We start from the raw sequence: 47,159 nt of genomic DNA, 5'->3' as shown, positions 1-47,159 counted from the left end.
GCGTTTAAAACAGCCGCTGTCAAGTTAATAACAGCCCTGTGGGAAAGGATCGAATTTCAATTTCAGAGGGTACTTCTAAAAACCATCGGGTAGAGTAAGTCCCTACTTACTATAAATAACTTTAGGTATATACAGTAAGTAGGGTGTAGTTGTCGTCTATTTAGGCTGCGGCTTTAACAACGAGTGTATTATTCATTTCTTCAGCTGCATAAGCTAAAGCGGCGAGAATATCTTCTTCTTCTAGATAAGGAAAATCTTCTAAAACTTCTTCATGGCTCATGCCAGCCGCCAAATAACTCAAAATATCCCCTACCGTCATTCGCAATCCTCGGATACAAGGTTGCCCGCTCCGTTTCCCTGCCTCTAATGTAATTCTGTCTTTGTATTCCATGGTTCGTTGTATCTTAGAATATTCTAGCAATATACTACAAAAAACATACGATGTAAAGCGAATGGCAATCTATACTGACGATTAAGTGGTTTGCCACAGCAAACCTACTGAATGTCAGCATTCACGCTGAGAAGTGGATTGCAACATCGGAGCAAACCACTTCGCTCCGGGTATATAATCCAACAATTCAGTATCCCTGCTTCGAGTCTACCGCGCAGTGTGAAATTATGGCGAGGCTATTACAAATATTCCCCTGGCTTTACGCTTCGTCCCCCCCTATAGTCTTCAGGTAATGCTCCGGAGTGCCTCATCCCCCAGTTCCACCTGGCCAATATCGAAAACCTATAGTCTTCAGGTAATGCTCCGGAGTGAGCACCGCGATTTCCGAACGGACATAATCCTTTACATTTCTGGTCAAAATGGCTTCGAGCCCGGGGATGGTTATAGCACAAGAGTATTGAATAGAGTCTTCGAAGTCTTTGAAATCATTCTTTAAAGCCTGTAGGATTTCTTTTTCCGTCGTCCCTACGATTTCAGTCATCTCCGTTAACGCTTCTATGACCTGCAAGGTGTTTTTGTGCCCCAAAAACTTTCTGACGGTATAATAAATGTTGTTGATGCTTGCTGCTGATAAATAGAGCTGTATGATTCCTCGCTCATTGAGTTCAAAAATTTCACTTGCCGGATTTGCAAAGGGCAAGCGATCGGTAAAGAAATCAATCACAACATCGGCGTCGATAAATATCTTATTTGCCATACGCTTTAAAGAGTTCTTCGGTGAGGGTTTGCTTATAATCTATCTCCTGATCTGCTTTGATAATGCCCCTCAATCTTTTTACCCTGGGCGACAGTTCATCGGGCTTTACCGGAGCTCTTCGCTCAGCGGTAATGAATTTAAAGTAATTCTCAACAAGCTCCGATAAACTCTGCCCCTTATCTTTTGCGTACTCTTTTGCAATTTTTATGACTTCTTTTTCAATCGTCAGGGTTAACTTAGTATTCATTATATCTCTGTTTTTACGCACGTGCTCAAACTTGGAAAATCAACACGTGTTTGTTTAGCTTAGTTCAAAAATTGAGCATTCAAATTTCAGTCAGGAAAAGTTGTAGCGACCCCCTTGCCATCTAAAACCGCATCCGCTCCCGCTCCTGTTCCAAATGCCGCTTGAGTGCTTCCGGTGCAATCACCTCAATGACCTGATGGTGGAAGCCCAGGATGAAATTCGTCAGCCCATAGAATTTATGGTTGACCCGGCACTGGAAATCATATACATTCTCCTGTTGCGCATCTTCCTGAATGTAGGCTTTGGTCAGGGGGTAACGCTCCACCAGTTCGTTGTAGGCGCCTACTTTCAACCGAAGATGGACCAGCACTTGCTGATCATCTACAATACGGAACGGATCAGTGGCCAGCACCTTGTGCCCATCCTCGCGCGTCCAGTGGGTATCCGTCATCCGAATGCGCCTGATGCGGGAGATACGGAAGTGGCGCGTATCCTCCTTATCAAGGTCAAAGGCCTGTACGGTATCGTCTTCTATCCGGGTATGAAAAGGCTCCACCCGGCGGTCAGACACCACATTGCTGTTGGAGGAGCGGTAGCCAAGGAGCACCACCTGTATTTTCTGCTCCTGCGCTTGCTGCAGCAGCTGAAATTTGGTCAGGTAAGGCCGCCGCCAATGTTCCGGCCCTGGGGTGCTCACCGCCCTGGGGGTATCTGCTGCCCCAGGGTAATCCTGGCGGTTGCCAAAAATACTAGAGAGGCGCTTTTGGAGCTGCGTAATTCTTTCGGAGGGGCTGTCCATGTGATTGAGTGCCCTAAGCAATAGCAACTGTTCCGACTCATTAAGTTGCAGCAGGGCTTTGAGGTCTTCAAAGGGTTTATCTGCCGCAAAAGCGTAGCGGTAGCTGGAGTCATAGTCAAGATCAAACCCGGTATTCCGGATCGCTTCAAAATCGTTTTTTATGGTGTCAGCAGAGACCCCATAAAGGTCAGCTAATTCCCGTTTTGTGTATCGGTACGGTTGTTCCTGAACCGCACGGAGGACTTTTAGCAATCTGCTTTTAGTACTATATTCATGACCTTTTGATGCCATTGTAAGACCATTTTGATGTCAATAGATTTCGTGGCAACTAAAGTAGTTAAAATGAAAATAAACACTCCAAGCCCTTTTCCTTTGCGCCATTCAAATTGCAGGTGTTCCTGGTGCCAGCCCAGGTAATGTTTCTCCGTGCGCTCAAAAAATGGATAGACTTCCTCACAGGAGGCATTGATGTAAATTTGGTCTTCACGTACCATTTTGACAGGGTGTAGGGTTCTACCCAATAAAGATAGGGCTATTGGAAGCTCATTTGCATGAGTGGCAGATTACAGTAAGGGCTTTGTAAGCGGGCCGATGATAATATCTGGTATCTTTAAAAAACAGCACTTTCCACTGCCTGCCTGCTAGAAAATAACCTCCGTAGCCCCATACCCGTACCGGTGGTGGTACTCATTGCGAAAAGAGCGGACCTCCGGCATCTGAATAAGCCGGCTCGCGATCGAATCCCGCAGCTTGCCCTTGCCGATCCCGTGAATGATAAACACCCGCTCCACTCCCAAACGGATGGCCTTGCGCATATACTGGTCAAAGTGGAACAGCTGTATGCGCAGGATTTCAGCATTGCTCAGCTTTTTAAAGTCGCTGCGCAGCTCTTCGATGTGGAGGTCGATTTCCGGGATAAATTCAGCCATTTCCAATACCTCATGTGGCATGCGGGTGCGGATGTCCTGCCACTCGGGTTTCGGGCGTGAGTTTTTGCGGGTGTAATCCCTGAGGTCTTCTGCTTCCGTCTGTTTTGGCTGCTGGTCCTCGTCCGGGCTGAAGACGAGGAACAGGTGGACTTTCCGGTTGAGCAGGGGAGCTGTTTTGGTCCGTTTGAAAAACTGCTTGGGGCGTATGCGCAGCGTCTTTTCCGTTTTTGGCCCGGTGCCGGAAGTGGTCAGGCGCCAGCAGGAGACGACCGCGGTGGGGGCATCGTTGAGTTGGTCGAAGTGCAGCTGTCCGACCGGCACAAAAGAGGTGCGGTCAATCTTGTGGTTTTCCCGGTGCGCCACGCGCCCATCAAGCTGTAGCTCAAAGGTAAAAAGGTAGTCGTTCCGGGTATCATTCAGTAGATAAATGTTGTATTGACGGATTTGTCCGTCCGGCTCCGGCAGCGGGTCAAACGCCAGTTGGATGCCTTTGCTCTTGATGATCAGGTACTGGCTTTCGATGGGCGGGCGCTCCGGAGGCGTTTCCACCTTATCCTGCTTGCCCGGCACAAATTTGGCTTTTACGGGCGGTTTGTTGGAAGGTGCAGGGTCGGGCCGGGAAAGATCCTCGAGGAAGACCGGGATTTCATCCCCGTCATCAAGGCGTACCTTTGCCATGCCCTCCTCATGGAGGAGCTCCGTGACAACCCCGTTTTCACGCAAGTGGACCAAACGCACCCGCGTACCAACTGATACGAGCATGGCCTTTTTTGATTTTCATTACCTTTGAACGCTCACAAAGTACGACGCTCACCGGTCATGGCAAAAAAACAACATTCTAATTTAAGGTGGAAGATTGCACAATGGGCAGAAATCCATTGGTGGAAACACTACTTGTCGAAAAAAAAACCGGAAGGTTACCTGGCGCAGAAAGCGGCTTACTGGCAGCATGTAATGAAAGAGCTATGCATAGCCGTGCCTCCGGGGAGCACGGTGCTGGATGCCGGCTGTGGACCTGCGGGTATTTTTATGGTGCTGGAGGGGGCTGCCGTCACCGCTGTAGACCCTCTTTTGGAACGTTATCAGGTACTGCCGCATTTTCAGCCTGCGCAGTATGTGGAGGTCGCCTTTCGGCAAATGGCACTGGAGGACCTTGTGGAAGAAGCCGTCTACGACTACGTTTTCTGCCTCAACGTCATCAATCACGTCGCGGATATGCAACTGGCCCTCCTACGGTTGCGGCAAGCCCTCAAACCTGATGGAACTTGCTGGCTTTCCGTGGATGCGCACCGCTATCCGATATTGCAACCGGTTTTTGCTGCAATTCCCGGAGATGTATTGCACCCGCATCAGTATACCCTAACTCAGTACGAAACACAAGTGGAAAGAGCAGGCTTCAGCATCTTGCGCAAACAGCTGCTGAAGCCCGGCGGCTTGTTCGATTACTGGGTCTTTGAGCTGAAGCGTGCCTAGCGGATGGAGGCGCAAATCTTTAACAGCTAAAGATCAGGCACTGAAAACGGGCTTGACCGTAAAAACGCAATCAGTTAATTCGGCCTGGCCGCACTAGCAATCCGGGCACTTCTTGCACCGCTTCCCTTTCTTATACTTCTTACAGCACTTTTTCTTCTTCTTGGCTTCCACGATGGGGAGCGGAAATGGCATGCGTACTGCTGTTGGGTCGGCATCGGTCCGGTTGGTCGATCTTCTGGTCATGGCTTTTGCTTGTTGATAGAATGAATCGTTAGTTTTATTTAGACAAATTTAAAATAAGCTGGTTCTAAATTGGAATGACGAATGTCACCTTTTTTGTCATGGGAGTGCCATAAAAAAGATTAGCAAGTCAGGGTCTCGGTTTGGAAACTATTAAGCTTTATAAAACAGGAGCTTAGCGTGGTTTTTTGGGGAATCGACGTTTTAAGTCAAGCCATGGTGAATGTCAATGGCTCTTGGTATGGAAGCCCCGATTCCTAATTTTGGTCATCCGAATTTTAATTGGCAATAGCTTTCTTGAGTGGCTTTAAATTTTAGTCATTGAGGGTCTATTGCCTGATTGTTCTAACCGAAAGAGAAAAGACCATGTTTATGAAACGACTGTTTACCCTTGCAGTCCTGGTATTGCTATGCCTGTCGGCATGGGCGCAAACCGGGCAAATTTTCGGTGTAGTCACCGATGATCTTACCAATGAGCCGCTGATCGGCGCCAATATTCTGATTGAAGGGTCCTCTATTGGGACGTCCACGGACGAGGATGGCCGCTATCTCGTCAACGTCAAACCGGGCACTTACACGATTGTGGTATCCTACGTGAGTTATCAGCCTTCCAAAGCCACTGTGCGTGTAGAAGAAGGCGGTCAGGTAGAGCAGGATTTTACCATGTCTGCCGGTGGAATTATCGGTAGCGAAGTGGTGGTATCCGGTTCCAAGCGTCCGGAAAAGCTGGTGGAAAGCCCGGCGACTATCGAAACGATTTTCGCCCGCCAAATTCAGGAATATGCAGGTAATCCTGCGGAACTGATTGCCCGGCAGAAAGGGGTGGATTACTTCCGGGCGGGTATTGCCACACCGGCCTTCAACATCCGGGGCTTCAACTCCAATTTCAATGCCAAGAACCTTCAGGTGACTGACGGGCGTTACTCCACACTTATCGCTACCGGCCTGCCTTTTGGCCCGCTGAATACCACCATCAAAGAAGACATTGAGCGGGTGGAGGTTGTGCTCGGCCCCAATGCGACCATGTATGGCCCCAATGCTCACAATGGATTGCTCAATATTGTGACCAAAGATCCCCGCACCTCTGAGGGCACGACCATCACGCTTAACGGTGGTGTCAGTGGCGATGGCGACCCGCTCTACTCGGTGCGCCTGCGGCACGCCAACAAAGTGAATGACAAATTCGCCTACAAAATCCTTGGCGAGTACTCAGCCGCTACAGAATTTGAATGGGCGGACTCTATTTTCATCGACCGGCTCGACGCCAAGGGCAACTTGCGCGGCACACCGGAGTATGAAGGCCCTGATGGTATCGCAGAGGGGTACGAAGAACTGGAGCTTGACCGGGGTATTGACTTCACGAGATTGGAAGGCGCCCTGTATTATACCCCAACAAACGACCTTGAATTCATTTTCAACACCGGCTATAGCAACAGCAATTACCTGTCGCCAACCAACGTGGGCCGGAATCAGATCATCGACTGGCAGGTCTACTTTGCGCAAGCCCGGGTGAATTACAAGAACTTCTTTGCCCAGTTTTACTACACCGGTAGCAGCACCGATGACACGTATTCTATTGACGACCGTACCAAGCGTTATTATACGGGTATTGACCTGGAGGGCCTGAGCGATGAAGAAGCCCGGGGCGATTATTCTTACGAAACAGGTGCGTTATTTCAGGATGCCTCCAGCCGGTCCAATGCAGAGATTCAGTACAACGAAAATTTTGGCGGGCTGGAGCTGATTGCCGGTGCGCAGTGGCAGCAAGACCGTGCCAACTCTAACGGCACCTACCTCATTGAGAATGAGTTCAATCCGTTTTGGGATGGCGATAATATCGTCGTCAATCAGTACGGCGCCTATGCGCACCTGACCTACAACTTCGGTGGCGGGTTTAAAGCAATTGGTGCCGCCCGCTACGATTACCATGATGTGTACGAGGCGAACTTTGTACCGAAATTCGGCCTGCTGAAAATTGGAGACTATGGCAGCTGGCGCCTGACTTACGGGCAGGGCATTGCCGCCCCTACTATTCTCAATATGTTCGGTGACCTGTTCAGCGGTTTGATCCTGGGCAATGCGGATGGCTTCACCCTGGCTGACGGCACAATGGTGCCTAAGCAAACAGTAGAACGCCTGCAGACGATTGAGCTGGGCTACCGCGGCCAGGTGATCCCCAATAAGCTGTTTATTGATGCGAATGCTTATTACAATATTTCTGAAGATTTCCTGAGCCCGGTCACTGTAGTTGGGGTGACAACGGCCCGTGGCGATCAGCCTATTGAGGATGTGCAGTCCGGTTTTGGTGCCTATGGAGGGCTGGTTGCGACTTACATCAACTTTGGCCTGGTCAATACCTATGGTGCAGACTTTTCAGCCACCTACTACTTCACGCCGGAATTCAGCATGACCGCCAACTACTCCTACTTTGACTGGAGCGTGGATGAGGACAACGCAGAGAATGACTTCAATGGCGATGGCGTGGTGAACTTCCTGGATATTTTGGTGAACGCACCGACGAACAAAGGCGGCATCGGGCTGGATTATTCCGATGAAAAATTCTCAGCCGGCCTTTATGCCCGCTGGGTGGAAGAGTTTGACTACTTCTCCAGCTTCCAGATTGCCTCGAGGTCTTATCCCGACCTTACCTATCGTGGCCGCCCGATCATCGAAGATGCCCGTAGCGCCGATACTTACAACTACGGCCCGCTAGGCGGATTTGTGACCTTTGACTTAAACCTCGGTTACCGCTTTAATGACCGTTATCAGGTCAACTTATCAGCGGTTAACCTCTTCAATCAAGAGCTACGCGAATTTACAGCAGCCGCGCCAACCCGCGGTATTTATACGCTCGAGTTCCGGATCAATCTTTAATTAGGCAGTCCGGAAGCACCATGAGGGCATGTTCGTAAAAAAGGCCTTGACTTTACGGGCATGCCCTTTCTTTTTTGCCTCCAATGGAAAAAACGGACGGCAAATACTACATTAGCTTTTTATTCGAAATCAAAACCAATTCAGCGCATGCGCAATGCTTACATCTGCTCTGTGGGAGCCTATGCACCGGAGCAGGTCATACCGAATAGTTATTTCAATGAAACCTTGGGAGAAGATGTCGACACCTGGTTGCGGGAGAACGTCGCCATTTACGAGCGCCGCTGGTGTACGGAGGAAGAAAGCACGGCTGACCTCAGTGAAAAAGCCGCTCTTCAGGCGCTGGAGCGTGCCGGGCTGCAACCGGAAGATCTTGACCTGATCATCATCTCCACGGATACGCCGGAGTTTATTTCTCCTTCGACCTCTTCTGTGGTGCAGGACCGCCTGGGGGCGAAAAATGCCGGGACCTTCGACATCAATACCGCCTGTGCGGGCTTTGTAACGGCCATGGACATAGGCTCCAAATACATCCGTTCTGACGAGCAGTACAATCACGTGCTCGTGATCGGGGCGTACGCCATGAGTAAATACCTGAATAAAGCCGACAAAAAGACGGTCACGCTCTTTGCTGATGGGGCTGGGGCTGTGGTGCTGAAAGCCGGCGAGGACACCTCAAAGGGCGTGTTGGCCACCGAGCTGATCACCGAAGGGCAGTACAACGAATGGATGGGCATCTACGGTGGTGCGGCCAAGCAACCGGTGACGCACGAGATGATCGAACAGCATGGGCACCAATTGCAGTTTGTCCGCAAATTCCCGAAGGAGCTCAATCCGGAAATCTGGTCTAAAATGGCCAATGGGCTGAGCCATCGCATTGGGGTCAGCAATGAGGAGATCGATCACTTCTTTATCACTCAGATCAACATCCACAGTATTTGGGAGACGATGGACCGCCTTGGGCAACCCCGTGAAAAAGCTCATACCGTGATGCATTATTATGGCTACACCGGCTCGGCCTGCATTCCGATGGCGTTTAACAAGGCTTACGAAGAAGGCAAGCTCAAAGCCGGGCAGCTGGCCTACTTCATTGGCTCGGGCGGTGGGCTGGCTTTTGCCAGTGCTGCGGTGCGCTTTGGGGAGGAGCTGGAATAGGGGTTCACGCAGAGAGCGCGGAGAGGGGGGCACGCAAAGACCGCGAAGAGGTAAAATCCGGAGCCCTGGCACTGCTCTGCGTTCCCTCTACAGCAGACATTCAGTCCGTCCTTCCTTTGCGCCCTTTGCGTGCACCCTCTGCCTTACTTTGCACGAAGACCTAACAAAGAAGTATTTTGCCGGTATAAAATAGCGTTTAGCATAGTACGAAACCCTAACCACCATGCAACCACAAACCATACCCCAACAAGACTGGACCGCCCGGTGGGCGCTCTACAGCCCGGAAAAAGTTGCCGTAAAGGAAGCAGAAACAGGGCATACGCTGACCTACGGGCAGCTCGGCCGGCTCAGTGATGCGCTCTGTACCTATTTACAGCAACAGTATGGGGTGCAAACGGGCGACCGTATTGCACTGCTGGCAGAAAATAACCTGGAGTACATTGCCCTGTTTGCCGCGATGCAGCGCATGGGCTTTGTGCTCGTCCCCCTCAATTACCGATTGGCATCAGCTGAGCTCGATTACCTGCTTAAAGACAGTGCACCAAAGCTGGTGATCTGTGAAGACAAGTTTGAGGCAACCCTCAAGGCCGGTGAGGTGCTGGCAAAAGTGCCCCACTACCTGCCCTGGGCCACTTTACAGGCCTTCTGTGAGGCTCAGAAAGACGAAACGCAGCCTCCTTTCCCCTTGCAACCGGTAGGGGAGGACCATCCGGCTTTCATCCTTTACACTTCAGGTACCACCGGTTTCCCTAAAGGCGCGATTTACAGCCACAAAATGCTCTTTTGGAACAGCATCAATACGGCTATGAGCCTCATCGTCAATACGGAAAGCCGTACGGTTAACGTGATGCCGCCTTTTCATACCGGAGGGTGGAACGTGCTGACCACGCCCTTCCTGCATCATGGCGCCTACACCGTGCTTATGCGTAAGTTTGACCCGGAACAGGTGCTGCAGCTGTTGCAGGAGGAACGGGCAACGCTTTTCATGGGTGTCCCCACCATTCTGAAAATGATGGCGGATGCACCAGGCTTTGAAGCGGCGGAATTCCCCGACCTGCACTATCTGATCGTCGGTGGAGAGCCTATGCCAATCCCGCTTATCGAGAAGTGGGATGAAAAAGGCGTGCCGGTGCGGCAGGGCTATGGCATGACCGAAGTAGGCCCCAATTTATTCTCCCTGCATCAGGCCGATGCCATCCGGAAAAAAGGCTCGATTGGGCGGCCCAACTTTTACGTGCAAACCCGAATCGTGGATGCGCAAGGAAAGGACGTTGCTCCTGGTACGCCCGGTGAACTCTGGCTAAAGGGCCCAATGGTCACCCCGGGCTACTGGCAAAATGAAGCCGCCACACAAAAATCAATTACCGATGGCTGGTTCCACACCGGCGATATGGTAAGGGCGGACGAAGGGCACTACTTCTTTGTGGTGGACCGCATCAAGAACATGTACATTTCCGGGGGCGAGAACGTCTATCCGGCAGAAGTGGAGCGGGTCCTGCAGGCGCACCCCGCAGTAGCTGAAGCTGCTGTGATCGGTGTGCCGGATGAGAAATGGGGGGAGTCTGGGCGGGCTTTCGTTGTACTGCACGCCACTGGCAAAAGCGAGGAGGCAGAAACCCTGCGTGCCCATTGCAAAGCGCATCTGGCCAAATTTAAGGTGCCACGGGACATCGTCTTCCTGGACGAATTGCCCAAAAACGATACGGGTAAAATCAACCGGGCCGCGCTGAAGGGGTGACAGGGCGTCCAAGCCTTGGAATGCGAGCGGGTAGGGCGGGGCCTTTTGCTGCCTTACAGTTGCTCAAATCCCCTTCTCAGGTGAGAAAAAATCCCTACCTTAACCGCTCTCAAACAGAGCGCATATGAAAAATATCTATGTCGCTGCGACCGGGCAGCATATTGGTAAGACCACGTCTACACTGGGCATTGTAGCGAACCTGCAAAAAATGGGCTACAATACGGGTTATTGCAAACCGGTCGGACAGCAGCACCTCACAGTCAATGGAAAGACAGCAGATAAAGATGCGGTCCTCTTTTCCCAGGTGATTGGATTTGAGCTGATGCCAGAGTACCACAGCCCGGTCATTCTCGGGCGGGGCGCTACCAAAGCTTACCTTGCTAACCCTGAAGATTACAATTATCCCCAGGCCATCCATGAAGCGGCTAGCAAGCTGGAGCCTGATTTTGATATCATGGTTTACGAAGGGACCGGCCACCCGGGCGTGGGCGGCGTGGTAGACCTCTCCAACGCTGATGTGGCCAAAATGCTCGATGCGGCTGTGGTTATGGTGGTAGAAGGCGGGATTGGGCGTACCATTGACCGCCTGATTATGAGCATGGCGCTGTTCCGGGAACAAAACCTCCCGCTGCTCGGCGTGATTGTCAACAAGGTCATCCCGGAGAAGCACGACGAGGTCACGCAGTTTGTCGGTAAGAAGCTGGAACGTATGGGCATCCCTTTGCTCGGGGTCGTCCCTTTTGATAAGACCTTGTTGTTTCCCATCATGGAGACGGTCAATGAAGTCGTTGGCGGCCGGGTGGTCTTTAATGGCCACCGCCTCAATAACCGGGTGGAAGACATTATGGCAGGTTCATTGGTCGACCTCAATGAATTCAGTGCTTTCCGCAACATCCTCCTGGTGGTGAGCCACAAGCGCCTGAACGAGGCCATCGAAAAAGTCAAGCATATTGCCAAAGTGAAAAACCTGAAACGCACTCCGCTGTCCGGTGTAATCGTGACCGGCGATGGCAAACAGGCCAACTGGTATAAACCTGAAGAAATGGAGCACCCCTATTTCATTAAAAATGAGATTCCAGTCATTACCACACAGCTTGATACTTATGGTTCGGTAGTCAAGGTAAGCCGCATCGAGGTGAAGATCAATACCCGTACCCCCTGGAAAATCAAACGGGCCATTACTCTGATCCGCGAGCATGTGAATTTTGACCTGATGATTGAGGAACTGCAGAAATTGAGCTGATCTTGCCTACCTTTGCGGCATGAAGCAAGTTGTAATTCGGAAAAAGAAAGCGGCAGCCCTGCGCCGCCGCCACCCTTGGGTTTTTAGCGGAGCCATCAAAAGCACACCGGAAGGCGTTCAGGATGGCGACCTTGTGCAGGTGGTTGGAGAAGACGGGGAAGTTTTTGGTGCCGGGCACTTCCAGCACGGCAGCATCATGGTGCGCATGATCGTATTTGGGGATACAGCGCCCGATCAGGCCTTCTGGAATCAACGCCTGCAAAATGCGTATGCTTACCGGTCCACGCTGGGGCTTACGCAGCGGGATGACCTCAACGCCTACCGGCTCATTCATGCGGAGGGTGATGGGCTGCCCGGGCTGATTATTGACTATTATGCAGGTATGGCAGTGGTGCAATGCCACTCCATTGGCATGCACCGGGCGATGGAGCAGATTGTCAACGCCCTGCGCCAGGCGATGGGAACGCAGCTCAGCGCTATTTACGATAAGAGTGCCGAAACCCTGCCTCGCAACTATGGCGAAAGTGTAAAGAATGCTTACATATGGGGCGAAGGAGCTCCTAATGAGGTTTTAGAGTACGGCCATACTTTTCAGGTCGACTGGGAAACCGGGCAAAAAACCGGCTTTTTCCTGGATCAGCGGGAAAACCGGCAACTGCTCGCTCAGTACGCGCCCGGTAAAAAAGTGCTCAACACCTTTTGCTATACCGGAGGCTTTTCCATCTACGCGCTACAGGCTGGTGCGCGGCAGGTGGAATCGGTAGATGTTTCTCAAACCGCTATGGCGCTGACCGACCGGAATGTGGAACTGGGGAACTTCGAGTCGGGGCTTCACCAAAGCCACACTCAGGATGTCATGGCATTCCTGAAAGAAGCGCCCGCAGACTACGATATCGTGATTGTAGACCCGCCGGCTTTCGCCAAAAATATCAAAAAACGCCACAATGCTGTGCAGGGGTACAAACGCCTGAATGCGCTGGCTCTTCAAAAAGTAAAGCCGGGGGGATTACTCTTTACTTTCTCCTGCTCTCAGGTGGTAGACCGGGCCTTGTTCAATAATACCATCGTGGCAGCTGCTCACGAAGCCGGCCGTAATGCCCGTATTATGCATCAGCTTTCGCAGCCGGCCGACCACCCGGTGGGGATTTTCCATCCGGAAGGGGAGTACCTCAAAGGATTGGTGCTTTATGTAGACTGATTCAGCCCCAACCGGTGATCGAAGCTTTCGATGATGCGGTCGCGCAGGTACTGAGCGACCTTAGCCTGAATGCCAGAACGGAAAAGAGAAATCTGGGTGGCAGATAGCTTCGGCAGGCCTGTTTTTACAATTACACAGTCCTCCGGCACCAGGCTTTGCGGCAAAGCGGCCAGCCCCAGACCTGCCCGTATGGCCAGCAGTTTGCTGCTATAACTCTCGCTGACATAAGCCAGGTCAATTGAAAACTGCTCCGCATTCAGTTGGTGCAGCACCTGCCGCCGGTAGACACAGGGCTCCGGGGAGACAATCACCGGCACATTTTTTGAGAACTGCCAGGCATTGCACTCTTCCTCGCTTCTGCCTACCCATACGAGCGGGTCGTACCAGGTTTTCACAATACGGTCGGGGTAAGCTACATTAAGCTGCTCATGCTTGAGGATCACCAGCTCGTACTCGTTGGCTTTGAAGTTTTTGTAGAGATTTTCCGTCAGGTCGCATTCCACAGAGAGCTGAATGCGCGGGTACTGTTCCCGGAAACGCGCCAGGATAGGCAACAGATAGTGGGTAGCCAGGTCCTCCGGAATACCCAGGCGCACCCGCCCTTCGATTTCTTCGCTAAAGAGCTTTTCTCTTAGCTGTTGTTCCACTCGCAGCATCTCCATGCCATGCCGGTATACGATCTCGCCTGCTTCTGTCATTTGGAGCTGCCTGCCCTGCTTTCTGACCAGTTGCTGTCCCGCCAGTTGTTCTAATTTTTTGATTTGCTGACTGATTGCAGACTGTGTGCGCCCCAGTTCATTAGCGGCCAGGCTATATCCCTGCTGATCGATAACGGTAATAAAAGTTCGGATGAGGGGCAGGTCAAGGTACAAAATTTTGTGATCCATGGCAGCGCTTTACTTTACGTTAGTGTGGAATTATCCAAAGCAAAGTTATTAGTTTTTCTAATAGTTCAAATCAAGATTTTTAATTTTATTTATAATTTAACTCCTTATAACTTGCAGCCCGAAATCAATTAAAAGAAAATGATTCTAATCGGACTGTTGGTCTTTGGACTACTTGGATTACTAAGCCCTCTGCCTAGAGCAGAGCGCCTGAGCACCTTCCTTACCGGGGTAGGGTTTTTGCTTAGTTTGGGTGCACTGTACGCACCGACCTTACTTACGGATGGGCTGGGGCTGGTCTTTTCTCCCACACATACCTTGTTATCAGTAGTTGTCTGTTTTATAAGCCTGGCCATTCAAGCATACGGGCTGCGGCATTTCGGAGGTCACCGCACTCAGCGGGAAATTTTCCGCTACCTGATGTCGCTCACCCTGTCGCTGGTCTTTTTCAGTGCCGCTGACCACCTGTTGATTATGGCAGCTGGGCTGCTGGTGAGCAATGGGTTACTTGCCCGCCTCATCGGTTTCCAGCTGGAATGGAAAGCGGCAGCAGCTTCGGCCCGTTATACCCTATTGCACTTGGGAGGAGGGGCCTTGCTCTTGCTGGCAGCTGTCGGTTTGGTCTACTACACACAGGGGCACTGGTCGCTGGAGCGCCTTTCCCTTTCTGTAGAAGTTACGCCCTGGCTTCCGGTCATTGGAGGGCTCGTTTTGTTGTCGGCTCTTACGCAGTCCGCTATCTGGCCTTTCCACCGCTGGCTGATCGCTTCTGCAAATGCCCCAACGCCGGTATCTGCTTTTATGCACGCCGGTCTGGTTAATGGTGGAGCGGTTGTCCTGTATAAATTATACCCGGTCTGGAGCACCCTGGCGTGGAGTGCCACACTTCTGGTGGTGCTGGGCGGGCTGACTGCAATTGCCGGCACCCTCTGGATGCTGGTGCAAAGCGATGTGAAGCGCACCCTTACCTGTTCCACGATGGGCCAGATGGGTTTCATGATCATGCAGTGTGGCATGGGGCTATTCCCGGCAGCCATCGCGCACATGATATGGCACGGATTTTTCAAAGCCTCTTTATTTCTCAGTGCGGGCTCAACGGTAAAAGCCGCCCGCAATAAAAGCCTCAGTTTGTATGGCCCCAAAGCCCTGCCTCTTTTCCTCTTCGGATTGATTATTGGGGGCTTGGGTGCCTTTATCTTTTGGATGTTTACAGGGGCTACCGGAGGACTGGGCAGCACTTATGTACTCCTGCTGCTGTTCTGCGGCATCACCTGTGCCCATGCCGTTATGACGATTGCGGAGCCTTCTCCCACTGCCGGGCGGCTGGTGCTGGCGGCGGTCCTCGGGCTCTTGGGGTCAACGGTATACGGGCTGTCTGTCTGGGCGGTCGAATCACAGCTGGCGCACTTTACTGCCCCTGCCCTCAATGGGCTGCACCTTGGCATTGGCCTTTTCTTCGTGCTTGGCTGGCTGCTCATGATCTTCCGGGACTACCTCCCTGATCCGGTGGGCGATGGTTGGATCACCCGGATTTATGTCTGGGCGCTGCATTCCAGTCAGCCTCTGCGTAATTCATTGAATGTACGCCGAAGCGCCTACCGCCTGTAATCCTAACCGATAAACAATAAAGACATGACACTTACCGAGACCTTCACTCAGCAATATATCGATCAGGGACTGCAAAAGCTACAGCAGCACCTGGATCACCTCAGTACGCTCATTGCTCCTACCTGGCCTTTGGCACATGCGGTAGCCTGTAATCCGCTTCAGGGGCTGGAGCGCCTGCCTTTTGCGAAAGCGGTACGCCGCGGACAGGAGCTGTTCGATGCTAATACCTTGCCGGCTCTCTGGCAAATCCGTAAGGCGGTAAAAGATGGGGAAGTACAGGAAAAGACGATAGCACAGGCGGTCAGCCGGGCGCTGGATACCTTGCCCGCTACATTGCCTTTCGGCAAAAGCTCCGTCAACCTCGAAGCCTTGTTTACAGCCATGGTAGAGGAGCTGGATGAGCGCACCATAGAGCAGTCCTCCGATTCGCTACTGTCGGAAACCCTCACCGAAATGGGGCAGCAGCGCCCCTGGCAGCCCACGCTGGAGCCGGTCAACCAAGAGATGATCACCTGGCTGGGCGCTTTCCTCGACGAAGGGCAGGCAGCCTGGCCGATGCCTTTCCGCGAGCGGGGCTTTTACCGGTCGGTGAAGATGCTGTTGCTGCATCAGGGCGAGCAGACGAACTTCATTAAGCGCTTACCGGAAGCCACCGGGCCTGCACTGCTGATGCTGCTGCGTCATTTGGGTATTGAAGCAGCGGAGCAACGTGACTTCCTGCGCGATCATCTGATGGCACTGCCGGGCTGGGCTTCTTACATCCGCTGGCGGAGTGAACAAACAGATTATGCGCCTCAGCAGCGGCATCCTATCGATTTGGAAGAGTACCTGGCGGTACGCCTGTTGGTTGCAGCTGTACAAGTACCGGGCCGGCCAACAAAAGCCCCCGCACCTGCCAAAGAATGGGCGATGCTCCACCATTGGGCGGCAGCACAAATAAATCCCGCTCTGGGTACAACAGCAGCAGAATGGGCACCTCTGCTCAAAGCGCTGCGGGAAGCCTACTACCTGATGCGCCTGTCCCTATTGGAGTCCTGGGAACAGTCCTTCCGCAGCCGGATGACGGCCGACCTGCAGTCGCAACTTAAAGCCCCGGCGGTTGAGGGCCGCCCGGAGGCGCAGCTGGCTTTCTGCATTGATGTGCGCTCCGAGCCCTTCCGCCGGCAATTGGAAAGCTGCGGTGCCTACGAAACATTTGGTTTTGCAGGCTTCTTTGGCTTGCCGATCGCTTACCAGACAGTACTGGGCAAGCGGGTGAAGTCGCTGCCCGTGTTGTTGCAGCCTGCGCATGAGCTTAAAGAAGTGGCAGGTACTTGCTGTGCCCACGATCTGGAAAAGCACCAAAGCGGGCTTAAGCTCCTCAAAGAGCTCAAGCAAGCCTATAAATCACTGAAATACAATATTGCCACACCCTTTGCCGCAGTGGAAGCCCTGGGCTTGCCCGCCGGGCTGATCACGATTGGGCGTAGCCTGATCCCCGGCCCCTTATCCCGGTTGCGCCGTATGGGGCGCCGCTGGTTCCGCCCGGAAGTGGACCTGCTGCCCGACGTAGCGCAGGTGGACCAATGGGGTATACCAATGGAGCAGCAGGTGACCTACGCCGGCAACGCGCTGCGCATGATGGGACTGACCCGGAACTTTGCGCCCCTCGTTGTCCTCTGCGGGCACGGTAGCCAAACGGAGAACAACCCCTACGCCGCCGCACTCGATTGTGGTGCCTGCGGGGGCAGCCACGGTGGGCCCAATGCAGCAACTATGGCGAGCATTCTCAATCAGAAAGCAGTGCGGGAAGCGCTGGCAGGGGAAGGGATTGCGATACCGGAAGACACCCTCTTTGTGGGGGCTCAGCACAACACGACGACTGATGCCGTCCAACTCATCAATCTGCCGGAACTGGATACAGAAAAGCTGGCGCAGATTACCGGTTTACAAGCGGGCCTGGCTAAAGCTCAGCAGCGCAATCTGGAAGTCCGCTCAACTCAGTTTGGCTTAACCAATAGCAAGGGTATGCTGCGCCGCAGTGCCGATTGGTCGGAAGTACGCCCGGAGTGGGGCCTGGCGGGCAATGCGGGCTTTGTCGTGGCACCCCGTCACATGACCGCCAATCTCGACCTGAAGGGGCGTTGCTTCCTGCACTCCTATGACTGGTCGCAGGATCCGGATAGCAAGAGCCTGGAGGTCATTCTCACCGCCCCCCTTGTCGTGGCGCAATGGATCAACAGTCAGTACTTTTTCTCCACAGTGGATAACACGGCCTTCGGCAGCGGCAGCAAAGTTACGCACAACGTCGTCGGTAAAATCGGCGTCATGCAGGGCAATGGCTCTGATTTGATGCACGGCCTGCCCTGGCAATCGGTGATGAAGAACGACGAAGAGTTGTACCACAAACCACTGCGCCTCACCGCCTTTGTGGTAGCCCCCAAAGCTGCCGTACAGCAACTGGTGGAGAAGCACGAGGTACTACAGAAACTGTTCTACAATGAATGGGTATTCCTGAAGGTACTTGATCCGGAGACGGGCGTAACCTGGGTATTGGAACCGGATGGCAGTTGGGTAAGATAAGATTGGTTTAGTCGATTCTGAAGGCTGTATGTAAAGCTTACCATCGAACTCCTGACTGGCAGTAGGAGCTGGTCAGGGGTTTTTACATCCTTTGTGCTCGGTTTTGCTTGTCAATTGAGGTGAGGTCTGGTTGGTGAAAAGAATTTATTCATAACTTTCAATACTTTTTGAAAGTTATGAATAAAGCCTGTATCTTTGGTGTAACCAAAACCACCAAACATGAAAAAGGTATTGTTCACCATTGATAATGTCGTCCAGGGCTTGCTTCTTGGGTCTTCGGTATTCTTCCCCTTCACTTTCATTGCAGCCTTCTTTTTAGGTTGCTGGCAACTGGGAAGCAGTTTGCTCAAAGCCATTCTGTTACAAAGCCGGCTACACCTCAATTACTTTTTGGCGGCTACAGCGTATTGTGTGGTGCTCTTTGCCGGTGCCCAGACAGCCGATGCCTTCAACTATGAGCCCACAAATTGGGTAGGTTACCTTTGGTTCGTTTTAGCCTTGCCGCCATTGGTGGGGGGGATCTGGTACTTTGGTCAGAGCATGAGGGATTTAGCTGAAGCCAAAGCTGCCCAATCGGAATGGGTCTAAGCCGAACGGAATAATCTGCGGGTAGCTCTAAGCCCCAGTATCGGGCCTAAGAAAAGTATCCAAAGGCTGTTCGATATCCCCCAGTACTGGCTTAGATAAGTCAGGCCCTGAATGCTGAAAATGGTCATCGCAAAACCAATGCTGTTGACAATAGTCAGGGCGGAACCGCGGGATTCGGGCGGTGCATTTCGGGCTACAAGCGTTGAGAACTGTGGGGAATCGCCAACTACCGCGAAGCCCCAAAGGAAAAGCAGGGCGGTGAAAGCCCATCCCGGCAGCTGAAAGAGCAGGGGAGAGGCCAGGCAGAGGAGCCCGGAGATCAGTAGCATGGCGTAAGCTACCTTGGCGCTGCCGGTGCGCAGTGACCAATACCCACCCAGGATACAGCCAAGTGCGCCCACACCAATGACCCCGAAGGCAAAAAGAGCTGTTGAGGCGGGGGGAAGTTCTGGAAACCTGGCTAGCACGATAACGGGGACAAATGCCCAAAAGGCGTACAGTTCCCACATGTGCCCGAAGTAGCCAAGGGCAGCTGCCCGGAAATCAGGGATGCGAAAGATGGCAATGATGGCAGCTGGCTCAAAAGCGGTGCCGGATCGCCGGTAGGGGCCGTCAGGGATCAGCCACCAAATTAACAGCCCACCCATAACCGCCAGGAAAGAAGTGCCCTGCATGACGCGCTGCCAGGGCACTTCCGCAGCGGTAAAGCGCAGCAAATGCGGAAAGGCGGTGCCCAACACCAAGGCGCCAACCAGATATCCCAATGCTTTGCCCAGGTCGGCTGCGTACCAGTCAGCGGCTATTTTCATGCCTACCGGATAAATCCCCGCCAGGAATAAGCCCGTAAGAAAACGGAGTGCCAAAATGCTGGCATAACCTTCTGTCACCGCCCCAATGCCCAGGTTGAACAAAGCGCTCAGCATCGCAGAGAACAGGAAGACCCGTGAGGGAGAGAAACGATCTGCCAACATCAGGATAGCGTAAAGCAGTGTGCCAGTGATAAACCCAAGCTGCACCGCAGAGGTCAGCCCGCCGAGTGCGCCCCCGGGCAGTCCGTATTCCATCTGTAGATCCGGGAGGACTGCATTGCCTGCAAACCACAGGGAGGTGCCGGTGAATTGGGCGAAGATGATAACGGGCAGGGTGTATTGGGGTGGGGTCAGCTGATTTGTCATTGGGCAAAGCATTACCAGGATTCGTTATGGAGTTTGGTTTCAAAAAACCTTTGGGAGCAATTATTTGAGCTCGTCTGGAAATACAAACGGATCGAAGCCCCACGCGTAGGGCAAAAGCAGGTAAACCATCAGGCTGAGCAGAAGGATAGAGATTAAATTCAGCCATACGCCTGTTTTGACCATATCTGGTATTTTGAGGTATCCCGAGCCAAAAACAATGGCATTGGGCGGGGTAGCAACCGGCAGCATAAACGCGCAGGAAGCCGCCAGGGTCGCGCCCACCATCAGTATGTAGGGATGTACGCCGATGGCCATGGCCAGAGGAGCCAGTATGGGAAGGAGCATGGCAGTGGTGGCCAGGTTGGAGGTGATTTCGGTCAGGAAGTTGACTGCAGCCACCAGGATAAGCAGCAGTAGAAAAAGCGGTAGCCCTTCAAGCAAAGACAATTGCCCCCCGATCCATCCTGCAAGCCCTGTGGTTTTGAACCCTTCCGCCAGAGCGAGCCCACCTCCGAATAGCAGCAATACGCCCCAGGGCAGCCTGACGGCTTCGGCCCATTCCACCAAAGGGCGCTTGTGAGCCTTGCCAGCCGGTAAAATAAAGAGGGTGGTAGCCGCCATGATCGCAATTATTGTATCGTCCAGAGCAGGTAAGAATTGATTCAGAAGGAAAGAGCGGGTAATCCAGGCTACTGCGGTAAGCACGAAAACCCCCAGGACCAGTTTTTCCTCATACGAGACAGGGCCGAGCTGATTCATCTGCCGTTGTATTTCCTGTTTGCCGCCCGGGAAAGACTTTTGTTCAAAGGAGGCGGCAAAATGGGTGAGGTAGTACCAACAGATGATCAGCATGATGATGGAAATAGGCAGCCCGATAAGTATCCATCGAGAAAAGGTGATCTCTATGCCATAAATCTCCTGTACAATCCCTGCCAGGACCAGGTTGGGCGGTGTGCCAATCAGGGTAGCTACGCCTCCAATGGAAGCGCTGTAGGCAATGGCCAGCATAAGTATCTTGCCAAAAATTTGGTTTTCATCCGCCCGGGTATTGGGGTTGTCTTTAAGTTGGGTGACAACAGCGAGCCCGATGGGCAGCATCATGACGGCTGTAGCAGTATTGGAAATCCACATGGATAGGAAAGCAGTAGCAACCATAAAGCCCAGGATAATACTTCTGACATTCGTGCCTATATAACGGATAATGTGAAGGGCTATGCGCCGGTGCAGGTTCCACCGCTCGATAGCAATCGCCAGGATAAACCCGCCGGCGTACAGGAAGATATACCGGTGCCCAAAGGAAGCGGTAGTGGCTTTTAGGTCCAGTGCGCCGGTGAGTGGAAAAAGCACGATGGGCAGCAGAGCTGTGGCAGCAATAGGGATTACCTCCAGTATCCACCAGGTGGCAATCCACAAGGTAGAGGCAAGAACCGCATTGGCTTCACGGCTCATGCCTTCCGGATGAGCAAAAAGCAGGGTGGTGATAAAAAGTGTAGGGCCCAGGAGTAGGCCGATTTGCTGTTTTTTCATAGAATCTTATGCTTTACCGGGGCCGTTTACTAAGGTGACTACCGGGCAGATTTTGCTAAGGTAATCCGAAAAGGGGAGTTGCCAGCATTGCTTTCCATGGTAAATACCGGTGTATAAAACAGCGGCACCGTAATCGTCGCCAAGGAAGATTACGGTGCCATCCATATCAGAGTCTGTCGATTCTGTTATCCCAGATAAGCCGAATACATCCAAACCAGTTTTTCCTGTTCGCGGATGTAGTCGCTCATGAGGGCATTGGTGCCTTCGTCTCCGGATTCACCGGCCAGCTCCAGCAGCTCCCGCTCCAGTGGCAGGAGGACTTCGTAGCCTTTGAGGATTTCTTTCACGGCTTCCACACCGTCTGAGATGTTTTTAGCCTGACGGATAGCCGAAATTTGGGTGTAGTCTTCATAGGTATGCAAAGGGGTGAATCCCAGGGTAAGGATACGCTCTGCGATTTCATCAATTTTAATCAGTGAGTCATTGTATAGCTCTTCAAATTTCAGGTGGAGCTCAAAGAACTTATTGCCTTTGATGTTCCAGTGAAAGCCACGGGCGTTCATGTAAAAAAGCTGGTAGTTGGCAAGCAGGGTGTTGAGTTTGTTGGACAGCACTTGTGATTGTTCCTGATCGAGGCCGATGCGGCTTAAGGTATTGGTCATGTTGACTTTTTTTGTGATGAATTAACGGTTGTCAGCGGTGGAGCACGTCATGGCTTAGCCGCTGTTGATGTCTACAAATTGCAATTTTTGAGCATGGAAGTCAGTGCGTTATATCACTGACCGGGGAGTTTTGAACGCCTTTTTGGAGGCACTTCGGGCATTGTGTACATTTATATCTAAATTGTTGGGCTATCAACGAAAACCAAGTACCATGAGCCAACAAGACCTACCGGAAGAACTCAAAAACATGCTGCTCAACGATGAGCTAAAGGAAGTGATTGACCGGCTGCGGGCGCACCTGCCGGAACTCAGGGGGCAGGTCACCGAAGAAGAGCTGCTGCAATACGCCGCCCGTCTGAATGCCGTGGAGCGGGAGTGGAAGCTGGGCATCATCGCAGCAGAGCGCTACGGGATTGAGAAGAATCAACTTCGGCAGATTCTCATTCAAACCGTTACTCAGCTCAGGAAAGCAGGGGATGCCCCGGTACCAGAACCCCCTAAGTCTCCGGATGGGCCGGAGCGGCTGCTCGAAAAAGGCCGCCAACAGCATCAGGATGGGGAATATCAACAGGCGGTAGTTACGCTTCAGCAGGCGATAGCCCACCCGGGGATTCAAAAAGGGGATTTGGCGCAGGCCTATGCTGTACTCGGCAATACTTACAATCAGCTCGGTTACTATCAGGAAGCCATCGATGCGCATCAGCAGGCATTGGAAATCCGTCCGGATACGGCCTCTTACTGGACCAATCTTGGCATCTGTTACCGGCTGACCGGGCAGTATGATAAAGCTGCTTCCTGTTACGAAAAAGCCATCAGCCTGGACCCGGGCTATGCAGAAACCTACACTAGCCTTGGGGCGCTCCATCTGACCCACACTATGCAGTTTGAGCAAGCCGTTCACTATCTCGAAAAGGCTATAGCGCTCGATCCGGGCCAGGCCATTGCTTACGCCAATATGGCGATAGCTAAAGCTTCTCTGGGGTTTTTCGATGAAGCGGATGCGCTACTGCGGCAAGCTGTAATGAAGGGCTACCGCAATGCGAAGAATGCCCGGCAGATGATTGATAATTTACGGGCGTTGTAAAGGTCCTGCGGTATTGGTCAGCGGGGTTGCAATATCCGTCATGTAACACCTTTACCATTTTCTAAGTATATAAATAGTGACTGAAAAGGCTGCTTCTCAAGGGAGTAGAGCGATTTTTTCCATGCCAGATTTTTTTCATGAGTAGCGGAAAACTAATTTTTTCAAAAAAATAGGGGGCCCGGAAATCCGCAACCCCTTATGAGCCCGTATATCCATCAAATCAAAATAACCAATAATCATTATGAAGAATTTTGCACTAACAGTGCTGGGTCTGGTCTTTGCCATTACCTTGAGCGCTCAGGAAAGTACAGTTATGGTAGGCGGAGAAGCGATGTTTGCCAGTAAAGACATTGTAGACAATGCGGTGAACTCGGAAGACCACACAACGCTGGTCGCTGCTGTGAAGGCTGCCGAGCTGGTAAAAACGCTAAAATCAGATGGGCCGTTCACGGTTTTTGCTCCGGTCAATGATGCGTTTGAGAACCTGCCCTCAGGGACGGTGGAGACTTTGCTGAAGCCTGAAAACAAAGATAAGTTGACAGCTGTATTGACCTACCACGTCGTTGCCGGAAAATACGACGCCAAGACTATCATGGGAGCCATCAAAAAGGGGAATGGCAGTGCTACCCTGACCACTGTGAATGGCGCTACTCTAACCGCGATGATGAACGGTCCAATGAATGTGGTTGTCAAAGATGAACAAGGCAATGTTGCCAATGTCATAACTTATGATGTCAATCAGTCAAACGGGGTGATACATGTGATAGACACTGTTTTGTTACCGTAAGCATTGAAAACTTAAAATGCAACGACCCGGATATTGGCACGGCTGATATCCGGGTTTTGCTGTTCGATTGGGTAATACTTTTCTGTCTACTTTTCAAGTGCTACAACACAGTCTTAAAGTGATGAAGCTGCAACCAGAGTGATTGCCATTGCATAAAAGTTCTTATTTCTGTATTTTGCAACAAAGACAAAACTATGACTTCCCGGACCACAGAAATAACCGATACCCACCGCTTCTCCGCAGAAGCCTACCATCGTATGGGGGAGGCAGGCGTTTTCGGGGAGCAGCGTGTCGAACTGCTCTATGGCAAAATTGTGGATATGAGCCCGATAAAAAGTAATCATGCAGGCACGGTGAATGAATTGATCCGTCACTTATCCTTACATCTTCCGCACGAAGCGTATGTGTTTACTGCACAAAATCCAATTCATCTGGACGATTATTCTGAGCCGGAACCAGATATCAGTATTTTACAATACCGGTCAGACCTTTACAAGCGTTCTCATCCAACAGCTGAAGAGACGGTTGTTCTTATCGAAGTTGCTGACAGCAGCCTGGAAAAAGACCGGGATATCAAGCTGCCCCTTTACGCCAGCCATGGCATTCCAGAGGTTTGGATCGTCAACCTGCAGGATAAGCAGATAGAGCGTTACCGCAGCCCTGGTCCAAAGGGCTATACCGATATCCATATCTTCCTGGCGGGTGATGAAATAGCTACGGATTTTATGAAAGCGGTAGAGGTTTCGGCCGTGTTGGGTGTGTAGGTTTTTTGGCAAGATGGGCAGGCCACACCCGCCTTGTCTCTTTCCCGGGAAAATCGTACTTTAATCTGCAAGAAAAAAAATAACCAATGGCAGAGGCAACCACCGTACTATCCCCATCCGCCTACCTGGAGTGGGAAGCAGAACAGGAAGAACGCCATGAATACGAAAATGGAAAACTGATTGCTATGGGCGGAAGTAGTAAAGAGCATAATCGATTAGTCAGGAATTTAACGACCATTCTTTGGAATTATCTCGGACCTTTAGACAGGTATGAATTGTATCCATCCGAACTACGCGTAAAATCTGGTATAGATGATAAATATTATTACCCGGATCTCGTGCTCACGGAAGGAGAGGAGCATTATTTGGAAAATGCCCCTGACACCCTGCTCAATCCTCTCCTGTTAATCGAAGTGCTCTCCGATTCCACGGCAGCCCGTGACCGCGGTCCTAAATTTGAAGCTTACCGGGCTATCAACAGCCTGCGGGAGTATGTACTGGTCGCACAGGACCAATGCCAGATAGAGGGCTTCTACCGGAACGATGCGGGGGAGTGGATTATTCGGGAACCTGTTGCTGGACTTGACAATACCTTTTCCTTCATTAAACTGGATTTGGAGCTGAAGCTGGGGGAGGTATATCAGGGGGTGGAGGTGTAGAGCGTGCCGCCCACGGTTGTTGCTGATGCCTATATCAATAGAGCACCATGCTTGGCTGCATTGCACTCGCTTACTCAATCGCCTTTCTAAACTGATCAATACTCTCTTGTTTACCAGTTACATACAGGATATCCCGTTGCAACAGGATTTCATCCGGGCCGCTATTGGTAATGAGCGTGTTTTTTCGGGATAACCCAAGGATGTTAATACCATATTGGTTCCTTACGTCAAGTTCACTTAACGTTTTACCTACGATCCGCCGGTTGTCCGTCCGTACTTTCAGGCAGGTAATATCAAACTCCGGGTATTTACCGGGGCGGAAGGTCCGGGGGATACTTTTCTTATTCTGGAAAAGACCGTAGTTATTAGAGCGGGTAATCTCAGCAAAGTGCCCGATATCGTCCTCCGGGATGAGGAAGTAATGAAGGGTGCGGGAGAAGATTTCGATTGAAGTCTCAAATTCTTCGGGTATAACATCATCTGCGCCCAGGGCGATGAGCTCGGGGATTTCCTTGACGAAGCGCGTCCTGACGATAAGGTGGACAGACTGGCTGACCATCCGGATATTTTGGACGACCACTTTTGTTCCCTCGGGGTCTGAAATCGCGATAACAACAACTCGGGCTTTAGGGATATTCACAGCCTCCATGATATGGTCCTGCCGGGCGTCTCCATAGAGTATGGGTACGCCTTTTTTCTGTTCTGCTTTGACGGTTTCCGCGTCCATTTCCACAGCTACGTAGGGAATATCGCTGAATTCGGCTGCCCTCGCCAGGTTGCTTCCATTTATGCCGTAGCCGATGATGACCAGGTGGTTGTGGAGTTGGTCTGTGGCTACGGAATGATCCCGCTCCTTTGAAGCCACCATCTTTCTGTCCCATGCCTCAATCGGGCGGAACTTCATCACGCCAAAGGCGATGCGCTCGGAGAAAATGATGACGAATGGCGTCAGCAGCATGGAGACGATGGAGACAGCCAGGAAGTACTGATTGGTTTCGGGGTCCAGCAAGTCATATTGAATACCCACTTTTGAAAGGATAAAGGCAAATTCACCGACCTGGAATAGCGCTAAGCCCGTAAGCAGAAAAGTCCGGGGTGGATACTTCAGCACTGCTATCGCCAAAGCAGCGATGATAGACTTGATGAAAAATACGGCAACTACAATCAGCATTACGATGCCGATATTGCCCCAGAAGAACTGCAGATCGAGCAACATGCCGACGGAGATGAAAAAGAAACTTGTAAACAGCTCCCGGAAAGGCAGGATAACGCTTGTGGCCTGATGGCTGTACTCGGACTCCGAGATGACCAGGCCGGCCAGAAACGCCCCCAGCGCCAGTGAGAGCCCTGCTTCGGCGGTCAGGAAAGCCACTGCAAAACAGATGGTGATCGTGGTAATCAGGAAGAGTTCCTGACTGTCCGTTTTGGCAATACCGTGCATCAGCCGGGGTACCAGGTAGCGGGCGCTCAAAATCGTAATCAGGATGACCACGGCAGTCTTGAGCAGAAGCATCAGGATACTTCCAGTGACATCGCTCCCCTGACCGGCAATAATTGGAGTGAACAGCATCATTGGCACCACGATGATATCCTGGAAGATGAGGATAGCAAGGGCATTCCGGCCCTGTGGAGCCGACATTTCGTTGCGGTCCTGCAGCACTTTTAGAACAATAGCAGTACTGGAAAGCGAGAACAGAAACCCAACAAAAAGCGATTCTTCCCAGCTATTACCTAAAAAGTAGTACCCGGAGCCTGCCACCAGTATCGTGAGTCCAACCTGTAAGGAACCTCCAATGAAAACGGTATTTTTAATGGATACCAGATGCTTGATGGATAATTCCATACCGATGACAAAGAGCAGCAGGATGACCCCAATCTCCGAGATGAGTTCGATCTGTTCGGATTCGCTCACCAGCCCCAGCCCATGCGGCCCGATCAGTATGCCAGTCACCAAAAAGCCCAGTATGGAAGGCAGCTGAATGCGCTGCAGTGCGTACACGACAATCGCGGAGAAGCCCATGAAGATGAGCAGGTCCTGCAATAAGGGAAAATGCATGGCCGTTGGATTTTTGGGTGAGGGTTAGGTCGGTATTCACGCAATTAAGTGTACGAAGCGGGATTTGGTTTGCGGGGAGCGCGGGCTTCTTCTAAAAAATATTAACGCTTAGCGTAATGGTTCTTATTCAAATACTTCAACCAGCGGCAGTTCAATATCCAGTACCTCGTCTTTGAGCGTTTCTTCGGGGCGGTATATCTCGTAGGTATCCTTGCCGGAAAAAACATAAACATTGCCCAGTTCCAAAAATACGACCCATACCGAGCGCACGCCATGATCAAAGTATTGACCTGCCTTAATGATCAATTCTCCTAAAGGCTGGGTAGGCGAGCTGATTTCAATTGCACAGAGTGGTGGCTCCAGCGTCTTGGTCTGATCATTGCGCAGGTCGAGTGGTTTTTTAGGATAGATGCAGAGGTCGGGGACAGAGAGCCAGTCGTCAAGTTGCAGGCTTAGCTCGGAAAGAATCCGATACTTTTCCTTGTAGCGTAGTTTCAGCTCAAATCCTAAATTGAGCTGTACGGTGGCATGATTAAAAGAGGGTATAGGCTTTTGGCGTTCGACTTCGTACTCGTGTTGGCTCACCTCTGGCATAAAGGATACTTTTTTGTAAAAATACGGAAATACGTGGGGATTGTCAATCTTTGGCATACTCCGCTGCTTGCCATTTGGAATGGCTTTTTTCTTTAATGTTGCTTTGTATTTCATCGTTTGACTGACGGCTCATGCTGTATAATACCGCCGCCGCAGCCAAAACGCCACATTCACCAGCCCAATCAAAGCCGGCACTTCGACCAGCGGCCCGATCACCCCCGCAAAGGCCTGCCCGGAATTCAGCCCGAAGACCGCGATCGCTACGGCAATCGCCAGCTCAAAGTTGTTGCCCGCTGCAGTAAAGGCGACCGCAGCGTTGCGGGGGTAGTCCGCGCCCAGCCATTTCCCCACAAAAAAGCTGATGAGGAAAATCAGGTCGAAGTAAATCAGCAGTGGAATTGCAATGCGGACTACGTCCATCGGTATTTCGACGATCAGCTCACCCTTGAGGCTAAACATGACTACGATCGTAAAGAGCAGGGCGATGAGGGTTATAGGGGAAATCACGGGCACAAACTTGTTTTGGTACCATTCTTCTCCCTTGGCTCGTACCAGCAGCACCCGGCTCAGCAGCCCCGCCAGGAAGGGGATGCCCAGGTAGATGGCTACGCTTTCCGCCACTGTAGCGATAGAGATATTCACAATCGCTCCTTCGAAGCCCAATACCGGAGGCAGGACGGTAATAAAGAGCCACGCGTAAAAGCTGTAGAAAAAGACCTGGAAGATGCTGTTCAGCGCCACCAGCCCGGCACCGTACTCCCGGCTGCCCTCCGCCAGGTCGTTCCACACTATGACCATCGCGATGCAGCGCGCCAGCCCAATCAGGATAAGCCCGGTCATGTATTCCGGATAATCGCGTAGAAAAACAATAGCCAGCACAAACATGAGTGTGGGGCCCACAATCCAATTGAGGAACAACGATAAACCCAGTATCTTCACATTGCGGAATACCTGCGGCAGCATGCGGTAGTTGACCTTCGCCAGGGGCGGATACATCATCAGGATGAGGCCGATGGCGATTGGGATATTGGTGCTGCCCCGGGAAAAGGAATTGACTAAATCGGCTGTTCCAGGCAAAAAGTAGCCTAACCCGACACCCACTGCCATGGCTAGGAAAATCCAAAGCGTCAGGTAGCGGTCAAGAAAGGATAGGCTTTTGCGGGGTTTGGTGGTGCTTTTTGAATTCATACGGATTTCATTTTTTGAGCCGCCAATTGCATAGCGTACAGGATTTCCCGTCCGATCTGCCGGACGCGCTCGTCGTATCGGGCCGTTTCCTCCGGAGTGCCATCGGCAACCTTAGGGTCATCGTAGGTTAGCGGCAGGCGAAAAGCTGCTCCCGGGATAAAAGGACAATTCTCGTCGGCATCTGAGCAGGTCATAACGGCTGCAAACCCTGATCTTGGATTAACGACATCGTCAAAGGTTTTGGAATAGCAAACCAATGGGGATTGTGTTTCCGCGAAAGCAACCTGATAATGCGGATTCTCTCCGCCTGGGTTGTGGATTTGGAAACCTGCCCGTTGCAGCGCCGCCACCGCCCGGGGGTTGAAAGCTGTGGCCTCTGTGCCACCTGAGTAAGTCTCCACGCCCGGGATGCCGAAGTACGCTGCCCCGGCGGCCGTCCAGATTTGAGCGATGTGGCTGCGGCGGGAATTGTGGGTGCAGATAAAATTTAGCCTAACAGGCGTACTTTTAGGTTGCACCAGATAATCCGCAAGTTGTTGTAGCAGCGCTTTCCGTTCGTCCGGTATTTGTTGAGCTTCCTGCAACAGCGATTCGGCGTAAGCATTCAGTTGTGGTAATAAACCCATGGTCGTCTTCAATTTTGAATTTTAGCAACAGCCGCCTCCCGGTGCACAATCCGATGTATTTACGGCTAGTGGTAAGGCCTCCATGCTTATCCCGCACTTTTCCTTTGCCAGGCAGTCAGTCTGCTTTGGCAGCAGCACAAATTTTCCCTGTTTGAAATCCAGCCCATACCGGCCGATGGTGTCGGTTTGGTATTCCATCTCTACCTCCGGGTTTTGAGCCTGGAGTAGGGGAGTGGCCATATCGATAATGCCGATCAGCTTGTCCGGGCTTAGCCGGTGGTCGTAGTCCTCTGCCACCCAAATTTGAAGGCTGGCGTGCGCTTCCGTGCGGGTAGTGCCACCGCAGTCAACAAAGTGCTTGGTGGTCAGCCCCATTTCTGTGATGTGAAAATGCAGCGGTACGACCTGCCCGTTAGGCTGCTGGAAAACCAGTTGATCGACCGACTGAAGGTGGATTTTAAATTCAGAAACAGTCATAGTGAAAAGGAATTAGTGATTTAAAGATAACTTTATTGCAATATTGCAATATTAATTTTAAGCGTTATTTAATCATCCTAGCAAAACTAGTGCTTGTTTTAACAGCACTGCTCCCCCGGCTCCATACCGAGCAGGCCGCCCAGCATCTGACGGATTTCGCGCCAGCGGTGAGCGTTGATGCAGTAGTTCATGCTTGAGCCCTCAATGGTGCCCTGAATAATACCAACTTTCTTAAGCTCTGCCAGGTGGCGGGAAATGGTAGGCTGGGAGAGGGGCAGTACGTCCATCAGGTCATTGCCGATACAAGCGTTGATCTCCAGCAGGTGCTGCACGATGGCAATGCGTGCCGGGTGGCCCAGCACCTTGGCAACGGTGGCCAGCTCGATTTGCGCTTGTGTGTAGCCTTCTGTTTTGGTAAGCCCCATAGCGTTTCTGTTTTAAGATATTGCAATATTGCTATATAAAAACTATTTTTCAAAACATATGCTCAACTTTCTTGTGCGGACATTGGTGAAATATTGATTTTCCCGCAACAAAAGAGCTGGGATTCTATTTTGCCCTTTAATACTCACTGAAATGATTGATGTTGTAATTATTTGATAGTCAGTGTCTTTTAGATCCGGCTCAAAAAGAATTCAGAAAAGTTAAGCACGTTTGCAACGTTTTCATCATTACATCACAATAGATAAGCAAAAACAATAATCATGCAACGAATTACAATCTGTTTTTGCTTAATTGCATTCTTCGCACTGACCAACTGCGACCGGGAAAATTTCATTGACGTCACGGAAATCCCTGAAGAGGTCACACCCGTTGAGGTGGAAGTGCAGCAAGGCTTTGCCTTAAAAGCTCAGGAAGAGGACATCTTTGTTTCTGAAGGCTCCGCAATGCGCTTTATTGGGGCAGACGGTGTTTTTTTCTATGCCATTTCCTCAGGTACAATTACTTGTGAAGGGGGCGGTGCATATAGCACGAGTTACACCGGCCCCAATCTTTTTTTCGTAGATTTTTATGAGTTTGAGGGCGAACATTTTGTTACGCAGGCGGGCATTACTACTGAAGTTGATGGGCAGCCTACGGTATTATTTAGTTTAGTAGCACCAGGCAGTGGCTGTCAGGAGCAAAATGTGGAAGTCACGATCACCGAAATCACCGCGACCGAAATTAGTGGGACATTTACGGGGGATTTCTTCAAAATGGATGGTCCAATAGGTAGCGACTTGCCTTGTAGCGGTTTTGTATATGTGGATGAGTACACGGCTTCTTTTAGTCTGCCTTACGAAGACTGCGAATAGGGGCCGCCGATGAATACCGTAACCATTATCAAAAAATGCCTTAAAGGCAATGCCCAGGCGCAGCAGCAGCTTTATGAGCACTATTTGCCCTACGTACTAACAATTGTACGTCGGTTTGGTGTAGAGCAGGCTGAACAATGCGACTTGGTTCAGGATATCTTCGTTGCGGTATTCCAGGGGCTGGAACGATTTGACCCCAATAAAGGGGATTTGCACCACTGGATTCGAGGATTAGCGATTCATAAAACTATTGCTTTCCAACGCAAACAACAGCGGCTTCGGGCGGAGGAGCTCATGATTTCGGAACAAACTTCCCGCACAACGACCATAGACTTATCGCACTTTGATGCGGAGTACTTACTTGACCTGATTGCTCAATTGCCAGCAGGAGCCCGAACGGTTTTCAACCTTTATGTGGTAGACGGGTACAGCCACGAGGATATTGGGAAGATGCTGGACATTAGCCCGGTAGGGTCACGGTCGCAATTATCACGCGCCAAAAAACTATTGAGAGAAGCGTTGGAAACACAAAAAATAAAGGGTCATTATGGAAACATTTGATCAACGGGGCGGGCTCAACGATAAGCTGGGCCAGCACAAAGCAACAGATATCCCTGCCAACCTGAGCTGGGAACAAATGGGGCCAAACATCAGGGCTGGTCTGGAGCACAAGAAACGTCGGCGGCTGCTTTTCTGGTGGTGGCTGCCGGTTGGCTTATCCGTTACCCTGGTTATTGGCTACTTCAGCTTCTTGGGTGAGAGTGCCGAATTGGGTTGTTTCCCGGTGCCCGGGCAGTCCGTAGGTGGAAATTCAGCGGTAGTTAAATCCGCAACGGAGATGCCAGAAGAGATAAAGGGAGCTAATGAGACGGGTATTGCCTTCTCACCGGATGATCCTAAAGCGAAAGGCGGCCCAAACATACTGCTTGCTTCGTCCAGCCCCAAGGGGAGAAAAGCCTCGGTGCCATCAACCTCAAAGGCGGTCACGACACCAACAGAATCAGGTCCTTTAAGCGAATTTAAAGAAAGTCAGGCCGTTTCAGCTGATGAGGTACAGGATAAACTGGCCGGATTGGCCCCGTTAAATCCAATCGAAGCATTGGCACCGGGACCGGTGGTCAGCCTCGATTCAACTACCCCCTATCCGGAAGTGCCGGAGATGCAGGCTGCTCTCCATCCCTGGATTGTGGAAGCCGGGATGGGGCTTGCCTTCAATCTCAATCCGGATGTTTATGGCACGAAGTTGCCCAATACCACCATTGATCCACTAAGCGGGCTAACCGCAAGCCTCCGGATAGGGTACGCGCTTCCGCAGCGCCCTTATACCCTTTGGGCCGGCATCGAAATGGAAGAACTGGTGCAGCGCGAACAATTGCAGGAGGCTTCAACCGTTCAGCTATACCAACCCAATACCGTAGATACCATTTTCCGGAATACCATCACTGGAGAGGCCTTTACCACTACTACTGATTCTGTACCCGGCATCCGCAGGGCAAATGTTCAACAACATAGCACTTTCCGCTCATGGTCGGTACCAATGCTACTCGGCAGGACCTGGTCAGCAGCCGGCTGGCAGTTGGAAGGCAAGGCCGGGGTGGACTTTAACTTGTCTTCCTGGCATTCGGGTGGGTATTTGACCGAGGGTTATACTGTGGTAAATGCCAGTACCCGATACCAAACCGGATGGGCGGTGCGCCTGGAGGGTCAGCTGCTATTGCCGCCTGTACGGTTTGGGCGCTTGTTTGTTCGGGGTGGCTACCGCCGTTCTGTAACTCAGCCGGGTGGGTTAGTACAGGGCAGTCTTTTCCGCCCGGAAGCTATGGGCTTCACGATGGGGTGGCGGGTAGATTGGTAAAGGCTATTGAGGCTTGGTCTTCTCATACTTTTTGATGGATGTGTGATGTGCGAGGCCTTGCCAACTGCCTTCCTCAACTATTGGATTCCATTGAACTTGAATCGGCTTTCAGAGAGGAACCACGAACGATAAGCTTTGGGCTCAAGATGATTTTCTTGGGGACAAATTCATCAGGGCATTCCACTTGTTCAAGAAAAGTACTGGCGGCAATTTCACCCATTTTCTTGCTTAGCTGGTCAACAGTGGTCAGCCCAGGATCGACAAACGAAGTGAAGGTTTCATTCATGAAGCCAATTAATGCTACGTCTTCCGGAATCCGCTTCCCTTTTTGCTTTAGCACTTGCATGGCCCCTATGGCGGCATAGTCACTGGCTGCGAAAACGGCATCAGGAGGACTTTTCAACCCTAATAAGGTGTTCATGCCTGCCCTGCCATCCTCAATTTTAACATTACTGTAGTGCACCAAGGCTTCGTCGAAAGCAATCCTATGGTCCTGAAGCGCATCCTTATATCCACGAAAGCGCTGCTGATAGATGTCCAAATTCTGTTGTCCGGCGAAGTGAGCGATTCGGCTGCATCCCTGTGCAATGAGGTGAGCCGTGGCTTCGTAGGCGCCGCGGTAGTCATCAATACGCACAATACTGGTGTGGTTTAGATCTGCGACGCGATCAAACAAGACTAATGGAATGCCATTATCTGTGAGTTTTCGAAAATGGCTATAGTCTGAGGTCTCTCGGGAAATAGAAGCAATAACCCCATCTACCTGCGCTTTTAGCAAAGCCTCAATATTGGACCGCTCCATTTTTTCCTGATCATTAGACTGTGTGATCATTACGTTGTATTCAGATGCTGTAGCGACTTGCTCTATGCTGCGGATGACAGATGAGAAAAAGCTGCGGTCAGTAGTAGGCACCACTATTCCGAGCATATTGGTCTTTCCGCTTCGGAGCGCAGCCGCGATGCTGTTCTGCCGGTAATTCAAGCGGGTCGCTACTTCCTGAACGGCCTTTTTTGTACGGGCACTTATGCGCGGGTGGTTACTCAGCGCCCTGGATACAGTAGATGGTGTGATGTTGAGCTCTGATGCTATATCGTAAATGGTCGTTTTGGACATGTAGTACAATATTAGAGTAAAACAATTCAATCGGTTGTATTCTGTCAGAGTTGGTTCGGCGAATTTAGGATAAACTGTGTTGTTATTGTCAATAAAAAGCAAATAAAATTGAGTTATTTCAAGATATGCCCTATATTTAATGCGCAATCGATTGCATGATTATGTATGTTTTCTGGAAATTTAAATCCAGCAACTTTCACCTGATTAAGTAAGAAAAGCCAAATTATACATGTTCCAATCAAAGCGCTTGTGCCTTATATGCTTTTTTCTTCTTGGAGCCTTACCTATGCTTTGTGGGCAGAACGCTCAAGTTGAGGCTGTTCTGACTGACTCACTGACCGGACAGCCATTGGAATTTGCCAGTTGGCAACTGAAAGGGACGAGATTTAGTGGTACTACAGGCCTGGAAGGCACATTCCGTATACTTGATTTGCCCGCAGGCAGGTATACCCTGTTGCTGAACTACCTTGGCTATCGGCCCAAAAACTATGATATTGAGGTCCAGCCCGGTGAACAACAATCATTGGAGCTCGCAATGGTGCAAGAGGCCTTTCAAATGGACGAAGTTGTGGTGTCCGCCCAGCTCGAAGGGCAGCGAGCAGCTATACAAAAGCAAATTAACGCCAATTCTATTGTCAATGTCGTTTCCAAAGACCGCATTGAGGACATACCGGACCAAAATGCGGCGGAAACCGTGGGGCGTATCCCCGGCGTAAGCCTGCAGCGGGAAGGCGGAGAAGCCACCAAGGTGAGTATCCGCGGCTTATCGCCTCGGTACAATTCCATTACGATCAACGGAGAGCGCATTCCGGCCACCGATGGTAACGATCGCTCTGTTGACTTAAGCATGGTCTCCACCGATGCACTGGACGGCATTGAGGTCTACAAGTCGATCACACCCGATCAGGACGGGGATGCCGTAGGCGGCACGGTTAACTTCCTCATCAAGCGCGCCAAACGCGGGCTGAGGGGCAATTTCAAAGGCAGTACCGGCTACAACCGGCAACAGGACGAGTTTGGGCAGTACCGGGGCAGCCTCAGTTTGAGCAACCGGTACTTTGACGATAAGCTTGGGTTAATTGTTACCGGAAACTATCAGCGCGCCAACCGTAGTTCAGATATATTGACCGGCAGTTATGTCACAATTGGTGAGGACACCACCGGTGCTGCCATTGTCAATGTGGAGGATGTTAACCTGGCTGATAATATTGAAATTCGCAAGCGCTATGGTGGTAGCCTGACGCTGGATTACGAGCTTGAACGGGGAGCTATTAGCATCAGTAGTTTTGTTGGTGTTCTGGACCAGGATCAAGACCGATTTCGCACCCGCTACCGCCCGGAGGCTTCCCGCAAGGAATACGACTATCGCAGGCGTATCATCAATCAATTCACCTGGAATAATACTTTAACGGGTACCTATCAGCTTCCGCTTTGGAAGTCTGAACTTTCCTACGGAGCTTCCTATGCCTTAACAGAGCGCAATACCCCTACGGACAATACAGCGCGTTTCCGGGAAACCGGTGCATTCACCGGGCAAGTGGATGAATCCAGCTTGGAATCAGTCGTAGCCGCTGCTAAAAATGATTTTGAACGAACGTTCTTTCAGCAGGACCGGCTGGATACCGAAGACATTTCCACACGAAAGTACACTGGTAATGTAGACTGGAAAATCCCTTTCCAGAATAATAGTGATTCGTTCAGCGGGTTTCTTAAGATGGGGGCTAAGGTGAGGCTGCAATCCAGGAACCGGGAGAGTTTCCGGCTTTGGTCAGCCTTTGGTGCTATTGATGAAATCGCCGAAACTTACCCTGAGCGGTTTCAATTGAATAGTGACGACCGGATAACCATAGCAGAATTTACAGGCACTCACGATGAGGGGGTGTTTTTGCAAAACCGGTTCCCCTTTGGGCTGGGGCCAACGTTGGATGCGGAAAAATTGCAGGCATTCACCAATACCTACAAAGATGAGTTTTACTCGGAAGACGAGCGGCAGCGCCTGCAAAACTACGATGCGGATGAAGACATCAGGGCCGCTTACCTAATGAGCAAACTGACCTTCTTTGAGCGGCTCACCATCATTCCGGGAGTAAGGGTAGAAAATACTCAAACCCGCTTTGAAGGCTTATTCGGCCGCTCCTTTGAGTTAGAAGGCCAGGTCCTCATTAGTTCTCAGGATACTGTTGGCCGCCAAAATTATACCGAGTTCCTGCCTATGGTGCAGGCTAAGTATCAAGTCAAGCCCTGGATGGATGTACGCCTGGCGGCTACGCGCACTTTGGCCAGGCCCAATTTCTTCGACCTGGTACCCTGGCAGCAGATTGATGACATCAACGGTATCGTGCAGCGGGGTAATGCGAATTTGGAACATACCACGGCCTGGAACTACGATGCCTTCTTTTCTTTCTACAATAAGTATGGATTGTTCACGGTGGGTGGGTTCCACAAGCGCCTGCAAAATGTCGACTACACCAGGGTTACCCGAGACCTTGACCCCGCCTCCACGACAACCGGATACCGCTTAATTACCCAGGAAAATCTGCCAGCTGAGGTAACGGTGTTTGGAGCAGAGTTTGACCTGCAGGCCAATTTGACTTTTCTGCCCAAACCATTCAACGGTATCGTGCTGAGTGCGAATTACACCTTTATCAATTCTGAAACGCTATTCCCGCAGCTGAAAGTGATCGATGGCGAGCCACCGTTTTTCATACCAACTGTAGTGGACACTTTCAGGCAGGGTGTTTTACCCGATCAACCGGACAATGTGCTCAATCTTTCTTTAGGGTACGAAGTAGGTGGTTTTTCTGCCCGGATTTCTGTGGTGCGGCAAGGTACAACCCTGCAATTTGTAGGAGACCGTGTAGAGCTGGATGGCTTTTTCCGGGCGTTCAGCCGGTGGGATTTGGCAGTCAAGCAAGACCTTAAAAGCGGCTTAAGCCTTTTCCTAAATTTCAACAACATCACCAATACACCAGAATTTGTCTTTCTGGCAGCAGACCAAAGATTCCCAATTGAGGAAGAATACTTCGGCTGGACGGCTGACCTGGGGATGAGTTATAAATTTTAGCCTTACGCATGCTGCACGGGTTTGTATATGATAACCCGCTCATTTTTAGAAGTATACGATGATCTGATTCCTTTTATAAAAAACACTGTAACTATGAAAAATTTCAACATTACTTTTTTTATTACTGCACTGTTATGCATGCTTGTCAGCATGACTTACGCGCAGACCATTATTCCAGTATCACCCGGGCTGGGTACGCTTAACGAAGCCATTGACAGCTACATAGCTGACAATGGTGCTACCAGTATGGATGTTATCTTTGAGTTGGAAGACGGAGGGTTTTACATCCTTACTTCCACGATTGAAAACGAAGACCCACTGCGCATTGAAGCTGAGGCTGATGCCGCTGTCCGACCTGTAATCCGGCCTAATGTACCAGAAGGAGGAGACCCTTTCCGTGCTTTCCGTGCACGCAACGACATTACCTTACGAGGGCTGTTCATTACCAATAAGGACGCTATTGGCGGAGCCGACTCCCAAATTTTGCGGGTTAGTGAGGATGGTGCGCGCGTTGTCATTGACAATTGCCATTTCGACTTTGCTCCTCAGTCTGCCATCAGACTAGACAACACCGACAATAAACTTTACATCACCAATAGTATCATTAGTAATATTGTTAACCTTTCTAACCCTGGCAACGGCCGTGGCATCGATGACCGGGGCAACGATATCGATACTGTCTGGGTGGAAAATACGACTTTCTACAACCTCTCAGCGCGTATGCTGCGCGATGACGGAGGTGTGGTGAATTATGCCAAATTTAACCACGTTACAGGTGTCAACCTGGGGGACCGCACCGTCGATTTGGGAGAGTTTGTGGAGGCTGAGATCACCAATAACCTGTTTGTCAACTCTGGCTTCCTTGGTTTCAACGAACCAGGAGCCAGTTCGCTGCAGGTAGATTCTTCAGACTTGGTTCAAAGCGCTCTGATCTCCAACATTAATTTCTACGTTGATCCTGCCCTGCAGACCTTGTATGACCAACTCAATGTGGATGCAGAACCGGGCGATAGTGTTTATGTAAGAAATGGACTCAATTCGGATGCGACAGATATTGCAACATCCGGGGGCACACTGGAAACCATCACGGACCTGGCGGTGACTTTCAACAATGGCCCCGCTACCCCTCTGGATTATGTAGAAACTTTCTACCAAGACCCCGACAATGCTTTGCCGCTGGATGACGGCAACGGCGGAGTAGACCCGGATAACGCAGGCCAGCTACCCTTTGACTTCGGTTACTCCACCGACTCGGACTTGTTTGATGCCGGTAATGACGGTCTGCCCTTAGGCGACTTGAACTGGCATGACCTGACCTCTTCTACCTTTGACCCGGCTATAGCCAAAGAGGTGCAATTGACTGTCTTCCCCAATCCAGTACAGGAGCGAATGACCTTCCAGTTTGAGCTGCCGGAAGCGCAGCCCGTCCGCCTGGTCATCTTCAATCAGCTGGGGCAGCCTGCTGCGGTAGTGCTCGATAACCAGCTGGGGGCTGGTGAGCATCAATTACAATACAACGCTGAGTTCCTGCCTACGGGTACTTACTTCTATCGTTTAGAGCTGGGTGACCGTTTCGCCAGCGGCCGTTTTATCCGCGCTTTAAAATAAACCCTGTCCGTACGGCCTCAGTCCTTGTAGCCATGCGAGGCCGTACGGCTTTACTTAACAGATTACCAATTTGGGGTATGTCAAACCTGAATAATAATCCCATTTACCGGTATGGGACAGTGGCTTTGCTTTGGGCGATTAGCTACTTGGCCTATGGGCAAAAACCCGCACCGCTGCTACAGAATGCTTACCATCGCCCCTCGGTAAGCCTCAACGGGCAGTGGCACTACATCATAGACCCTTACGAAACAGGCTACCGCAACCACCGGCGCTGGGAGCCCTTCGATGAGTTTGTGAATACCAAAGCTTCAGCAGCGCCCTATTGGGCTAATGCCAAAAAAACAGCACCTTCCCAGCGCATCGAATATGATTTTGAGCGCTCACCAACCCTAGAGGTGCCGGGCGATTGGAACCATCAAAAGGAAGAGCTGCTGTACTACGAAGGCACGCTCTGGTACGAAAGGGACTTTTCAATTGAGCTGCAGCCTGGGCAGCGTTACTTCCTGTACTTCGGTGCCGCCAATTACCGGGCTGACGTTTACCTCAACGGGCAAAAGGCAGGCTATCACGAAGGGGGCTACTCGCCTTTCAATTTTGAGGTGACGGAGCTGCTTAAAAGCGGCTTAAACGAAATTGTGGTGAGAGTAGACAACCGCCGCTCGGCCGGCCGTGTGCCGGGGTTGACTACCGACTGGTGGAACTACGGCGGTATAACCCGGGAGGTCAAAATCATTCCTGTGCCAGACGTTTTTATTCAGGATTACCTGCTGCAACTCGACCCGGAACAGCCGGCAATAGCCCGTGGTTACGTGCAGCTTAGCAAAGCAAAAGCGGGGCAAACCGTAACCATCTCTATTCCCGAGGCCAAGCTTTCCTGCACCTTCACTACGGATACCGCCGGCCGGGCAGCTATAGCACTGCCGGCAGAGGGCCTGAAGCGTTGGTACCCAGAGCGCCCAAAGCGATACGAAGTGGTTTTGCAAAGTGGACGGGACACCCTGCAAGACCAGATTGGATTTCGAACTATTCAGGCCTCCGGGCAAGACCTGCTGCTCAATGGGCAGCCTATTTTCCTGCGCGGCATCTCCCTGCACGAAGAGAACCCGATGCGAGGAGGGCGCGCTTACAGCAGGGAAGACATGGCGCTCTTATTCGGCTGGGCCAAAGAACTTAACTGCAACATGCTGCGGCTGGCACACTACCCGCACAACGAGCATGCCCCCCGCCTGGCTGACGAGTTGGGCCTGCTCCTGTGGGAAGAAGTCCCCGTCTACTGGGGCATCAATTACACCAACCCGGAGACTTATGCACAGGCAGAGCAGCAAATGCAAAGCCTGGTAAAACGGGACAAGAACCGCGCCAGCGTGATCATTTGGTCAGTGGCCAATGAAACGCCCCGCGAAGACCCTGACCGGCTCAGTTTTCTAAAATCAATGGCCGTGGCAGTGCGTCAGCTCGACACTACCCGCCTGGTTTCTGCCGCCCTTGACCGTACGGAAGACAAGCAGGAAAAGCTGGTCACCGTCACGGACCCCTTTGCAGCCTATTCCGATATGGTCAGCGTCAACGAGTACATCGGTTGGTACGGCAGCACTCCTGAACGCATCCCGCAGATGCGCTGGGACCTGAGCAGCCACGACAAACCTTTCTTTATCAGTGAATTTGGTGCTGGCGCCCTTTACAATTATCGTGGCGCTCGTGAAGAAATCTGGACAGAAGACTACCAGGCTTGGATGTACAGAGAAACGCTGCAGATGCTTGACGAAATACCTTCCCTGCGCGGCATGACGCCCTGGATACTAGTCGATTTCCGTTCCCCCCGCCGCAACCTGCCCAATATTCAGGACGGCTGGAACCGGAAGGGGCTGATTTCGGAAGGGGGATTTAAGAAAGAGGCCTTTTACATACTCCGGGATTATTACGCCAGAAAAGCAGCGCAGTATCACTATGATATCAAAAACTGACAACAGCATGAGCAGATACACCTGGCTCCTGCTTGCACTATTAGTAGGCTGTAGCGCCCCTGCAAGCGAAGAAAACGGCTTCAACCGGCAGGAAGCGGAAGCAAGGGCACAGGCTGCCTGGGAAGAACTGCCCGCCCGTCTGGCTAAAATTAAAGCACCAGAATTTCCAAAGGCAGCCTTTTCCATTCTCGACTTTGGTGCCCAAGCGGATACGGCTTTTGACAGCCGGCCGGCGATCGTGGCGGCTATAGATGAGGCGGCTGAAGCCGGGGGCGGCCGGGTGGTAATTCCCGACGGTACCTTTCAGTGCGATGGGCCGCTCCACCTGAAAAGCGGCGTGGCCCTGGAGCTTTCCCCAAATGCAGTGCTACGGTTCAGCGACCGCCCCGAAGACTACCTGCCTGCAGTCAAAGTACGCTGGGAGGGCACCGTTTGCTGGAACTGGTCGCCGCTCATTTATGCCTATCAGCAGGAAAACATCGGCATCATTGGGGAGGGGCTGATTGAAGGGAATGGAAAGCAGTGGTCTAAGGATTGGCGTAAGCAGCAAAAACCGGACAAAAAGCGCCTGCGGCAAATGGGTAATGACGTTATTCCCGATGAAGAACGGGTATTCGCCAATGGCTTCCTGGACCTTGACGGGGACGGGGAAGATGATGGTTACGGAGACGGGAAGACCCACTACCTCCGCCCAAGCCTGATTCTGTTTTACGATTGTGACAACATCCTGCTTGAGGGCTTCACCGCTCAGCATAGCCCGTTTTGGACCATCCATCTGCCTTTTTGCCAAAATGTCACTGCCCGGCAACTCAACATTTACGGCGAGGTGCTTAATGATGATGGTATTGACCCCGATAGTAGCGTGGATGTGCTGATCGAAGACTGTTACATCGAAACCCACGATGATGCGATCGCCATCAAGGCGGGGCGCGATCAGGATGCCTGGGAACGCGGCCCTTCCCGGAATATTATCATCAGGAATTGTGTGCTCAACTCCGGTGTCAATGCCTTTGCTGTAGGCTCCGAAATGTCGGGTGGGGTTGAGGAGGTTTTTATTGAAGATTGTCAGCTGAAAGCGGGACAGCACGCCCTGAATTTTAAGACTAACCTGGACCGGGGCGGTGCCGTGCAAAACATATTCATTCGCCGTATACAAGCGGACAGCCTGGAGAAGGCCCTCTTCATTTTCCGGATGGATTACCACGGCTACCGGGGCAATCAGTACCCAACTCGATTCAATGACTTTTACGTGAACGACCTGCAATGCAATTACGTGGGAGGTAATGCCCTGCAAATCGTCGGCGTGGAAGAGCAGCCCATCGAAAGAATCTGGCTAAAAGACATTCAAGTGGAAGAAGCCGGTCAGCCGGCCCGTATTGAGCAGGCGCGAGACATCGTTTATGAGAACATTCAAATCAACGAGCAAAAATGGACCTACGACAGCTCTGCGGAATAATGCTCCTGTGGGCTGTAGCCAATGTAGCAGTCCATGCGCAAACTTTCAATGTAGCAGATTATGGCGCCCTTGCGGATGGAACCTCCTACAGCACCGCAGCCATACAAGCCGCGCTGGACGACTGCCGCGACAAGGGCGGTGGTACGGTGCTGATCCCCACCGGGACTTACCTTACGGGCAGTATCCGAGTGTACTCCCATACCCGCTTGCAGCTTGCACCCGGTGCCACCCTGCTGGGCAGCAAGCGCCTGGAGGATTACGATGAGGAGCACCCCCATCTCATCTGGGGCGATAGCATAGAGCGCTTTCGGCTAAGCGGCGACGGGGTGATTGACGGGCAGGGCGAAAGCTTCTTTGACCGCTCCGGACGGTCCTGGAAGGCTGCCAAAGGGACACGCCCGGCCCCCTGGATTCTGATCACCAACAGTAAGGATATCAAAGTGGAGAGCGTTGAGCTAGTCCATTCACCCGCTCATGTGCTGGTTTTTCAGAAGTGTAAAAATGTGGTGGTGCAGGGCGTGAGCATCCGCAATGATTTGCGTAGCCCCAATACGGATGGCATTGACATCAAAGGTTGCCGCCAAGTACTGATCAGCAACTGCTTTATCTCTACCGGGGATGACGCCATCTGCCTGAAGTCAGCAAAAGACACAGTCGAGCAGGTCGTGGTCTCGGACTGCATCCTCATCAGTGATGACGCGGCCATCAAGTTTGGGACCGGCTCCCGGTACCCTATACGAAACTGCCAGTTTTCCAACATCAATATCAGTGGGACCCGCTATGGTATTGCACTGTTTATGACGCAGTCTGGCGTATACGAGCACTGCCAGTTTTCTAATATCCTGATCGAAACAGGCAGCCGGCACAAAACCGAATACCCTATATACATGGATATCGATAAGCGGTCGGCGGAGCAGGCCCTGGGCAATATCCAGGATATCGACTTCTCCAACGTAAAAATCATCACCCGCGGCAACATACTGATCGGCGGGCAAGCGGGCCACCCCGTCAGCGGCATTCGTTTCGATGGCCTCACGATGGCCCTCACCGAGCTGACAGACCTTAGGGCGGTGCCCAAAAAACCACGGGGCAACAAATCTTTTCCTACCCTGCCGGGCATGGAGGATTTCTCGGCTGTGCCTGCTCATTTTACGCTTGGCCACGTGAAAGATGTCAAATTGGAAAATATCCGTATCAGCCATCAATTTGGAGAAAGCCCCTACCAACGGCACTTTTTCCACTTTCAGGAAGCCGAAGCCGTCCAATTGTCTGGCTTGCAATTGCCACCGGAGATGCGCGGGCGCAAAAAGATTCATCAGCAAGGCGAAGTTTCACTAACTATTGAATGAAATTGAATACTAATCGAGATAACCTAGTTCCAATGCCAAGAGCTTACCCATTTTTCTTTTGTTTATGCCTCAGCTTGACTGCCTTGGGGCAACAACCCGCTGCCGAAGCGATAAAAACGGCCTTGCAGGAGGGCGGGCACTACGCCGGCCAGGTGCTGCTCGATGAAGAAGGCTGGTCGCGCTGCGATTACGACTGGATGGATGGAAAGTGGCACGCTTACGAGACCGCCTGGCACACCGGTCAGGTCATTAATGGGCTGCTGTACGCCTACGAAATTACCCAGGATAGCAGTTTGCTGGCCGCCGCCCGGCATGCTGGCAATTGGTGGGTTACACTGACCATCGAGGATGACCCCCGCTTAAAGGGATACCTGCGGGCTGTACACGGAGACGAGGTCGGTGCACTGATTAACTTCACAACCATTGCGGACGGGACCCCTGGCCTGTTCAAGCTGTCGCAGCTTACTGGTGATCTGCGTTATGCCGAGACCGCCACCCGGGCCGGCCAATGGGCGCTGGAGCACCTCTATTTGGAAGAAGAAGGCCTCATTTACGACTTGGTAGATGCCCAGACGGGCGAGATATGGACGGATAAATCGCCTTTCTACGAAGGGGAGCTTACCGTGCATCAGGTAGCCCGCCCGAATAACGAAGGTTTCCTGTTCAAAGATATGTACGAATTCACGGGGGAGGAGCGCTACCGTGAGGCTTTCATCAACCTTTGCAACAGCTTGGTCGAGAAGCAGCACGACAATGGCTTTTGGATGGACTACCACCCTAATAGCATTGAGAAAGGCCGGATGCACCCCCGTTCCAACATCTGGTACGCGGAGTCCTTGATTGAAGGGTACGAACTGACGGGTGACCGCCGGTATCTGGAAGCGGCTTACCGGACTGGGAAAGAGGTGGTCGGCTGGCAGCAAAAGGACGGCGTGATTTACTACCGCAACTATACAGACCCCGAACGCATGAACCGAAGCTCCATCTGCGGGTCTGCTGTTTCATTCGCGGGCATCCTCTGGCTCAAGCTGCGGGAGCATGGCTACCAAGAGGAATTCGAAGAGCCCATTCAGGAAGCGGCGCGCTGGGTAATGCAGAACCGCTTTGCCGCCGATCATCCGGACCCCAATCTGCGGGGGGCATTTTTAGAAACGAGGCGCCGCCACAAGGATGGCCGTACGCTCCTTCGGGTCAGGGATATCGCCACTTCATTCGGCCTGCGGTTTTTGGCCATTTATTACCAAACTTACTACGGAGCATGATGATGAACCGAAAAGACTTCCTGCGTTTTATGGGGCTGGGTGCAATAGGCAGCATCCTTCCACAGACAGCAACCGCGCAACTGCCTGCAAAGCCAGACGATGTCCGCATTACCGGGGTGGAGTGTTACCGCTTCAAAAAAGCCAACTTCGTCAAAGTAAGCACGAATACAGGCATAAACGGCTGGGGCGAGAGCGACGGCAGCAACCGCGATTTCACCTACCTCTACATTGAAAAGGAACTCAAACAATACATTCTGGGCAAAAACCCGTTCGATAGTGAAGCCATCTGGATGGAGGCTTATTTAAAAGGGCTGGAAACGGGCATGAGCGGATTGCACCCGGGCTCGCTGGCCGGCATTGATAATGCGATATGGGATTTAAAAGGAAAAATACTGGGCCTGCCTGTCCACCAGCTTTTGGGCGGTAACGGAAAGCAAAAGATACGAGTCTACGGCAGCTACGGCCGCGACAAAGGCGGGTACGACTACCGCAGCCCGAAGGAGATGGCCCGCATAGCTGCTGATTTTGTGGAACAAGGGTACAAAGCCGTAAAAGCCCGCCTGCAAATCCGGCAGGAAAATGTGAACCCTTACCCTGACGATACCTTTGAGTGTGTTAAAGCCATACGGCAAGCCATTGGGGATGACATCCGCCTGTTTATCGACTTCAACAACGGCTACACGCCCGCCGAGGCCACGATGATGGGCAGGAAACTCTACGAGCACTTCAATATTGCCGCTTTGGAGGAGCCCGTGTTCCAGCAAGACTACGCAGGCCTTCGGCAGGTAGTGGAAAACCTGGATATACCCATTATGGCTGGCGAACACGAATATAGCTCCTGGATGGTTAAAGAATTGCTGGAAGAAACCGGCGTAGAGTTTGTCAACATTGATTTGATCAAATGCGGCGGGATCACCGATTGCAAAAAAGCTGCTGCGATTGCCCATGCATTCGGCAAGCAGGTGATGGTGCACAATGCCAAGCCTACCTTAGCTACCGCTGCCAGTTTGCAGTTGTTGGCATCTATACCGAATGGTGCCCAATTTCAGGAGTACGCAGGCAAGCGCGAGCAAGAAGGGTATGGCAATTTGCTCAGGCTTTTCGACAACTACTTCCGCTTTGAAGATGGGTATCTGGAAGTACCGCAGGAGCCCGGGCTCGGTCTTATTGTCAATGAAAAGGCCATGGAAGCAGAACGCAAGTAAAGGATTCTTCATTTCAGAAAGTCGTTCAACTTTACTCTGTCTTTCGTGCATACGGAAACTTCGTGCCTGTTAACGATTTTAGTGGTTCACAGGAGGGGCACCATACGTGTGAAGCTCATTTGAAAAGGCTACCCTTTATTGCCAAAATAGACCAGAAGCCTGGCAAAGGAAACGTTTTTTGGGACTTAGGCCTCCGGTTTTAGAGCAAGGTGTGGCGGGTAGGGATGAAGCATTTCGATTTTTAAAAAGTCCCGCAACTCAACTTCCGAGCCCTGGCTTTTTTCTTTGTGTGATAGAAAGGCTACAGCTTTAGCCTTAATGGCTGTGCTTCTGGTGTTTTCCACTTTTGGAGCATTTAACCAGGATATACTCTAAACCATAACCCATCATCCCTCCTACAGTGTAACTGACCAAATCACTCCACAGAAACCCAAAGCCCAGGATTAACCCTCCCAGCCTGGTCTGTCTGATTGCATCGATCCATTCCGCATGGTACAGCTGGCTGAATTCAATCAAAAAACAGATCAGTATGCTTATCAACGCGACTTTCTTCGAACTCATTTTCGGAGATATACGCAATACGAAGTGGTTTGCGACATCGGAGCAAGACACTTCCCAGCGTAAATGCTCGTACGTTTGTTAATAGTACAAAAGTTCATTGAAAATCATAGATTGGCAAGACCTCAGAGCAGAGGATATGTATAT

At 51.5% G+C, this 47,159-nt stretch carries 41 protein-coding genes and 1 pseudogene; 23 read left to right on the top strand and 19 right to left on the bottom strand.

The genetic code is table 11. The features are described from left to right. Window positions 1-160: 160 nt before the first annotated feature. The 6 genes from MRY86_RS27110 to MRY86_RS27085 all read right to left on the bottom strand — a co-directional run bounded on the left by MRY86_RS27110 (window position 161) and on the right by MRY86_RS27085 (window position 3,885). Window positions 161-391 (bottom strand): DUF433 domain-containing protein, encoded by a 231-nt coding sequence (locus MRY86_RS27110; protein WP_293563753.1) that lies wholly within the window; start codon window positions 389-391, stop codon window positions 161-163. A 307-nt stretch (window positions 392-698) separates the two neighbouring features. Then, window positions 699-1,148 (bottom strand): PIN domain-containing protein, encoded by a 450-nt coding sequence (locus MRY86_RS27105; protein ID WP_293563751.1) that lies wholly within the window; start codon window positions 1,146-1,148, stop codon window positions 699-701. Then, window positions 1,138-1,395, bottom strand: a complete 258-nt coding sequence (locus tag MRY86_RS27100; RefSeq protein WP_293563749.1) for a DUF6364 family protein — start codon at window positions 1,393-1,395, stop codon at window positions 1,138-1,140. The genes MRY86_RS27105 and MRY86_RS27100 overlap by 11 nt, the downstream gene beginning before the upstream one ends. 121 nt (window positions 1,396-1,516) lie before the next feature. Continuing rightward, the gene (locus MRY86_RS27095; protein WP_293563747.1) at window positions 1,517-2,446 is read right to left on the bottom strand and encodes a WYL domain-containing protein; all 930 of its coding nucleotides are present in this window, start codon (window positions 2,444-2,446) and stop codon (window positions 1,517-1,519) included. After that, window positions 2,440-2,688 carry a hypothetical protein gene (locus MRY86_RS27090; RefSeq protein WP_293563745.1) on the bottom strand — a complete coding sequence of 83 codons (249 nt, stop codon included), beginning with the start codon at window positions 2,686-2,688 and terminating at the stop codon, window positions 2,440-2,442. Before MRY86_RS27090 ends, MRY86_RS27095 begins: the two co-directional genes overlap by 7 nt. A 147-nt stretch (window positions 2,689-2,835) precedes the next feature. Then, entirely contained in the window at window positions 2,836-3,885 is a 1,050-nt protein-coding gene (locus MRY86_RS27085; protein ID WP_293563744.1) for a Smr/MutS family protein, read from the bottom strand. Between the two features lie 132 nt (window positions 3,886-4,017). On the opposite strand from MRY86_RS27085, the gene MRY86_RS27080 reads away from it, so the two are divergent. Further along, the gene (locus tag MRY86_RS27080; protein ID WP_293572094.1) at window positions 4,018-4,596 is read left to right on the top strand and encodes a methyltransferase domain-containing protein; all 579 of its coding nucleotides are present in this window, start codon (window positions 4,018-4,020) and stop codon (window positions 4,594-4,596) included. Window positions 4,597-4,689: 93 nt separating this feature from the next. On the opposite strand, the gene MRY86_RS27075 is transcribed toward MRY86_RS27080, so the two are convergent. Further along, complete coding sequence (locus tag MRY86_RS27075; RefSeq protein ID WP_293563740.1) at window positions 4,690-4,839, bottom strand: hypothetical protein; 150 nt, start codon at window positions 4,837-4,839, stop codon at window positions 4,690-4,692. A gap of 369 nt (window positions 4,840-5,208) precedes the next feature. Here MRY86_RS27075 and MRY86_RS27070 point away from each other — a divergent pair, with 369 nt between their 5' ends. The 5 genes from MRY86_RS27070 to MRY86_RS27050 all read left to right on the top strand — a co-directional run bounded on the left by MRY86_RS27070 (window position 5,209) and on the right by MRY86_RS27050 (window position 13,041). After that, window positions 5,209-7,710, top strand: a complete 2,502-nt coding sequence (locus MRY86_RS27070) for a TonB-dependent receptor (RefSeq protein WP_293563738.1) — start codon at window positions 5,209-5,211, stop codon at window positions 7,708-7,710. Window positions 7,711-7,857: 147 nt separating this feature from the next. Beyond that, window positions 7,858-8,862, top strand: coding sequence for a ketoacyl-ACP synthase III (locus MRY86_RS27065; RefSeq protein WP_293563736.1), 1,005 nt, complete (start codon window positions 7,858-7,860; stop codon window positions 8,860-8,862). 223 nt (window positions 8,863-9,085) lie between these two features. Further along, window positions 9,086-10,600: a long-chain fatty acid--CoA ligase gene (locus MRY86_RS27060; RefSeq protein ID WP_293563734.1), complete on the top strand. Its 1,515-nt coding sequence runs from the start codon at window positions 9,086-9,088 to the stop codon at window positions 10,598-10,600. A 124-nt stretch (window positions 10,601-10,724) separates the two neighbouring features. Further along, a complete protein-coding gene (locus tag MRY86_RS27055) occupies window positions 10,725-11,843 on the top strand; it encodes a dethiobiotin synthase (RefSeq protein WP_293563732.1) in 1,119 nt (372 codons plus the stop codon). A gap of 19 nt (window positions 11,844-11,862) precedes the next feature. Continuing rightward, window positions 11,863-13,041: a class I SAM-dependent rRNA methyltransferase gene (locus MRY86_RS27050; RefSeq protein WP_293563730.1), complete on the top strand. Its 1,179-nt coding sequence runs from the start codon at window positions 11,863-11,865 to the stop codon at window positions 13,039-13,041. Here the strand turns inward: MRY86_RS27050 and MRY86_RS27045 are convergent. Beyond that, on the bottom strand, window positions 13,029-13,928 hold the full coding sequence (locus tag MRY86_RS27045; RefSeq protein ID WP_293563728.1) for a LysR substrate-binding domain-containing protein: 900 nt from the start codon (window positions 13,926-13,928) through the stop codon (window positions 13,029-13,031). The genes MRY86_RS27050 and MRY86_RS27045 overlap by 13 nt on opposite strands. Before the next feature lie 138 nt (window positions 13,929-14,066). Here MRY86_RS27045 and MRY86_RS27040 point away from each other — a divergent pair, with 138 nt between their 5' ends. The 3 genes from MRY86_RS27040 to MRY86_RS27030 all read left to right on the top strand — a co-directional run bounded on the left by MRY86_RS27040 (window position 14,067) and on the right by MRY86_RS27030 (window position 18,683). Further along, entirely contained in the window at window positions 14,067-15,533 is a 1,467-nt protein-coding gene (locus MRY86_RS27040) for a proton-conducting transporter membrane subunit (protein WP_293563726.1), read from the top strand. A gap of 24 nt (window positions 15,534-15,557) precedes the next feature. Continuing rightward, window positions 15,558-18,095, top strand: a complete 2,538-nt coding sequence (locus tag MRY86_RS27035) for a DUF2309 domain-containing protein (RefSeq protein WP_293563724.1) — start codon at window positions 15,558-15,560, stop codon at window positions 18,093-18,095. 219 nt (window positions 18,096-18,314) lie between these two features. After that, window positions 18,315-18,683, top strand: coding sequence for a hypothetical protein (locus tag MRY86_RS27030; protein ID WP_293563722.1), 369 nt, complete (start codon window positions 18,315-18,317; stop codon window positions 18,681-18,683). Here MRY86_RS27030 and MRY86_RS27025 read toward each other — a convergent pair. From MRY86_RS27025 to MRY86_RS27015, 3 genes are all read right to left on the bottom strand, one after another. Then, complete coding sequence (locus MRY86_RS27025; RefSeq protein ID WP_293563720.1) at window positions 18,680-19,858, bottom strand: MFS transporter; 1,179 nt, start codon at window positions 19,856-19,858, stop codon at window positions 18,680-18,682. The genes MRY86_RS27030 and MRY86_RS27025 overlap by 4 nt on opposite strands. A 60-nt stretch (window positions 19,859-19,918) precedes the next feature. Beyond that, window positions 19,919-21,385, bottom strand: coding sequence for a DASS family sodium-coupled anion symporter (locus MRY86_RS27020; protein WP_293563718.1), 1,467 nt, complete (start codon window positions 21,383-21,385; stop codon window positions 19,919-19,921). 185 nt (window positions 21,386-21,570) lie between these two features. Next, the gene (locus MRY86_RS27015) at window positions 21,571-22,047 is read right to left on the bottom strand and encodes a Dps family protein (RefSeq protein ID WP_044223550.1); all 477 of its coding nucleotides are present in this window, start codon (window positions 22,045-22,047) and stop codon (window positions 21,571-21,573) included. Between the two features lie 211 nt (window positions 22,048-22,258). On the opposite strand from MRY86_RS27015, the gene MRY86_RS27010 reads away from it, so the two are divergent. The 4 genes from MRY86_RS27010 to MRY86_RS26995 all read left to right on the top strand — a co-directional run bounded on the left by MRY86_RS27010 (window position 22,259) and on the right by MRY86_RS26995 (window position 25,341). Beyond that, on the top strand, window positions 22,259-23,131 hold the full coding sequence (locus MRY86_RS27010; protein WP_293563713.1) for a tetratricopeptide repeat protein: 873 nt from the start codon (window positions 22,259-22,261) through the stop codon (window positions 23,129-23,131). Between the two features lie 241 nt (window positions 23,132-23,372). Further along, the gene (locus MRY86_RS27005; RefSeq protein WP_293563711.1) at window positions 23,373-23,918 is read left to right on the top strand and encodes a fasciclin domain-containing protein; all 546 of its coding nucleotides are present in this window, start codon (window positions 23,373-23,375) and stop codon (window positions 23,916-23,918) included. Between the two features lie 194 nt (window positions 23,919-24,112). Then, entirely contained in the window at window positions 24,113-24,682 is a 570-nt protein-coding gene (locus tag MRY86_RS27000) for a Uma2 family endonuclease (protein ID WP_293563709.1), read from the top strand. 86 nt (window positions 24,683-24,768) lie between these two features. Then, on the top strand, window positions 24,769-25,341 hold the full coding sequence (locus tag MRY86_RS26995) for a Uma2 family endonuclease (protein WP_293563707.1): 573 nt from the start codon (window positions 24,769-24,771) through the stop codon (window positions 25,339-25,341). 70 nt (window positions 25,342-25,411) lie between these two features. Here the strand turns inward: MRY86_RS26995 and MRY86_RS26990 are convergent, their stop codons facing one another. From MRY86_RS26990 to MRY86_RS26965, 6 genes are all read right to left on the bottom strand, one after another. Beyond that, window positions 25,412-27,397: a monovalent cation:proton antiporter family protein gene (locus MRY86_RS26990; RefSeq protein WP_293563705.1), complete on the bottom strand. Its 1,986-nt coding sequence runs from the start codon at window positions 27,395-27,397 to the stop codon at window positions 25,412-25,414. A gap of 123 nt (window positions 27,398-27,520) precedes the next feature. Further along, a complete protein-coding gene (locus tag MRY86_RS26985) occupies window positions 27,521-28,105 on the bottom strand; it encodes a Uma2 family endonuclease (protein WP_293563703.1) in 585 nt (194 codons plus the stop codon). A gap of 15 nt (window positions 28,106-28,120) precedes the next feature. Further along, entirely contained in the window at window positions 28,121-29,179 is a 1,059-nt protein-coding gene (gene arsB, locus MRY86_RS26980) for an ACR3 family arsenite efflux transporter (protein WP_293563702.1), read from the bottom strand. After that, on the bottom strand, window positions 29,176-29,805 hold the full coding sequence (locus MRY86_RS26975) for a protein-tyrosine-phosphatase (RefSeq protein WP_293563700.1): 630 nt from the start codon (window positions 29,803-29,805) through the stop codon (window positions 29,176-29,178). Before MRY86_RS26975 ends, arsB begins: the two co-directional genes overlap by 4 nt. Before the next feature lie 21 nt (window positions 29,806-29,826). Next, a complete protein-coding gene (locus tag MRY86_RS26970; RefSeq protein ID WP_293563698.1) occupies window positions 29,827-30,282 on the bottom strand; it encodes a DUF6428 family protein in 456 nt (151 codons plus the stop codon). Between the two features lie 98 nt (window positions 30,283-30,380). After that, on the bottom strand, window positions 30,381-30,707 hold the full coding sequence (locus MRY86_RS26965) for a metalloregulator ArsR/SmtB family transcription factor (protein ID WP_293563696.1): 327 nt from the start codon (window positions 30,705-30,707) through the stop codon (window positions 30,381-30,383). 279 nt (window positions 30,708-30,986) lie between these two features. Here MRY86_RS26965 and MRY86_RS26960 point away from each other — a divergent pair, with 279 nt between their 5' ends. Genes MRY86_RS26960 through MRY86_RS26950 form a run of 3 tightly spaced genes read left to right on the top strand, consistent with a single transcriptional unit; the run spans window position 30,987 to window position 33,432 of the window. Next, window positions 30,987-31,577, top strand: a complete 591-nt coding sequence (locus MRY86_RS26960; RefSeq protein WP_293563694.1) for a hypothetical protein — start codon at window positions 30,987-30,989, stop codon at window positions 31,575-31,577. Window positions 31,578-31,586: 9 nt separating this feature from the next. Continuing rightward, window positions 31,587-32,138, top strand: a complete 552-nt coding sequence (locus tag MRY86_RS26955; RefSeq protein ID WP_293563692.1) for a sigma-70 family RNA polymerase sigma factor — start codon at window positions 31,587-31,589, stop codon at window positions 32,136-32,138. Continuing rightward, window positions 32,125-33,432 carry a hypothetical protein gene (locus tag MRY86_RS26950; RefSeq protein WP_293563690.1) on the top strand — a complete coding sequence of 436 codons (1,308 nt, stop codon included), beginning with the start codon at window positions 32,125-32,127 and terminating at the stop codon, window positions 33,430-33,432. Before MRY86_RS26955 ends, MRY86_RS26950 begins: the two co-directional genes overlap by 14 nt. Window positions 33,433-33,505: 73 nt before the next feature. Here the strand turns inward: MRY86_RS26950 and MRY86_RS26945 are convergent, their stop codons facing one another. Beyond that, window positions 33,506-34,546, bottom strand: coding sequence for a LacI family DNA-binding transcriptional regulator (locus MRY86_RS26945; protein ID WP_293563688.1), 1,041 nt, complete (start codon window positions 34,544-34,546; stop codon window positions 33,506-33,508). 229 nt (window positions 34,547-34,775) lie between these two features. On the opposite strand from MRY86_RS26945, the gene MRY86_RS26940 reads away from it, so the two are divergent. From MRY86_RS26940 to MRY86_RS26910, 7 genes are all read left to right on the top strand, one after another. After that, complete coding sequence (locus tag MRY86_RS26940; protein ID WP_293563686.1) at window positions 34,776-37,610, top strand: TonB-dependent receptor; 2,835 nt, start codon at window positions 34,776-34,778, stop codon at window positions 37,608-37,610. 93 nt (window positions 37,611-37,703) lie between these two features. Then, a complete protein-coding gene (locus tag MRY86_RS26935) occupies window positions 37,704-39,218 on the top strand; it encodes a T9SS type A sorting domain-containing protein (protein WP_293563684.1) in 1,515 nt (504 codons plus the stop codon). A 77-nt stretch (window positions 39,219-39,295) separates the two neighbouring features. After that, window positions 39,296-41,182: a glycoside hydrolase family 2 TIM barrel-domain containing protein gene (locus tag MRY86_RS26930; protein ID WP_293563682.1), complete on the top strand. Its 1,887-nt coding sequence runs from the start codon at window positions 39,296-39,298 to the stop codon at window positions 41,180-41,182. A 7-nt stretch (window positions 41,183-41,189) separates the two neighbouring features. Then, entirely contained in the window at window positions 41,190-42,638 is a 1,449-nt protein-coding gene (locus MRY86_RS26925) for a glycoside hydrolase family 28 protein (RefSeq protein ID WP_293572092.1), read from the top strand. Next, window positions 42,611-43,987: a glycosyl hydrolase family 28 protein gene (locus MRY86_RS26920; RefSeq protein ID WP_293568865.1), complete on the top strand. Its 1,377-nt coding sequence runs from the start codon at window positions 42,611-42,613 to the stop codon at window positions 43,985-43,987. Before MRY86_RS26925 ends, MRY86_RS26920 begins: the two co-directional genes overlap by 28 nt. A gap of 32 nt (window positions 43,988-44,019) precedes the next feature. Beyond that, window positions 44,020-45,249: a beta-L-arabinofuranosidase domain-containing protein gene (locus MRY86_RS26915; protein WP_293568863.1), complete on the top strand. Its 1,230-nt coding sequence runs from the start codon at window positions 44,020-44,022 to the stop codon at window positions 45,247-45,249. Next, the gene (locus MRY86_RS26910) at window positions 45,246-46,454 is read left to right on the top strand and encodes a mandelate racemase/muconate lactonizing enzyme family protein (protein ID WP_293568861.1); all 1,209 of its coding nucleotides are present in this window, start codon (window positions 45,246-45,248) and stop codon (window positions 46,452-46,454) included. Before MRY86_RS26915 ends, MRY86_RS26910 begins: the two co-directional genes overlap by 4 nt. Window positions 46,455-46,769: 315 nt before the next feature. Here MRY86_RS26910 and MRY86_RS26905 read toward each other — a convergent pair. After that, window positions 46,770-47,027, bottom strand: a pseudogene (locus tag MRY86_RS26905) (DUF2809 domain-containing protein); the annotation flags it as partial. Window positions 47,028-47,159 lie beyond the last annotated feature (132 nt).

The organism is Phaeodactylibacter sp. (assembly GCF_022763345.1).
Classification (GTDB): Bacteria; Bacteroidota; Bacteroidia; order Chitinophagales; family Saprospiraceae; genus Phaeodactylibacter.
Note: the sequence above shows the minus strand (reverse complement) of the source record. Positions and strands in the feature narration are given on the sequence as shown.

Bases quoted from the DNA above. Each gene is read 5' to 3' on its own strand.
- MRY86_RS26985 (WP_293563703.1), bottom strand. From the start codon at position 28,105: ATGAAATACAAAGCAACATTAAAGAAAAAAGCCATTCCAAATGGCAAG.
- MRY86_RS26930 (WP_293563682.1), top strand. From the start codon at position 39,296: ATGTCAAACCTGAATAATAATCCCATTTACCGGTATGGGACAGTGGCT.
- MRY86_RS27055 (WP_293563732.1), top strand. From the start codon at position 10,725: ATGAAAAATATCTATGTCGCTGCGACCGGGCAGCATATTGGTAAGACC.
- MRY86_RS26995 (WP_293563707.1), top strand. From the start codon at position 24,769: ATGGCAGAGGCAACCACCGTACTATCCCCATCCGCCTACCTGGAGTGG.
- MRY86_RS27050 (WP_293563730.1), top strand. From the start codon at position 11,863: ATGAAGCAAGTTGTAATTCGGAAAAAGAAAGCGGCAGCCCTGCGCCGC.
- MRY86_RS26965 (WP_293563696.1), bottom strand. From the start codon at position 30,707: ATGGGGCTTACCAAAACAGAAGGCTACACACAAGCGCAAATCGAGCTG.
- MRY86_RS27025 (WP_293563720.1), bottom strand. From the start codon at position 19,858: ATGACAAATCAGCTGACCCCACCCCAATACACCCTGCCCGTTATCATC.
- MRY86_RS27000 (WP_293563709.1), top strand. From the start codon at position 24,113: ATGACTTCCCGGACCACAGAAATAACCGATACCCACCGCTTCTCCGCA.
- MRY86_RS26910 (WP_293568861.1), top strand. From the start codon at position 45,246: ATGATGATGAACCGAAAAGACTTCCTGCGTTTTATGGGGCTGGGTGCA.
- MRY86_RS26950 (WP_293563690.1), top strand. From the start codon at position 32,125: ATGGAAACATTTGATCAACGGGGCGGGCTCAACGATAAGCTGGGCCAG.
- MRY86_RS26955 (WP_293563692.1), top strand. From the start codon at position 31,587: ATGAATACCGTAACCATTATCAAAAAATGCCTTAAAGGCAATGCCCAG.
- MRY86_RS27060 (WP_293563734.1), top strand. From the start codon at position 9,086: ATGCAACCACAAACCATACCCCAACAAGACTGGACCGCCCGGTGGGCG.
- MRY86_RS27045 (WP_293563728.1), bottom strand. From the start codon at position 13,928: ATGGATCACAAAATTTTGTACCTTGACCTGCCCCTCATCCGAACTTTT.
- MRY86_RS27015 (WP_044223550.1), bottom strand. From the start codon at position 22,047: ATGACCAATACCTTAAGCCGCATCGGCCTCGATCAGGAACAATCACAA.
- MRY86_RS27010 (WP_293563713.1), top strand. From the start codon at position 22,259: ATGAGCCAACAAGACCTACCGGAAGAACTCAAAAACATGCTGCTCAAC.
- MRY86_RS27100 (WP_293563749.1), bottom strand. From the start codon at position 1,395: ATGAATACTAAGTTAACCCTGACGATTGAAAAAGAAGTCATAAAAATT.
- MRY86_RS27020 (WP_293563718.1), bottom strand. From the start codon at position 21,385: ATGAAAAAACAGCAAATCGGCCTACTCCTGGGCCCTACACTTTTTATC.
- MRY86_RS27040 (WP_293563726.1), top strand. From the start codon at position 14,067: ATGATTCTAATCGGACTGTTGGTCTTTGGACTACTTGGATTACTAAGC.
- MRY86_RS27065 (WP_293563736.1), top strand. From the start codon at position 7,858: ATGCGCAATGCTTACATCTGCTCTGTGGGAGCCTATGCACCGGAGCAG.
- MRY86_RS26925 (WP_293572092.1), top strand. From the start codon at position 41,190: ATGAGCAGATACACCTGGCTCCTGCTTGCACTATTAGTAGGCTGTAGC.
- MRY86_RS26960 (WP_293563694.1), top strand. From the start codon at position 30,987: ATGCAACGAATTACAATCTGTTTTTGCTTAATTGCATTCTTCGCACTG.
- MRY86_RS27035 (WP_293563724.1), top strand. From the start codon at position 15,558: ATGACACTTACCGAGACCTTCACTCAGCAATATATCGATCAGGGACTG.
- MRY86_RS27030 (WP_293563722.1), top strand. From the start codon at position 18,315: ATGAAAAAGGTATTGTTCACCATTGATAATGTCGTCCAGGGCTTGCTT.
- arsB (WP_293563702.1), bottom strand. From the start codon at position 29,179: ATGAATTCAAAAAGCACCACCAAACCCCGCAAAAGCCTATCCTTTCTT.
- MRY86_RS27090 (WP_293563745.1), bottom strand. From the start codon at position 2,688: ATGGTACGTGAAGACCAAATTTACATCAATGCCTCCTGTGAGGAAGTC.
- MRY86_RS26945 (WP_293563688.1), bottom strand. From the start codon at position 34,546: ATGTCCAAAACGACCATTTACGATATAGCATCAGAGCTCAACATCACA.
- MRY86_RS26975 (WP_293563700.1), bottom strand. From the start codon at position 29,805: ATGGGTTTATTACCACAACTGAATGCTTACGCCGAATCGCTGTTGCAG.
- MRY86_RS27085 (WP_293563744.1), bottom strand. From the start codon at position 3,885: ATGCTCGTATCAGTTGGTACGCGGGTGCGTTTGGTCCACTTGCGTGAA.
- MRY86_RS26990 (WP_293563705.1), bottom strand. From the start codon at position 27,397: ATGCATTTTCCCTTATTGCAGGACCTGCTCATCTTCATGGGCTTCTCC.
- MRY86_RS26935 (WP_293563684.1), top strand. From the start codon at position 37,704: ATGAAAAATTTCAACATTACTTTTTTTATTACTGCACTGTTATGCATG.
- MRY86_RS26920 (WP_293568865.1), top strand. From the start codon at position 42,611: ATGGACCTACGACAGCTCTGCGGAATAATGCTCCTGTGGGCTGTAGCC.
- MRY86_RS27075 (WP_293563740.1), bottom strand. From the start codon at position 4,839: ATGACCAGAAGATCGACCAACCGGACCGATGCCGACCCAACAGCAGTA.
- MRY86_RS27005 (WP_293563711.1), top strand. From the start codon at position 23,373: ATGAAGAATTTTGCACTAACAGTGCTGGGTCTGGTCTTTGCCATTACC.
- MRY86_RS26970 (WP_293563698.1), bottom strand. From the start codon at position 30,282: ATGACTGTTTCTGAATTTAAAATCCACCTTCAGTCGGTCGATCAACTG.
- MRY86_RS26940 (WP_293563686.1), top strand. From the start codon at position 34,776: ATGTTCCAATCAAAGCGCTTGTGCCTTATATGCTTTTTTCTTCTTGGA.
- MRY86_RS27105 (WP_293563751.1), bottom strand. From the start codon at position 1,148: ATGGCAAATAAGATATTTATCGACGCCGATGTTGTGATTGATTTCTTT.
- MRY86_RS27110 (WP_293563753.1), bottom strand. From the start codon at position 391: ATGGAATACAAAGACAGAATTACATTAGAGGCAGGGAAACGGAGCGGG.
- MRY86_RS26915 (WP_293568863.1), top strand. From the start codon at position 44,020: ATGCCAAGAGCTTACCCATTTTTCTTTTGTTTATGCCTCAGCTTGACT.
- MRY86_RS27070 (WP_293563738.1), top strand. From the start codon at position 5,209: ATGAAACGACTGTTTACCCTTGCAGTCCTGGTATTGCTATGCCTGTCG.